Annotated in this window: 32 protein-coding genes (1 of these 32 cut by a window edge); 16 read left to right on the top strand and 16 right to left on the bottom strand. The window is 67.3% G+C overall.

Going from position 1 to position 43,820, the window contains the following annotated elements; translation table 11 throughout:
- The first annotated feature begins 94 nt into the window (after positions 1-94).
- On the top strand, positions 95-2,968 hold the full coding sequence (gene gcvP / locus JL37_RS20165; protein ID WP_043546312.1) for an aminomethyl-transferring glycine dehydrogenase: 2,874 nt from the start codon (positions 95-97) through the stop codon (positions 2,966-2,968).
- Positions 2,969-3,064: 96 nt separating this feature from the next.
- Here gcvP and JL37_RS20160 read toward each other — a convergent pair whose 3' ends face one another.
- From JL37_RS20160 to JL37_RS20115, 10 genes are all read right to left on the bottom strand, one after another.
- On the bottom strand, positions 3,065-5,011 hold the full coding sequence (locus JL37_RS20160) for a DUF945 family protein (RefSeq protein ID WP_043546311.1): 1,947 nt from the start codon (positions 5,009-5,011) through the stop codon (positions 3,065-3,067).
- Positions 5,012-5,245: 234 nt separating this feature from the next.
- Positions 5,246-6,721, bottom strand: a complete 1,476-nt coding sequence (locus JL37_RS20155) for a M81 family metallopeptidase (protein ID WP_043546310.1) — start codon at positions 6,719-6,721, stop codon at positions 5,246-5,248.
- A 30-nt stretch (positions 6,722-6,751) separates the two neighbouring features.
- On the bottom strand, positions 6,752-8,161 hold the full coding sequence (locus JL37_RS20150; RefSeq protein ID WP_043546308.1) for an amidase: 1,410 nt from the start codon (positions 8,159-8,161) through the stop codon (positions 6,752-6,754).
- A gap of 27 nt (positions 8,162-8,188) precedes the next feature.
- Entirely contained in the window at positions 8,189-9,886 is a 1,698-nt protein-coding gene (locus tag JL37_RS20145; protein WP_052097431.1) for an ABC transporter ATP-binding protein, read from the bottom strand.
- Positions 9,886-10,776, bottom strand: coding sequence for an ABC transporter permease (locus JL37_RS20140; RefSeq protein WP_043546307.1), 891 nt, complete (start codon positions 10,774-10,776; stop codon positions 9,886-9,888). The genes JL37_RS20145 and JL37_RS20140 overlap by 1 nt, the downstream gene beginning before the upstream one ends.
- A gap of 10 nt (positions 10,777-10,786) precedes the next feature.
- Positions 10,787-11,728: an ABC transporter permease gene (locus JL37_RS20135; protein WP_043546306.1), complete on the bottom strand. Its 942-nt coding sequence runs from the start codon at positions 11,726-11,728 to the stop codon at positions 10,787-10,789.
- A 24-nt stretch (positions 11,729-11,752) separates the two neighbouring features.
- A complete protein-coding gene (locus tag JL37_RS20130) occupies positions 11,753-13,318 on the bottom strand; it encodes an ABC transporter substrate-binding protein (protein WP_043546305.1) in 1,566 nt (521 codons plus the stop codon).
- 80 nt (positions 13,319-13,398) lie between these two features.
- The gene (locus tag JL37_RS20125) at positions 13,399-14,907 is read right to left on the bottom strand and encodes a M81 family metallopeptidase (RefSeq protein WP_043546304.1); all 1,509 of its coding nucleotides are present in this window, start codon (positions 14,905-14,907) and stop codon (positions 13,399-13,401) included.
- Positions 14,908-15,099: 192 nt separating this feature from the next.
- The gene (locus JL37_RS20120; RefSeq protein WP_043546303.1) at positions 15,100-16,593 is read right to left on the bottom strand and encodes a CoA-acylating methylmalonate-semialdehyde dehydrogenase; all 1,494 of its coding nucleotides are present in this window, start codon (positions 16,591-16,593) and stop codon (positions 15,100-15,102) included.
- Positions 16,590-17,915 (bottom strand): aspartate aminotransferase family protein, encoded by a 1,326-nt coding sequence (locus JL37_RS20115; RefSeq protein WP_043546302.1) that lies wholly within the window; start codon positions 17,913-17,915, stop codon positions 16,590-16,592. The genes JL37_RS20120 and JL37_RS20115 overlap by 4 nt, the downstream gene beginning before the upstream one ends.
- 160 nt (positions 17,916-18,075) lie before the next feature.
- Here JL37_RS20115 and JL37_RS20110 point away from each other — a divergent pair, with 160 nt between their 5' ends.
- A complete protein-coding gene (locus tag JL37_RS20110) occupies positions 18,076-19,491 on the top strand; it encodes a PLP-dependent aminotransferase family protein (protein WP_043546301.1) in 1,416 nt (471 codons plus the stop codon).
- A 175-nt stretch (positions 19,492-19,666) separates the two neighbouring features.
- On the opposite strand, the gene JL37_RS20105 is transcribed toward JL37_RS20110, so the two are convergent.
- The 4 genes from JL37_RS20105 to JL37_RS20090 all read right to left on the bottom strand — a co-directional run bounded on the left by JL37_RS20105 (position 19,667) and on the right by JL37_RS20090 (position 24,151).
- Entirely contained in the window at positions 19,667-20,152 is a 486-nt protein-coding gene (locus tag JL37_RS20105; RefSeq protein WP_043546300.1) for a dihydrofolate reductase, read from the bottom strand.
- A 77-nt stretch (positions 20,153-20,229) separates the two neighbouring features.
- Positions 20,230-22,293 (bottom strand): bifunctional diguanylate cyclase/phosphodiesterase, encoded by a 2,064-nt coding sequence (locus JL37_RS20100; RefSeq protein ID WP_043546299.1) that lies wholly within the window; start codon positions 22,291-22,293, stop codon positions 20,230-20,232.
- Positions 22,294-22,729: 436 nt separating this feature from the next.
- The gene (locus tag JL37_RS20095; protein ID WP_043546298.1) at positions 22,730-23,701 is read right to left on the bottom strand and encodes a thymidylate synthase; all 972 of its coding nucleotides are present in this window, start codon (positions 23,699-23,701) and stop codon (positions 22,730-22,732) included.
- Positions 23,702-23,707: 6 nt separating this feature from the next.
- Positions 23,708-24,151 carry an OsmC family protein gene (locus tag JL37_RS20090; protein ID WP_043546297.1) on the bottom strand — a complete coding sequence of 148 codons (444 nt, stop codon included), beginning with the start codon at positions 24,149-24,151 and terminating at the stop codon, positions 23,708-23,710.
- 123 nt (positions 24,152-24,274) lie between these two features.
- On the opposite strand from JL37_RS20090, the gene coq7 reads away from it, so the two are divergent.
- From coq7 to JL37_RS20040, 10 genes are all read left to right on the top strand, one after another.
- Positions 24,275-24,952 (top strand): 2-polyprenyl-3-methyl-6-methoxy-1,4-benzoquinone monooxygenase, encoded by a 678-nt coding sequence (gene coq7, locus JL37_RS20085; RefSeq protein ID WP_043546296.1) that lies wholly within the window; start codon positions 24,275-24,277, stop codon positions 24,950-24,952.
- A gap of 778 nt (positions 24,953-25,730) precedes the next feature.
- Positions 25,731-26,837 (top strand): glycosyltransferase, encoded by a 1,107-nt coding sequence (locus JL37_RS20080; protein WP_043546295.1) that lies wholly within the window; start codon positions 25,731-25,733, stop codon positions 26,835-26,837.
- Between the two features lie 95 nt (positions 26,838-26,932).
- On the top strand, positions 26,933-28,210 hold the full coding sequence (gene tviB / locus JL37_RS20075) for a Vi polysaccharide biosynthesis UDP-N-acetylglucosamine C-6 dehydrogenase TviB (RefSeq protein WP_156124348.1): 1,278 nt from the start codon (positions 26,933-26,935) through the stop codon (positions 28,208-28,210).
- A gap of 8 nt (positions 28,211-28,218) precedes the next feature.
- Positions 28,219-29,244, top strand: a complete 1,026-nt coding sequence (locus tag JL37_RS20070) for an SDR family oxidoreductase (RefSeq protein ID WP_043546294.1) — start codon at positions 28,219-28,221, stop codon at positions 29,242-29,244.
- Position 29,245: 1 nt separating this feature from the next.
- Positions 29,246-30,595, top strand: coding sequence for a murein biosynthesis integral membrane protein MurJ (gene murJ / locus JL37_RS20065; protein WP_043546293.1), 1,350 nt, complete (start codon positions 29,246-29,248; stop codon positions 30,593-30,595).
- Complete coding sequence (locus JL37_RS20060; protein ID WP_043546292.1) at positions 30,596-31,738, top strand: glycosyltransferase family 4 protein; 1,143 nt, start codon at positions 30,596-30,598, stop codon at positions 31,736-31,738. It begins immediately after the preceding gene.
- A gap of 48 nt (positions 31,739-31,786) precedes the next feature.
- Complete coding sequence (gene asnB, locus JL37_RS20055; RefSeq protein WP_043546291.1) at positions 31,787-33,718, top strand: asparagine synthase (glutamine-hydrolyzing); 1,932 nt, start codon at positions 31,787-31,789, stop codon at positions 33,716-33,718.
- Between the two features lie 3 nt (positions 33,719-33,721).
- Entirely contained in the window at positions 33,722-34,834 is a 1,113-nt protein-coding gene (locus JL37_RS20050; RefSeq protein ID WP_043546290.1) for a glycosyltransferase family 4 protein, read from the top strand.
- On the top strand, positions 34,831-35,988 hold the full coding sequence (locus JL37_RS20045; RefSeq protein ID WP_043546289.1) for a glycosyltransferase: 1,158 nt from the start codon (positions 34,831-34,833) through the stop codon (positions 35,986-35,988). Before JL37_RS20050 ends, JL37_RS20045 begins: the two co-directional genes overlap by 4 nt.
- Positions 35,985-37,127, top strand: coding sequence for a glycosyltransferase family 4 protein (locus tag JL37_RS20040; protein WP_043546288.1), 1,143 nt, complete (start codon positions 35,985-35,987; stop codon positions 37,125-37,127). The genes JL37_RS20045 and JL37_RS20040 overlap by 4 nt, the downstream gene beginning before the upstream one ends.
- Positions 37,128-37,402: 275 nt before the next feature.
- Here JL37_RS20040 and pgi read toward each other — a convergent pair whose 3' ends face one another.
- Both pgi and JL37_RS20030 read right to left on the bottom strand, forming a co-directional pair.
- On the bottom strand, positions 37,403-38,956 hold the full coding sequence (pgi, locus tag JL37_RS20035; RefSeq protein ID WP_043546287.1) for a glucose-6-phosphate isomerase: 1,554 nt from the start codon (positions 38,954-38,956) through the stop codon (positions 37,403-37,405).
- A gap of 7 nt (positions 38,957-38,963) precedes the next feature.
- A complete protein-coding gene (locus tag JL37_RS20030; protein WP_043546286.1) occupies positions 38,964-40,355 on the bottom strand; it encodes a phosphomannomutase/phosphoglucomutase in 1,392 nt (463 codons plus the stop codon).
- A 342-nt stretch (positions 40,356-40,697) separates the two neighbouring features.
- Here JL37_RS20030 and JL37_RS20025 point away from each other — a divergent pair, with 342 nt between their 5' ends.
- From JL37_RS20025 to JL37_RS20010, 4 genes are all read left to right on the top strand, one after another.
- Entirely contained in the window at positions 40,698-41,327 is a 630-nt protein-coding gene (locus tag JL37_RS20025) for a BPTD_3102 family carboxylase-like protein (protein ID WP_043546285.1), read from the top strand.
- Between the two features lie 93 nt (positions 41,328-41,420).
- Positions 41,421-42,836: an FAD-binding oxidoreductase gene (locus JL37_RS20020; RefSeq protein ID WP_043546284.1), complete on the top strand. Its 1,416-nt coding sequence runs from the start codon at positions 41,421-41,423 to the stop codon at positions 42,834-42,836.
- 11 nt (positions 42,837-42,847) lie between these two features.
- Entirely contained in the window at positions 42,848-43,564 is a 717-nt protein-coding gene (locus JL37_RS20015) for a response regulator transcription factor (protein WP_043546283.1), read from the top strand.
- Positions 43,561-43,820, top strand: the 5' portion of a protein-coding gene (locus JL37_RS20010) for a HAMP domain-containing sensor histidine kinase (protein ID WP_043546282.1). It continues 1,087 nt past the right edge of the window; the window shows 260 of its 1,347 coding nt (coding positions 1-260); its start codon is at positions 43,561-43,563; the stop codon falls past the right edge of the window. Before JL37_RS20015 ends, JL37_RS20010 begins: the two co-directional genes overlap by 4 nt.

Here is a 43,820-nt window from a genome sequence, read left to right as displayed (position 1 = left end):
GGGGCGGGCGCGCGGCCCGTGCGGCCGCGCGCCCGCCCCGCAAGATGCAATACCGTCCGTCCTCCGACGGCACCCGCTACCCCGAGATCTCCCCATGTCGCGCGCCCTAGACACCCATACCGACTTCATCCCCCGCCACATCGGCCCCTCCGACGCCGACCAGGCCGCCATGCTCGCCGTCATCGGCAGCGCCAGCCTGGACGCCCTGATCGAAGAAGTCGTGCCGCCCAAGATCCGCAGCCAGGCTCCGCTGGCGCTGCCGCAATCGCGCAGCGAAACCGACGTGCTGGGCGAACTCAAGCAGATCGCGGGCCGCAACCAGGTCTACCGCAGCTACATCGGCCAGGGGTACTACGGCACGCACACGCCCAATGTGGTGTTGCGCAACATCCTCGAGAATCCCGCCTGGTACACGGCCTACACGCCGTACCAGCCCGAAATCTCGCAGGGCCGCCTCGAGGCCCTGCTGAATTACCAGACCATGGTCGCCGACCTGACCGGGCTGGACATCTCCAACGCCTCGCTGCTGGACGAAGGCACCGCCGCGGCCGAAGCCATGACGCTGGCGCGCCGCAGCGCCAAATCGAAGAGCCCGGTGTTCTTCGTTTCGCGCCACGTGCATCCCCAGACCCTCGAAGTCGTGCGCACGCGCGCCGAAGGCCTGGACATCGAGATCGCGGTGGGCGACGAGGCCGAAGGCCTGCCCGAGTGCTTCGGCGTGCTGCTCCAGTACCCGCACAGCACCGGCTCCATTTCCGACTACCGCCAACTGGCCGAAGCCGCGCATGCGCAAGGCGCGGTCGTGGCCGTGGCCACCGACTTGCTGGCGCTGGCCCTGCTGGCAGCCCCGGGCGAGTGGGGCGCCGACATCGCCATCGGCTCGGCGCAGCGCTTCGGCGTGCCGTTCGGCTTCGGCGGCCCGCATGCCGGCTTTATGGCCTGCAAGGACGCCTTCAAGCGCAACATGGCGGGCCGCCTGGTCGGCGTGTCCAAGGACGCGCAGGGCAATCCGGCGATGCGCCTGGCGCTGCAGACGCGCGAACAGCACATCCGCCGCGAAAAGGCCACTTCCAACATCTGCACCGCGCAAGTGCTGCTGGCCGTGATGGCCGGCATGTACGCCGTGTGGCACGGCCCGGCGGGCATCCGCCGCATCGCCGAGCGCGTGCAGCGCAGCACCGCGATCCTGCGCGCCGAGCTGGTCAAGCTGGGCGTGAAGGTCGCCAACGACACCTTCTTCGACACGCTGCTGCTGGAAACCGGCGCGGCCACCCCCGCCATTCTGACGGCTGCCGACTGCGCCCGGATCAACCTGCGCCGCGTCGATGGCGCCCGCCTTGCTGTTTCGCTCGACGAAACGGTGAGCGCGGACGACCTCCTGGCGCTGGTCAACGTTTTTGCGGCGGGCCTGGAACGCGATGACGTCGAACTCGACCTCGACGCCCTGGACGCGGCGGCGGCCGGCGGCATCCCCGCGGGCGTGGCGCGCGAAAGCGCCATCCTGAAGCATCCGGTGTTCTCCAGCGTGCAGTCCGAGACCGACATGCTGCGCTACCTGCGCAAGCTGGCCGACAAGGATCTGGCGCTGGACCGCACGATGATCCCGCTGGGTTCGTGCACCATGAAGCTCAACGCCACGGCCGAAATGATCCCCATCACCTGGCCCGAATTCGCGCTGATTCACCCGTTCGCGCCCGCCGCGCAAAGCCAGGGCTACAACGAGCTGATCGACCGGCTGTCGGCCGCGCTGTGCGAGATCACCGGCTACGACAACATCAGCCTGCAGCCCAACTCGGGCGCGCAGGGCGAATACGCCGGCCTGCTGGCTATCCGCGGCTATCACCAGGCCAATGGCCAGCACCAGCGCAACATCTGCCTGATCCCGTCGTCGGCGCATGGCACCAACCCCGCCTCGGCCCAGCTGGCCGGCATGGACGTGGTGGTGGTGGCGTCCGACGCCAACGGCAACGTGGACCTGGCCGACTTGCGCGCCAAGATCGAACAGGTGGGCGACAAGCTGGCCGCCCTGATGATCACGTACCCGTCCACGCACGGCGTGTTCGAGGAAGCCGTGACCGAGATCTGCGATCTGGTGCACCAGGCCGGCGGCCAGGTCTACCTGGACGGCGCCAACATGAACGCCATGGTCGGCGTGGCCCAGCCGGGCAAATTCGGTTCGGACGTGTCCCACCTGAACCTGCACAAGACCTTCTGCATTCCGCACGGCGGTGGCGGCCCCGGCGTGGGCCCAGTGGCGGTGCGCGCGCACCTGGCCCCGTACCTGCCCGGCGTGGTGAATGAACAGGGCAAGCTGCCGGGCGACGCCAAGGTCGGCCCGGTGTCGGCCGCGCCGTTCGGCTCCGCCGGCATCCTGCCGATCCCGTACGTGTACATCGCGCTGATGGGCGCCGACGGCCTGCGCCGCGCCACCGAAGTGGCCATCCTGAACGCCAACTACATCGCCACGCGCCTGCGCGGCCACTATCCGGTGCTGTACGCGGGCCGCCATGGCCGCGTGGCGCACGAGTGCATCCTGGACGTGCGTCCGCTGAAGGAAACCAGCGGTATCAGCGCCGAGGACATCGCCAAGCGCCTGATGGACTACGGTTTCCACGCTCCCACCATGAGCTTCCCCGTCGCGGGCACGCTGATGGTCGAGCCGACGGAATCGGAAAGCATCGCCGAACTGGACCGCTTCATCGACGCCATGATTTCCATCCGCGAGGAGATCGCCCAGGTCGAGCGCGGCGAGCGCGACCGCGAGGACAACGTCCTGAAGAACGCCCCGCACACCGCGCAGATGCTGCTGGCCGAAGAATGGCTGCACGACTATCCGCGCCAGCAGGCCGCCTATCCGGTGGCGTCGCTGCGCGACGCGAAGTACTGGCCGCCGGTCGCCCGCGTGGACAATGCCTACGGTGACCGCAACCTGGTGTGCGCCTGCCTGCCGATCGAAGCCTACGCTTAAGCGCGGGCCGCAAGGCCCGGCGCGAGCCGGGCCTGGGCAAAAAAAATCCCCCGTCAGGAAAACGGGGGATTTTTTTATCCTGCGTCGGCTTGGCGCTTACTTCGCCGGCGCGGCTTTGCTGGCGACGGAGAAGTCTTCCGCGATGCTGAAGAACGTGTTCAGCATGATCTGCAGGTTTTCCTTGCCGATGCCGCCTTCCGAGTTCATGTCCATCTGCAGCACGGCCTGGTTCTTGTCGTCCAGGTAGGCGCGCGTCCAGCGGTATTCCTGGTTCCAGGCGTTGATCGCCTTGAGCGAGACCGGCTTCTTGCTGCTGTACGTCGCAGTCACCACGAGGTCGTGGCACTGTTCCGTGAAGTCGTTGCACAAGAATTCCACGCGCAGGTCGGTTGCGCCCGTATTGGCGGGTGCCAGGATCAGCACGGGGCCTTCTTCGCCGTCTTCCTTGCGGGGCGAGTACGACATATCGGACAGCATGGCGTTGACGGTGTCGAAGTCGAAGTCCTGCATCAGGTCGGCGGGAGCCGCCGCGGCGGCAGGCTCTTCCGGATCCATGTCCATGTTTTCGGGCTCGCCCTCGTCGTCCATGCCCGTCGCGCCCAGCAGGCCGGCGAACAGTTCCTCGGCCGGAATCTTCTGGCCGTTCAGGTCGCCCATGCCGTCGGCGAAGTGGAACTTGCCGACGATGTTGTCGCCGTCGTTCTTGCCGACGTTGAACATTTCGGCCATGCCCGACACCGAGCGCATCTGCTCGTCGGCCTCGGCGCCGGCCGCCGTGGCGTCCAGGCCTTCCTTCTTGATGGCGTACTGCACCATCAAGTCGCGGACCATGGGCTTGGAGATGACCAGCGTGGCGTCGATCTGCTTGATGGCCTTGACCAGGATTTCCTGCGGGGTCAGTTCCTTCACGTTGGGCGGATTGGCCAGGTCCAGCGTGAACGTCAGCTTGCTTTCGCCCTTGGCGGTCTTCCAGCTGAGCGGGTCGATGCTGAACGACGGATTGCCGTTGAGCAGCTTGCCGGCGTTGTCCAGCAGCACGTCGAACTGTTCGTCCTTCAGGCCTTCGTCGCTCGCGCCCATCATGTATTGGCGCACGATCTGGTTGTAGGTGTCGGACAGTTGCTTGACGGCCTCGCCGTCCAGCTTGGCGAGCTTGACGACGGCCTGGCCGTTGCCCAGCGCGACATCGTTCAGGACGATGTCGCCGGTCTGGTAGGTCGCCTCGGCGTTGATGGTCTTGTCGTCTTCGGACAGCTTGACGCCATAGCCCAGGTTGTCCAGCGAGACCTTGACTTCTTCATCGGGCTTGACGACATCGATGCGCTTGACCTTGATGTTCGAATCGCCGACGGACAGGCCGAACTTGCCCATGCGGCTGTTCACGTCCATGGTCAGGCCGGACATCGTCATCTTGACCGGGTCGTCCGACTTCTCGCCGTTCACGGACAGCGTTTCCACCAGGGCGTTTGCGGTGATCGCCTGCAGCTTGCGGTCGAAGGTGCCGTTGACCGTCATGCCGCTGAAGTCGACCGCGTTGCCTTCATGTTCGACCTTGACCGGCGCGATCGTGGCGCTGGCGGTGGCGAAGCCGCCGAAGCTGATCACGGCGTCGCCGGCCAGCGGCGAGACGCCGTTGGTGAGCTCGAACAGTTCCTTGATGTTGTCCGTCTTGGCGATCTCGCTGTGGACGAAGGCCAGCTTGGGCGCGATCGCGCCGCGCGCCAGGGCGCTCTTGGGGAAGGGGCCGTGTTCGATGGTGGCGTCGAACTCGACCATGCCGGCGGGCATGTCATCGGGGGTGCTGTCGCTCTTGACGAAGGACAGGCCATAGCGCGCCTGCGTCGAGAACAGGCCGCGTTCGTATTTCAGCTGGTCGATGCGCAGGCCGAACAACGGCGTGATCTTGGCCAGCTTCTCGTTGGCTTCCGCCAGGTGGCGCTGCGAGCTTTCCTCGATGCGTTTGCCGGTGTACCACGTGGCGCCGACCCAGCTTCCTGCTCCCACTATGACCACGCCGAGGGTGATCGCTACGCTCTTTTTCATCGTTCTGCTTGTGTCGTTGATTATCGAGTCATATCCGGTGGCCGCGGCGGTTTCTGCCGCGAGGCGGCCCCCTGCGGGCCGCTTCCATTGGAATACGCGTATTCATCGGCCTGTAAGGCCCGCGGCGAGTATACCGAGCGACAGCTCGCCTGAGCGTGCTCGCAGTTACAGAAGATGTCAAAATGAAAGCCGGCGCTGTTGGGCCGGCTTTTCGGGCGGAAAATGCGCAAAAGGCTACAGCGCGTCCAGCGGATAGATCGGACGGCGCACTTTCTTGAACTCCAGCTGGCCATAATCGGAGGTGGTGACGCCCACGCCCGTGCATTCGATGACTTCCGTGGCCATGTCGGAGAAGCCCGCGCGCCAATGCACCCGGCTTTTCAGCACCACATAGCGCTTTTGCAGCGGGTCGACGCCGGCCGACAGCAGGCAGTTGACGTCGAACGGCTCCTGGTGCCGCGACACCACCACGATTTCCACGCGGCCCGTATCGATAACGACGGTCAGCCCGGTATCGTTGCGCACGCCGCGGTACATGGGGCCCCGGTTCAGGTATACGCCGTCGAACACCAGCTTGACGCGGCCGGTGACTTCCAGCGGTTCGCTGGGTTCCTTGATGGCGGGCATGGGCATCTTGCCGCCCAGCTTGAGCGTGATGGCCTGGCCCACTCCGGCCGCGGCCGCTTCCTGCGCGGCTTGCGGGTCGCAGATGGCGTAGAAGACCACGTTTTCCAATTCCTGGCGCAGCACCTCGGCCAGCACGGCGGTGGTGTCCATCGTGCCGCCCGAGCCCGTGTTGTCGTAATGGTCCAGCAGCACGACGGGGCCTTGTTCGATCGCCTTGGCGCGCGCGATGGTGGGCGCGAGCGGTTCCGGATGGAACACCCAGTCGGCGCGTCCCTTCCAGGCCCGGTCGAGCAGCTCGTCGCGGTATTCTTCCGCTTCGGCCAGCTTGCCGTCCGTACAGACAACGGCGCTCAGGCCCGCCTCGCGGATGTCGGCGTGGGGAAAACCCACGAATACCGAGGCGGCCAGCACGCCGCCGGCTTCCAGCTCCCGGCAGCGTTCCTGCAGGGGCTTGTTGGGCGCGGCATGGGTGCCCTGGCACATGATATGGGGCAGCATGGGCTTGTTGGCCCAGGACATGACGGGCTTGATCTCGCCCTTCAGGGTGCGCACGATCACGTTCGCGGCGCGCACGCCCGATTCGCGGATGTCCACGTGGGGATAGGTGTGGAAGCCGCTGATGACCGTGGCGTTCCTGACGATGTCGTCGTAGATGTTGGCGTGCATGTCCAGCGTGACGGCCACGGGCGTCGTGGGATCGATTTCGCGCAGGCGGCGCAGCAGGTCGCCTTCGGCGTCGTCCACGCCCTGCGCCACCATGGCGCCGTGCAGGTCCAGCAGGATGGCGTCGAAGCCGCCGCGCTGGACTTCGTCCAGGACCAGCTTGCACAACCGTTCATGCGTTTGCGCGCTGGCCGGCCCGCTGGGCCAGGACTCGGCCGCTACCGGGATGACCATCTCGGCACCCTCGCGGCGGGCCACTTCGATATAGCCGCCCAGGCCGCTGTCGGTGTTCTCGTAGGCCTTGATGGCGCGTTCGCCGGCCAGGATTTCGGGGTTGCCGCGGAAGAAACGTTCAAGCGGGGTCGGCACGGGCGAAAAGGTATTCGTCTCGTGCTTGATCATTGCCAAAAGCCAACGCATGGGAATTCCTCTGGGTCTGCTGGGGAAGGGTCAGGCTGCCTTGGGGGGCTGCGGCCAAGGATGTTGCGCGGGGCGCATCCGCTCCCAGGCTCGCGCCAGGCGCAGCACGCCCAGGTCGTCGAAGCGCGGGCCGGCGATCTGCAGGCCGATGGGCAGGCCGGCATTGGTGTAGCCGCAATTGACGGAGGCTGCGGGCTGCTCGCTCATGTTGAAGGGCAGGGTGAAGCCGATGTGGTGCATCGTGGTCGCGACTTCGTTGGTGGGCGACGGCCATTCGGCGTTGTAGGCGACCACGGGCGCCACGGGCGACAGCACGTAGTCGTACGGCGCGCAGGCCGCGACCGTCTTGGCGCGCACGTTCAAGGTTTCGTAGTAGCTGCGGAACACGGCTTCGCCGGACTGGCCGCCGCCGCTTTCCGCCCAGGCGCGAATGAAGGGCAGGATCCTGGCGCGGCGGGCTTTGGGCAGGGCGGCCAGGTCCAGCGCCGAGCGGGTGCGCCAGAAACGGTCCACGCCGTCCAGCATGTCCGGGGTCATCCAGGGCTGCATGGGCGTCACGATGGCGCCCGCGGCCTCGAAGGCGCGCGCCGCGGCCTGCACCGCGTCGAGGATCTCGGGATCCACCGGCAGGCCGCAGCCCGCGTCCATCAGCAGACCGATGCGCAGGCCGCGCACATCGCGCTCCAGGTCGTGCCAGTCGATTTCCTGGTAGGGCAGGCTCATGTGGTCGCGCGCGTCGGGCTGCGACAGCACGCCCATCATGAGCGCCGCGTCGGCCACGGTGCGGGTCATCGGGCCGGCGCAGCGGCCCATGAAGGGCGGGTCGATCGGGATGCGGCCCAGGCTGGGCTTGAGCGTGGCGATGCCGCACCATGCGGCCGGCAGCCGCACGGAGCCGCCGATGTCGGTGCCGATATGCAAGGGACCGTAGCCCGCCGCGGCGGCGGCGCCGGCGCCCGCGCTGGAGCCGCCCGGGTTCTTGGACAGGTCCCAGGGGTTGCGGGTCAATTCGTGGAAGCTGGACAGCCCGGATGACAGCATGCCGTAGTCGGGCATGGTGGTCTTGCCCAGCAGCACGGCGCCGGCCTCGCGCATGCGGGCGGCGGGGGGCGCGTCGGCGGGGGCCGGGGTGAGGTCGGTCGCGGCGGTGCCCAGCGGCACGGGCACGCCGCGCGTGGCGATGTTCTCTTTGATGGTGGCGGGCACGCCGTCCAGCGTATGGCCGCCGGCCGATTGGGGCTCGCCCTTCATCCAGCGGGCCTCGGAGGCGCGGGCCATCTCCAGCGCGCCTTCAGGATCCAGCGCATAGGTGGCCTTCAGCTGCGGTTCCCAGCGCGCGATGTGCTCCAGCACGGAGCGGGTGGCTTCGACGGGCGACAAGGTCTTGTCGCGGTATGCCTGAAGAAGCTCCACTGCGGACATTTCATGCGGTTGCGGCATTTCGGTTCCTGTAGGCGGATCGTTGCGTCACGGCGCGGAGGCCGGCGCCAGGCCGGCCGAGATGGGCCGGAAGTTGCGGAAGTCCCAGTCTCGCCCGGGCGCCGCGTCGATCAGGGCACGGGTGTATTCGTGGCGCGGCTCGGTCAGGACGGTTTCGGCCGAGCCGGTCTCGACGACCTTGCCGCGCTGCATGACCATGATGGTGTCGCAGATCTGGGCGGCCACGCGCAGGTCGTGCGTGATGAACAGCACGCCCACGCCGGTGCGCTGGCGCACCTGTTCCAGCAATTCCAGCACCTGCGCCTGCACCGATACGTCCAGCGCGGACACGGCCTCGTCGGCCACCAGGATCTCCGGATCCATGACCAGGGCGCGCGCGATGCAGATGCGCTGGCGCTGGCCTCCCGAGAACTGGTGCGGGTAGCGCTGCATGGCGTCGGGGCTCAGGCCCACCACGGCCAGGGTCTCGCCGGCGCGTTTCAATGCCTGCTCGCGCGGCACGCCGAAGTTGAGCAGGCCTTCGATGATGGACTCACCGACGGTGCGGCGCGGGTTCAGCGAACGGTAGGGGTCCTGGAACACGATCTGGATCCGGCGGCGCACGGGGCGCAGGGCCGAGCCCGACAAGGTGCTGAGGTCTTCGCCTCCCATCATCATGTGGCCGGCGGTGGGTTCGATCAGGCGCACGATGCAGCGCGCCACGGTGGACTTGCCCGAGCCCGATTCGCCCACAATGCCCAGGATCTCGCCCTTGCGCAGCGTGAGGTTCACGTCGGAGGCCGCGATGATGTTGTGCGCTGCCTTGCGCGACAGCACCGACTGCTTGCCGCCATAGGTGCGGCCCAGCCCCTTGACGTGCAGCACCGGCATGCCGGAGGGCGCTTCCCGGCGTGACGGGACCAGGCTGGGCACCGAGGACACCAGGCGCCGGGTATAGGACTGCTTGGGCTCGGCCAGGATCTCGTCGCGGGTGCCGCTTTCGACCAGGTCGCCGCGGTTCATGACGATGATGCGGTCGGATATCTCGGCCACGACGCCGAAGTCGTGGGTGATGAACAGCACCGCGGTCCGGTGCTTGACCTGGAGCTCCTTGATGAGCGCCAGGATCTGCTTCTGGGTGGTGACGTCCAGCGCGGTGGTGGGCTCGTCCGCGATGAGCAGCTTGGGCTCCAGGATCAGCGCCATCGCGATGACGATGCGCTGGCGCTGGCCACCCGACAACTGGTGGGGGTAGGAGTCGAAGATGCGCTCGACGTCCGGCAGGTGCACGGACCGGAACATCTCCAGCACCTTGGCGCGGCGTTCGGCGGCCGACATCTTCTTGCGGTGCAGGCGCAAGACTTCGTCCACCTGCTTGCCCACCGTATGCACGGGATTCAGCGCCGTCATGGGTTCCTGGAACACCATGGCCATGCGGGTGGCGCGCATTTCGCGCAGGCGGCGCTGCGTGGCCGTGACCACGTCTTCGCCCTCCACGCGGATCGATCCGGCGTTGACGGACAGCACGCCCGGAGGCAGCAGGCCCATGACGGCCAATGACGTAACGGACTTGCCAGAGCCGGACTCGCCGACGACACATACCGTTTCGCCCGCGTGCACGTCCAGGCTGAGGTTGCGCACGACACGGTTGCCCGCGCCCGCGACTTCCACCGAGAGATTGCGGATGGCCAGGATGGCGGACGAGGTGTCGCCTGCCGGGGGAGTGGGGGTATAGGTTGTCGGCATCAGATTCTGCGCACCATTTTCGGGTCCAGCGCGTCGCGCAAGGCGTCTCCCAGGATGTTCACGCTGAGCACGGTCAGCGACAGGAACAGGCCGGGAAAGAGAATCAGCCCGGGCAGCATGCGGAAATACATGCGGCCCTCGGACATGATGTTGCCCCAGGAGGCGATCTCGGGGGGGATCCCCGCGCCCAGGAAGCTGAGGATGGCCTCGGTCAGCATCGCCGACGCGAAGACGTAGGTCCCCTGCACGGTCAGCGGAGCGATCGTGCTGGGCACCATGTGGCGCCACAGCAGCAGCGGCAATGGCGTGCCCAGCGCCAGCGCGGCTTCCACGTAGGGCTCGCCGCGCACCGTCAGGATCTGGCCGCGTACCAGCCGCACCACCCGGGGGATTTCCGGGATGGTGATGGCCACCAGCACGGTCATGAGGCTGGCGCCCGTGACGGACACCAGGGCGATCGCCAGCAGGATGCCGGGAATGGCCATGATGGCGTCCATCGTGCGCATGATCAGCCCGTCCAGCGAGCGGAACCAGCCGGCGATCACGCCGATGACCAGGCCGATGGCGACGCTGACGACCGCCGCGCCGAGGCCCGCGATGAGCGAGACGCGGGCGCCGTAGGCCACGCGCGACCAGACGTCGCGGCCGAAGGCGTCCGTGCCCAGCAGATAGTCGGTGAAGGGTTGTTTCAGGCGCGAGCCCGGGTTGATGAGGGTGGGGTCGACGGTGCCCAGCAGGGGCGCGAACAGCGCGATGACGACGATCGCCGCCAGCACCACCAGCGCCAGCATGACAGGCCAGCTCTTGAGCCCCTGGCGCACCTGCCGCCAGGCCGTGACTTGAGGATTTCCGCCGCCGGGAAGATCGGCGACGTCGGTTGGCGTTTGCATGGGCCGGCCCCTAGTATCTGATCCGCGGGTCGAACACCATGTAGGCGCAATCGACAACCAGGTTGATGAACACGTAGACGAACGCGAAGAAGAGCGTCAGGCCCTGGATGACCGGATAGTCGCGGGCGAGCACGGCTTCCACGACCAGCCGGCCCAGGCCGGGGATGTTGAACACCGATTCGGTCACGACGACGCCGCTGATCAGCAGCGCGATGCCCAGGCCCACGACGGTGGCGATCGGCACGGCGGCATTGCGCAGGGCGTGCCCCAGCAGGACGCCGGTTTCGCCCAGGCCCTTGGAACGGGCGGTGCGGATGAAGTCCTCTCCCATGACCTCGATCACGCTGGTGCGCGTGATGCGCGCGATCAGCGCGACGTAGACCGTGGACAGCGCCAGCGACGGCAGGATGAGCCGGTGCAGGAACGGCCAGAAGCCATTGGCCAGCGGCGAGTATCCCTGCACATTGAACCAGCCCAGCTTGATGGCGAAGAGCCAGATGAGCAGATAGCCCGTGACGAACACCGGCACGGAGAATCCCAGCACCGAAAAGCCCATCACCGCGCGGTCCAGCAGCTTGCCCTGGCGCCACGCCGCGAGTATGCCCAGGGGAATGGCGACGAGCAGGGTGAAGGTGAGGGTCAGGACGGCCAGGCCCAGCGAGGGCTCCAGCCGCTGGCCGATCAGCTTCGTGACGGGCACGCCGGACATCAGCGAAGTGCCCAGGTCCCCTTGCAGCAGCCTGCCGCCCCAGATGAAGAACTGCTTGATGACCGGCTGGTCCAGGCCCATCGTCTGCCGTATCTGCTCGATACGTTCGGGCGTGGCGCCATCGCCCGCCATGATGATGGCCGGATCCCCCGGGCTGAAACGCAATATCGCGAAGACCACCACCGCGACCATCACCAGAACGGGGATGGTCGCGAGGAGCCGGCGTGAGACAAATGCCAGCATGTAATTCCCCCTTACTGCTGCCCGTCAAGGGGCTTTCTTGACGTTCCAGAACGCGAAGACGGGCGCATGGACCAGGCCCGAGAGCTTGGCCGAGTACACCGTGGGCACGGACATCTGGCCCAGCGGCACGTACAGGCCTTCGTCGATGCCGATGCGCTGCACTTCCTCGGCGATCTTCTTCTGTTCCGCGGGGTCGGAGGTCAGCGCCATCTTCGTGCGCAGCTCCTCGATCTGCGGGAAGTCGGGCCAGCCGAACCAGGCGTTGTCGCCGTTGGCGGCGGCCGGGGCGGAACGGACCGGATCCATCACGTCGGTGGCATACCAGTTGGTGTTGTGGACGTTCCAGCCGCCTTCCGCGGGCGCGGCCTTGGAGGCGCGGCGGGTGGCCACGCTCTGCCAGTCCATCGCGGCCAGGTTGACGTTGAAGCCGGCCTTGCGCAGCGCCTGGGCCATCACGACCGGCTGAGCCGACAGCGTGCCCACGTCGGTTGCGTGCATGACCAGGATGGGCGTGTTGTCGTAGCCCGCTTCCTTCAGGAGGGCCTTGGCCTTCTCGATGTTGGAGGGCACCACCATGTCCTTGCCGATGTCGCTTTCCAGCGGCGTGCCGCAGCCCCACAGCGAGGCGCAGGTCTTCCAGTACTTGGGATTGCCGACCAGCGCCTTCATCACGTCTTCCTGGCCGATCGCGTACATCGCGGCCTGGCGGATCTTCTTGTTGTTGAAGGGCGGGTACTTGAAGTTGAAGCGGTACATCGTGAAGTAGCCGACCGGGCTGAGCGACTCTTCCTTCAGGTCCTTGTTGCCTTCGATCATCGGGAGCAGGTCGTACGGAAATTGCTCGACGAAGTCGATCTCGCCGCCCAGCAGCGCATTGGCCGTGGTGAGGGCGTCGGGCATGACGTCCCACTCGACCTTGTCCACGTTCACGACCTTGCCGCCGGCCAGGCCGCTCGCGGGTTCCTTGCGGGGCACGTAGTCGGTGTTCTTGGCATAGACCGTCTTCACGCCCGGCTTGAATTCGACGACCTTGAACGGACCCGAGCCGGTCATGTCGGTGATGGGCTGGCCGATGGCCAGGTCCGCGATGCGCTTGGGCATCATGAAGGGCGCGGTGCCGGTGGGCTTGGACAGGGCGCGCAGCGCCAGGTCGGTGGGCTCTTTCATGACGATGCGGAAGTTCTTGTCGTCGATGACTTCGATCTTGTCGGTGAACTTCATCAGCGTGCGGCCCATGCCGTCGCCGGCGGCCCAGCGTTTGATCGAGGCCACGCAGTCTTCCGAGGTGACGGGCTTGCCGTCATGCCATTTCTGGCCGTCCCGCAGCGTCATGGTGTAGGTCTTGCCGTCGGGCGAGACTTCCCATTTTTCCAGCATCTGCGGCTGGATCTTGTTATCGGCGTCGGTGGCCAGCAAGGTGTCGTAGATCATGTAGCCATGCCATGTCGTGATGTACGCAGTGGTGGCATGGGGATCGGTCAGGCGCAGAGGCGAGTGCATCACCGTCTTTATGACGGTTTCGGCGTAGGCGCCGTGAGCCATCATGAGGGTTGCGCCCGCCAACGCGGCGGCTCGGACGAACTTCAGCATGAATCTTCCCCTTGATGCGTAATGAGCGGCGCGATGCGCCGCTGCGTCGTTAACCCGCCGCGCGAGGCGGCGTGCGAGGTTCAGGCGGTAGCCGACTGGCCGGAAAAGACCGGTCCGCAAGGCGCCATTCTGATGCCCGGGCGCAACCGTGTCCATGGTTGTTTTGCCGCATCCATCAGCATCGAGCCGGGGGCCGCGCACACCAGGATCGTTTGCGCGATCGGAGAGAAATCGGCGCGGAAGTGCGCGGAACTCTTGACGACGAGGATGGCCGCGCGCCGCGGCTCCACGCCCGCGAAGCGGAACATCTCCTGGTCGGCCATCTGCACCTTGTTGGAGGCGACGACGATGCGCACGCCGCCGATGCGCAGGCAGGCGCTGGGGCCCAGGTCCATGTGGAATCCGCGGTAGAACGCGCCGTGCGTGTCGAAACGCCCATCCGAAGTTTTCTCGACAATGAATTCGGTGTCCAGCGGTTCATCGTCGGGAATACCCGAATGTCCACCCAGTGCAATTCGGACCTTTTTCCCTACGCCCGCGCGGTGGGCGGCCAGCGCGGCCTCGGGGTCCACGATCAGGCCGATGGCGGCATCGCGCGCGTCATGGCGGATCAGGGCGCGCAGCACGCCGGTGGTGTCCGAGCTGCCGCCCGCGCCCGGGTTGTCCTGCGCGTCGGCGATGACCACCGGCCTGGCAGCATCGCGCGCCAGCCGCATGGCCTCTTGCACGGCTTCGTCGGGCGTGTACAGCCTGCCGCCGAAGTCGCGTTCGGCGTTGAGCACGGCGCGCGTCATTTCGTCGGCCGCGGCGTCGGCTTCGGCCTGGGTGGCGCCATAGGCCCACACCGTGGGCGCGCATTCGGGGAAGTCCGCCGCGGGAAAGCCCGTGGCGAATGACAGGCTGGCCGCGCCGCGCGCTTCGATGTCGCCCACGAGCTGGTACAGGCTGCGGGATGGCTCGATGTCGGTGGACTGCCAGCACAGCGAGATCAGATAGGGCAGGGAGCGCAGCGCGACGCAGGGCCGCGGCATGCCAGCCAGCCGCATCGACAGCAGCCCGGCCGCGCGCTGCCCGGTTTCGGCCATGTCGATATGGGGATAGGTGCGGTAGCAGACCAGCGCGTCCGCGTGGCGCGCCATGGCGCGGGTGACGTTGGCATGCAGGTCCAGGCTTGCCACGACAGGCACGTCCGGCCCCACCAGCTCGCGCACGCGGCGCAGCAGCTCGCCTTCGCCGTCGTCCAGGTGTTCCGTGACCATGGCGCCGTGCAGGTCCAGGTAGACGCCGTCCAGCGGCGCTGCCTGCGACAGTCCCTGCAGGATCATGGCGCTGATGCGTTCGAACGCGTCCTTGGTGACAGGGCCGGAGGGGCTGGCCGCGGCCCAGGTGGTGGGCAGCAGCGTGTGCTGGCCCATGGCCTCGATGAAGCCCGCCACAGGGATGTTGGCGCCCGCGACCGCCTGGAACATCGCGGGCCCGCTGACCAGCCTGGGCCAGCCCCCGCCTTTCTCGGCGAAATCCTCCCAAGCGGCGCGCGACGGCGCGAACGTATTGGTCTCATGCTGAAACCCGCCTATCCCGATGCGCATCGGATTCCCCAATCGTCTCAATGTAAAAAAGCGCGGGAATCACCCCGCGCCCATCGCGCTACCCATCATCCACAAGCCGGCACCTCGCCCCAAACCGGCAAACCCTCCCCCAAGCGGGGTCGCGCGGATCCGGCTCCGCCGGTCCGCAGCGACGCCCCCTGGGGGGAAGCGCGCAGCGCTTCGGGGGGGGGCTCACTTAGCCACTGGCATGGTGAATTCCGCGCCCTTGGCGATGCTGTCCGGCCAGCGCTGCATCACGCTCTTGTAGCGCGAATAGAAGCGGATGCCTTCCTCGCCGTAGGCATGGTGGTCGCCGAACAGCGAACGCTTCCAGCCGCCGAAGGAATGCCAGGCCATGGGCACGGGGATCGGCACGTTGATGCCGACCATGCCTACCTTGATCTGGCGGGCGAAGGCGCGCGCCACGCCGCCGTCGGAAGTGAAGCAGGCCACGCCGTTGCCAAATTCGTGGGCATTGATCAGTTCCACCGCCGAGGCGAAATCTGGCACGCGCACGATGCACAGCACGGGTCCGAAGATTTCTTCGCGGTAAATGTTCATCGAAGGCTTCACGTTGTCGAACAGCGTGCCGCCCAGGAAGAAGCCGCGCTCGTTGCCGGGCACGCTCAGGCCGCGCCCGTCCACCACCAGGTCGGCGCCGGCGGCGATGCCGTCCTCGATGTAGCCCATGACCTTGCCGCGATGCTGAGCGGTCACCAGCGGACCCATTTCGGCGTCGGACTGCATGCCGTCCTTGACGATCAGCGACTTCACGCGCGGGGTCAGGCGCTCGATCACCTTGTCGGCCACATCGCCCACCGCGACTGCGACCGAGATGGCCATGCAGCGTTCGCCGGCGGAACCATAGGCCGCGCCCATCAGAGCGTCGGTGACCTGGTCCAGGTCCGCGTCGGGCATGACGACGAGATGGTTCTTGGCGCCGCCCAGCGCCTGTACGCGCTTGCCGCGGCGGGTGCCTTCCGCGTAGATGTATTCGGCGATGGGAGTGGAGCCGACGAAGGACAGGGCTTCCACGTCCTGGTGCGCGATCAGCGCGTCCACGGCCTGCTTATCGCCTTGCACGACGTTGAAGACGCCGGGGGGCAGGCCGGCCTCGGTCAGCAGCTCGGCCAGGCGCAGCGATGCCGACGGGTCGCGTTCGGAGGGCTTGAGCACGAAAGTGTTGCCGCACGCGATGGCCACCGGGAACATCCAGCACGGCACCATCATGGGAAAGTTGAACGGCGTGATGCCGGCCACCACGCCCAGGGCCTGGCGCATGCTCCAGTTGTCGATGCCGCCGCCGATCTGGTCGGAGTACTGGCCTTTGAGAAGCTGGGGAATGCCGCAGGCGAATTCGACGATCTCGATGCCGCGGGTGACTTCGCCCTTGGCGTCGGAAAAGACCTTGCCGTGCTCGCGGGTGATCAGCTCGGCCAGTTCGTCCTGGTGCTTGTCCAGCAGCGCCTTGAAGTTGAACAACACGCGGGCGCGCTTGAGCGCGGGAGTTTCGGACCAGGCCGGAAAGGCGGCCTTGGCGGCGGCCACGGCCAGCGCCACGTCTTCATTGGAAGCCAGAGGGATCGACGAGGTGACTTCGCCGGTGGCCGGGTTGAAGCCGTCGGCGTAGCGGCTGCTGCTGCCGTCGTAACGCTGGCCGTTGATGAAATGGGGGATCGTCTTCATGCTACTTCCTTCAGGACCTTGCCGATCTGTTCGAAGATCTGCCCGATCTGTGCTTCTTCGATGATCAGCGGGGGAGAGACGGCGATGATGTCGCCGGTGTAGCGCACCATCAGGCCGCTGTCGAAGCACTTCTGGAAGACTTCGGCGGCGCGGGCGCCCGGCGCGCCGTCGCGCGGAGCCAGCTCGATGCCGCAGACCAGGCCCAGGTTGCGCACGTCGATCACGTGGGGCGCGCCCTTCAGGGAATGGGCGGCCGCTTCGAAGGCGCCGGACAGCTTGCGCGCGCGGCCGAACAGGTCTTCGCGGCGGTAGATGTCCAAAGTCGCCAGGATGGCGGCGGCGGCCAGCGGGTGCGCCGAATAGGTGTAGCCGTGGAAGAACTCGATGCCGCCGGCGGGGCCGTTGACGATGGCGTCATGCACCTCGCGCTTGACGGCGACCGCTCCGGCGGGCACGGCGGCGTTGCTGACGCCCTTGGCCATGGCGATGATGTCCGGCGTCACGCCGAAGAATTCCGAGGCGGTGGCGGCGCCCAGGCGGCCGTAGGCGGTGATGACTTCGTCGAAAATCAGCAGGATGCCGTGCCTGGACGTGATTTCGCGCAGCTTTTCCAGATAGCCCTTGGGCGGGATCAGCACGCCGGTGGAGCCGGCCATGGGTTCGACGATCACGGCTGCAATGGTGGACGCGTCGTGCAGGGCGATGATGCGCTCGAGCTCGTCGGCCAGTTGGGCGCCCCAGGCGGGCTGGCCCTTGGAGTAGGCGTTCTGCTCCAGGTTGTGCGTGTGCGGCAGGTGGTCGACGGCGGGCAGCAGCGCGCCGGAGAAAGTCTTGCGGTTGGCGGAAATGCCGCCAACCGAGATGCCGCCGAAGCCCACGCCGTGGTAGCCGCGCTCGCGGCCGATCAGGCGGGTGCGCTGGCCTTCGCCGCGGGCGCGGTGATAGGCCAGGGCGATTTTCAGGGACGTGTCGACGGATTCGGAGCCCGAATTCGTGAAGAAGACGCGGTCCAGCCCCTGGGGCATCAGGCCGGCGACGGCCGTGGCCGCTTCGAAGGCCAGCGGATGGCCCAGCTGGAAGCCCGGCGCGTAATCCATGGTGCCCGCCTGGTTGGCGATCGCGGCGACGATTTCCTCGCGGCCGTGGCCGGCGTTGACGCACCACAGGCCGGCGGTGCCGTCCAGGACCTGGCGCCCGTCGGCCGAGGTGTAGTACATGCCTTTGGCCGTGGCCAGCATGCGCGGATGGGCCTTGAACTGCTTGTTGGCGGTGAAAGGCATCCAGAGATGGGACAGATCGGGCAAGGCGGCGGGGGCGTTCATGGCGGCTCCAGGGTAGGACAGGCGCCGGGCTCGCGCGACGATCGCGCAGCCAGCGGCATGCAGACGATTCTGGTGCGTCCGGAGGGGAATGCAAATATACGATCCGCGCAAATGCCGCTAACTGTATAGTTATAGGCGGCACAACTGTACAGTTATCTCCGTGATCGATTTCCAGCCCAACCGCGCTCGCGGCCATGCTCCGACCCTGGTCGAACAACTGGTCGCCGCCATCCTGCAGGCCATCGAGGCGCAGACGCTGCGTCCGGGCATGCCGCTGCCCTCGGTGCGCGAGTTTGCGCGCCAATACGGCGTCAGCACGTTTACCGTGGCCAGCGCCTACAGCCGGCTGGTGTCGCTGGGCTGGCTGGCGGCGCGGCCGGGCGCGGGGTACCGGGTCGCCACGCCGGACGCGCCCGCGCGCCCGCGCCAGCCGCTGTCCTGGGAACCGCCTCGCCTGAACGCCGGGTGGCTGCTGTCGGACATCTTCGCGGACCACTCCATTCCCATCAAATCGGGATGCGGATGGCTGCCGGGCGAATGGCTGAACGAAGAGGGGTTGCACATGGCCCTGCGCCACCTGGGGCGGGTGCCGGCGATGCGGATCGCGAACTATGGGCATCCCTACGGCTATGCGCCGCTGCGCGAAACCATCGCGGCCAGCCTCAGCGCGCAAGGCATGGAGGTCGAGGCGTCGCAGGTCCTGCTGACGCAAGGCGTGACGCACGGACTGGACATGGTGATCCGCACCCTGCTGCGGCCGGGCGACACGGTGGTCGTGGAGCAGCCGGCCTACGCCAATCTCCTGCAGATGCTGAGGCTGGCGGGCCTGCGGGCCGTGGCCGTGCCGCGCACCCTGGAGGGGCTGGATTGCGATGCGCTGGACGCCGCCGTGGCCCGGCACCGGCCGCGCGCCCTGTTCGTCAATACCGCCCTGCAGAATCCTTCGGGCGCCAGCATCGGCATGGCCAACGCGTTCCGCATCCTGCAGGCGGCGGAACGCCACGGCCTGTGGGTGATAGAGGACGACATTTCCCGCGAACTGGCGCCCGGCGTGACGCCGATGCTGGCCGCGCTGGACGGCACCCGGCGGGTGGTCTACCTGGGCGGCTATTCCAAGGTCATCAGCCCGTCGGTGCGGGTGGGCTACGTGGTCGCGCACCGGGACCTCACCCGCGACATCGCGCGCACCAAGATGGCGGTGGGCCTGACGTCGCCGGAGATCATGGAGCGCATCGTGCACCAGGTCATCCGGGAAGGGCGCTACCGCGCCCACATCGCCCGCACCCGAGAGCGCTTGGCCCAGGCCCATGCCGGCGTGGGCCTGCTGATGGAGCAGCACGGCTTCGAGATATACGGACGGCCCCAGGGCGGCCTGTTCCTGTGGGCCAGGGCCGGCGGCCAATGGCGCGAGCGCGGCGCCAACGGCCTGGCTGAGCTGGCTCTCAAGGACGGCATCTGGCTGGCGCCCGGCTCATACTTCGAAGTGGACGAGGCCGACACCCCGTGGATACGCTTCAACGTGGCCTACTCCGAAGCCCCCGAGCTCTGGCGCTTCATGCACAACGCAGGCGCGTAGGATGGGTGTAGCGCGAGATCATCGACGCAAGAACGCAATTGCCCAGCGCGCGAAACCCATGCGGCCGTGGGCAGACTGTTCCTGGCATCGGCCGAAAAACAATCGATTGCGGCCGCATGGGTTGCGCGCGCCGGAGAGCCGTGTTCTAGCTCAAGAACTCTCGCGCTCCACCATCCTACGGGCGTTCGTACGTAACGAAGTCGTAGTCGTAGCCGTTTTCGGCGGGCTGCGGCGCGCGCGCCGTTTCCTTCCATAGGAAGGACGGCAGCAGCGGGAAAAAGGCGTCGCCCTCGACGTCGGCGTGGACTTCGGTGGCCAGCACGCGCCGCGCCAGCGGCAGGGCCTGCGCATAGATCTGGGCGCCGCCGATCACGAAGGCTTCATCGACGCCGCCGCAGGCGTCGATGGCCGCCTGCAAGGTCGGGACCACGGTCGCGCCCTCGGCGGTGAAGTCCGGGTTGCGGCTGATCACGATGTTGCTGCGGCCGGGCAGGGGGCGGCCCAGCGAGTCCCAGGTCTTGCGGCCCATGATGATGGGGCGGCCCAGCGTGCTGCGCTTGAAGTGCGCCAGATCGCCCGGCAGCTTCCAGGGCAGGGCGTTGTCGCGGCCGATGGCGCGGTTGGTGGAATAGGCGACGATCAGGGTGAGGCTGGCGGACATGCGGATGGCTACGTTGGAGATTCGGTTGGACGCGCCTAGCGTAGCAAATTTGCGCGGGCTGGCGCCGCGCGGGCGGCTCAGTCCGCGGCGTGTTCCAGGAATTCGGTGGCCGGCATGGGCTTGCCCAGGAGGAAGCCCTGCAGGGAGTCGCAGCCCAGGCCGGTAAGGAATTTCTGCTGCGCCGCCGTTTCCACGCCCTCGGCCACGATGCGCAGGTTGAGCTGCTGCGCCAGCGCGACGATGGCCGACACGATGGCGGCGTCCTCATTGTCGTTCTCCAGTTGGTTCACGAAGCCCCGGTCTATCTTGAGTTCGGTCGCGGGCAGGCGTTTCAGATAAAGCAGGCTGGAGTAGCCGGTGCCGAAGTCGTCGATCGAAATCGTCACGCCCAGGGCCGACAGGCGCTTGAGCACGGCCAGGCTGGCCTCGGCGTCGCGCATCGCGGTGGACTCGGTCACTTCCAGGGTCAGGCAGGCCGGCGGAACGTTGTGCCGCAACAGGGCGGAGCGCACCGTTTCCACCAGGCTGGCGTGGGCGAACTGCAGCGCCGAGATGTTGACGGCGATGGTCCAGTTGCCCTGGCCGGCGTCTATCCATTCCCGCATCTGGCGGCAGGCTTCGTTGATGACCCATTCCCCGATGGACAGGATCAGGCCGGTCTTCTCGGCCGTGGGAATGAACTGGTCCGGGCCGACCAGGCCGCGCGTGGGATGGTTCCAGCGCAGCAGCGCCTCGGCGCCGACGATGGGGCCGGAGGGCGCCTCGTACTTGGGCTGGTAGTGCAGGACGAATTGGTTGCGTTCCTGCGCCAGCCGCAGGTCGTGCAGCAGTTCGATCTGTTCGTGCGCGTCCGCGTTCATGGACGGTTCGAAGAAGCTGTAGCCTGTGCCGCCCAGGCGCTTGGCGTGATACATCGCGGCGTCGGCGTTGGTCAGCAGGGCGTGGGTGTTCTCGCCGTCGTTCGGGTAGATGGCGATGCCGACGCTGGAGGTGACCAGCACCTCGTGCCCGTAGACGGCGACCGGGCGGGCGATCGCGTCGATCAGGCGGTCGGCCACGTTGGCGGCGTCGGTGGGTTCGATGACTTCGCTGAGCACGATGAATTCGTCGCCGCCCAGGCGCGCCACCGTGTCCTGGGTGCGCAGGGTCTGGCGGATGCGCTGCGCCAGGTCGACCAGCAGGGCGTCGCCGGTGTGGTGCCCATAGGCGTCGTTGACCGCCTTGAAACCGTCCAGGTCGAAGAACAGGACGGCGAAATAGCCCTTGCGCCGGCTGGCGCTCTCGATGGCCTGCTCCATCCGGTCCTCCAGCAGGATACGGTTGGGCAGTTTGGTGAGGGTGTCGTGCAGCGCCAGCTGCACCAATTCCTCGTTGGCCTCGGCCAGCGAAGAGGCGAGGGCCGAGGTGCGCGCTTCCAGCCGGTTGTCCAGCACCGCGACCAGCAAGGCGATTGCGAGCACGCTCAAGGTCACCGCGGTGACCGCGATGGCCAGCCAGCCGGCCGAGATGCCGCCGTCCGCCGCCATGCAGATACTGCCCTCCGGGAAGCCGGCGGCTTCCATACCCGTGTAGTGCATGCCCACGATGGCGAGGCCCATGACGACGGCGGCGAGCGGGCGCGACAAGGCCATACGAGGGCCGTCGTGGCGCAGGCGGTAGGTAATCCACAGCGCCGCGCCGGAGGCGGCCACGGCGATGAGGATGGACAGCGCGAACCATTTCGCGTCGTAGGCGATGCCGGGCGCCATGCGCATCGCGGCCATGCCGAGGTAGTGCATCGCCGCAATGCCGACGCCCATCAGCAGGGCGCCGACCGCCAGCCGCCGGCCGGGCAATTCATCCTTGCTCACGGTCCAGAGCGCGAATGCGGAGCAGCCGATGGCGATGCCCAGCGACAGGACGGTCAACGACAGGTCGTAGCCCATCGGGATGGGCAGGGTGAAGGCCAGCATGCCGACGAAATGCATGGACCAGATGCCGACTCCCATGGCGAAGGCGCCGCCTGCCAGCCAATAGCGCGCGGCCGGCAACCCGTTCGCCGCCCTGACGCGGTTGGCCATGCCCAACGCTGTGTATGACGCCAGGATGGCGACCCCTAGGGATACGAGGACGAGCGAAGGGTTATAAGTTCCAACGAGCATTTGTGGGGTCCTGTCCTTAGCGCATACAGCCGCCGCGCGGGCTTCAACTCAAATCAATTGGTAGTCAACAGTTGCAATTCGATCGCAGGGCAAGTCCTGCTGCCGAGTTTGGCGATATCGGTACTCTCTGGTCGGGAAGGGGAAGGCGGTTGGGTAACGCCGGCGGTCGGCGTTGCCAGGCGGAGTGCCCGGTTTCGCGGCGAGCGACGGGCAGGGCGCGGCATGGGCCGGTCGGAGCCAACGGCGCGCGAGACATGCCGGACGCGCGTCCGTGGCTAAGGGATGGGTTATACCGAAATCGCGCTTCCAGAAGCTCACCAATCTTCACTTGCGCCCAGGGGCGCGCGGCCGGGCGGCCCCAGGCTCGCGCCCAGGGCAACAATGCCGCGGCAGATCCGTTCCGTGAGCCGCGGGCCCGTGGCCCGACGAATGGACCTTAGACGGCCATGGCCGCCGTGAGCGGGGCGTGGTGCCGGTAGCCGGAAAGCGAGAAGTCCCCGGATTCCACCTTTTCCAGCCATTCGGGTTCGTAGCGGCCGGTGGCCGCGAAGTCCGGGATGCGGTCCGACAGGACCAGGCGGGGTGCCTCGTAGGGCTCGCGCGTCAGCTGCTCGCGCAGCATCGGCAGGTGGTTTTCATAGATGTGGGCGTCGCCGATGAAGTAGGAGAACCAGCGCGGCGTGTAGCCCGTCAGCCGGCCGACCAGGTGCAGCAGGGCGGCGCCTTCGGTCAGGTTGAACGGCGTGCCCAGGCCGACGTCATTGGACCGGATGTACAGGCACAGGGAGATTTCGCGGGTGGTCGCGTTCGGCAGGAACTGATACAGCAGGTGGCAGGGCGGCAGCGCCATTTCCTCGATCTGCGCCCAATTCCAGCCGTGGAACAGGATACGGCGGTCGCCCGGACGCTCGTGGATGGTGTCCAGGCATTGCCGCAACTGGTCCACCGCCTTGTACAGCAGCACTTTCGGGTGGCCGCCTTCTTCCAGGTCGGCCACCTTGGCGTACCCGCGCGAGAGGGCGTCGGCGATCTGGTCGCCGCGGCTGGCGTCCAGCATCTTGTACGCGGGCCATTGGCGCCATTGCACGCCGTAGACCGGACCGAGGTCGTCGGCCCCTTCGCGATACGGGTTGGCCAGCCACTGGCTGTTCTCGTTGGCGTTCTGGTCCCAGACCTTGCAGCCGAGCTCGCGGAATTCAGCCGCGCTGCGGGTCGCGCGCAGGAATCCCACCATTTCGCCGATGGCCGATTTGAACGCCAGCTTCTTGGTGGTCACCGCGGGAAAGCCTTGCTGCAGGTCGAAGCGCAGCGATGCGCCCGGCATGCTCAGGGTGCGTATGCCGGTGCGGTTTTCCTGCCACGCGCCGGTGTCCAGGATGGTTTGAACGAGGTCCAGATATTGTTTCATGGTGGTTCAGGCTGCTGCGGGGGTTTCCTGCGTGTCGACGATATCGACCGAGAACGTCAACGTCGCCGTCTTTTCCAGCATTGCCGAGGCGGAACAGTATTTTTCATGGGAGAGCTGCACCGCGCGCTCGACCGCGGCGCGCGGCAGGTTGCGGCCGGTGACGGTGAAGGCGAAATGGATGCGCGTGAAGACCTTGGGATCGCTGTCGGCGCGTTCGGCCTGCAGCTTGACGCTGCAGCCGCTGACCGCGTGGCGGCCGCGCTTGAGGATCAGCACCACGTCATATGCGGTGCAGCCGCCGGTGCCGGCAAGCAGCATTTCCATCGGGCGGGGAGCCAGGTTGTGGCCGCCGCCGTCCACGGCGCCGTCCATGACGGCCACGTGGCCGCTGCCGGTGCTGGCGGTAAAGAGCATGCCGTTCGGGCCGCCCCAGTCGATCGTGCATTCCATTTTGTCGTGTCCTTGAGCTTGAGCGCAGTCAATGGTCGATGATACCTGTTGCGTACAATTCCAGGCATGAGAGTCCCGCCCCGCATCAGGGGCGTGGACGCCTGCCTTGCCGAGGAGTCGCTTATGTCCACCGCCCTGTCTAGATCCGGCCCTGTTTCTTTCCTGCGTCGCACCAATCCGCTGGACGCCTTGCTGGCCGAAGCGGACCGGGCGTTGCGGGTATTGAGCGGCAGCGCCACCGCCGGGCGGCCCTATCCGGCCACTGCCGACGAGGCCCCGCAAGCCCTCTCGGCCCAGGAAAAGCGCCACGCGGCCGGACTGATGCGCGTGAACCACGTCGGCGAAGTCTGCGCCCAGGCGCTGTACCGCGGCCAGGCCTCCGTGTGCCGCGACCCGGCGCCCCGCGCGCTGCTGCTGAATGCCGCTTCCGAAGAGGTGGACCATCTGGTCTGGTGCAATCAGCGGCTGACGGAACTCGGCAGCCGCGCCAGCCTGTTGAATCCAGTCTGGTACGCAGGATCTTTTGCGCTTGGCGTGCTGGCCAGCTACGCCGGCGTGCCCCGCAACCTGGGGTTCATGGCCGAGACCGAAAAGCAGGTGGAGGCCCACCTCGAAAGCCATCTGCGCACCTTGCCGGTGCAGGACGAGCGTTCCCGCCAGATCGTCCAGAAGATGAAGGAAGACGAAGCGCAGCACCGGGCCAGCGCGGAGAAGGCCGGGGGCGTCCCCCTGCCGCTGCCCGTGAGAACGGCAATGAAGGCCATGTCCAAGGTCATGACGACCACGGCCTACTGGATCTGAGGCGCTCCGCATCGAAATGTTGCGATGCGCAAAAAAGCTGCAAGACGGTGCTGAACGCACCGTTTTGGTGCAAAAGATAGAGCGGGATTACCCGATGCGATCTAGGGTTAATCCGAAACGGGTTTACCCATTCGGCAAAAACCCTTTTTTTGAACAGAGCGAAGATTGGCGCGGGTTTCCAGGGAGAAGAAAAAGCTCCTGAGGCAAAAACGCAACGAAAAAAACCGCCACGCTTGCGGATCAAAAAAAATCTTGCATCGCACAAAAAACCTCTGTACTATTCACTCATCGGATGTTGAAACGCAGTCGGCGCGGTGCAAAACCCCGAAAGCGCAGCGAGCGGAAGTCCAGCTCCCAACATGCCAAGGTTGTCTCCTCCACCCTCCTCCTTTGGTGGATTTAGCCCGAGATCTCACGATCTCGGGCTTTTTTTTGCCTGGATATGATGCGTCCCTTATTAATGAGGAGCGCGGTCCGTCGCCCTGGGGCAGGCATGTTTTCCGCCCTTGGGCGATCTTCGCGTTTTCCCTTGGATATTTCGGGTGCGCCAGGGCGGAAAGTTCTACAATTGCGCCATGAAACCTGTATTTCCGCGCGTCCGCGGTTCAGCCGCGGCGGTACGGCCTGGACGGCGGCCAGGATGTAGGCGAATGCCCCGGCCCAGGGAGTTACGTTCTGTGCCTGGGAATTGCACTTCCTTATTCCTCCCATATATGGGCGTTACACCTGCCTCCGATAATGGCGGGCCTGTCTCGATAGACCAACCAGAGGTGATTCTGTGACCTGGCTGTACATTTGCGTGGTCGCATTCATGGTGGGGGGACTCATCGTGGCGTCGGAGCGCTGGCATGGCGCTTTCACTGGCGACAGCGATCTCAACAAGCCTCAGGCCAACCACTCCCGGGCCACGCCCCGCGTTGGCGGCCTGGCTGTGCTTGCGGGCACGCTCGCGGGCTTGCTGGTGCTGGGTCCCAGCAACATGACGCTGACCTGGCTGTGGCCCGCGCTGTTCGTCGCGGCGCTGCCCGTTTTCGTGGCCGGCCTGCTCGAGGACATCACCAAGGACATCGGCGCCAGCAAGCGCCTGCTGGCCGCGTTCCTGTCGGCCGCGATCGCCTGGTGGCTGCTGGGCGGCGTCAGCCGCGTCGGTATGGCCCCGGTGGATTACGTGCTGTCTTTCTGGCCGGTGTCGCTGCTGTTCACCATGTTCGCGGTGGGCGGCTGTACCCATGCGCTGAATATCGTGGACGGCATGAACGGCCTGGCGGGCATGGTGGCCACCCTGATGGCGGTGTCGATCAGCCTGGTGGCGCTGCAAGTGGGCGACGTGCCGATCTTCCTGGTTGCCGCGGCGCTGGCGTCGGCCACGCTGGGCTTCCTGGTCTGGAACTTCCCGTTCGGCCGCGTGTTCCTGGGCGACGGCGGCGCGTATTTCCTGGGCTTCATGCTGGCCGAGCTGGCCGTGCTGCTGGTGGTGCGCAATCCGTCGGTGTCGCCGTTCTACGCTTTGGCTGTGTTGTTCTACCCCGTTTTCGAAACCGGCTTCTCGATCTGGCGCCGCCGTTTCAAGCGCGGCGTGCCGGTGGACCAGCCGGACGCGCTGCACCTGCACCAACTGGTGTTCCGCCGTCTGGTCCGCGTCACGTTCAGCCGCGGCCGCCGTCACGCCGTGCCCGCGCTGTGCAATGCGCTGGCATCGCCTTATATGTGGGTGCTGGCCCTGATCGGCCTGGTGCCGGCCACCATCTGGTGGGACAACGCCTGGGCGCTCGGCGCCAGCCTGGTGGTGTTCGCCAGCGTGTATATCTGGCTCTACGCGCGCCTCGTATCCTGGCGCCGCCCCGGCTGGCTGCTGCTGCCCTCCGTCTTGCGGACCACCGATTAGTGTTGAGCGCCCCGGCGATCTCCGCCGGGGGCTCGGTTATCCATCACCCGACCATATTTAAAATGCCGTAATCGCTCTACGGTGAAGGGAGAGTTATGTTGCGAATCCAGGATGTGAAACTCGCTGTCGTCGGCCTGGGCTATGTGGGCCTGCCGCTTGCGGTGGAATTCGGCAAGAAGCGTCCGGTCATCGGTTTCGATATCAATGCGCGCCGCATCGAGGCCCTGAAGGCGGGCCACGACCATACGCTGGAAGTCAGCGACGCCGAGCTCGCCGAGGCCGCGCAGCTGAGCTACACCGCCGACCGCGCCGAACTGGGCAAGGCCAACGTGTTCATCGTGACCGTGCCGACCCCCATCGACGAATACAAGCAGCCGGACCTGACGCCGCTGGTCAAGGCCAGCGAAACGATCGGCTCCGTGCTCAAGCGCGGCGACATCGTCATCTACGAATCCACCGTCTATCCGGGCGCCACGGAAGAGGACTGCGTGCCGGTGCTCGAGCGCGTGTCGGGCCTGAAGTTCAACGTGGACTTCTTTGCCGGCTACAGCCCCGAGCGCATCAACCCGGGCGACAAGGAACACCGCGTCAGCACGATCAAGAAGGTCACTTCCGGCTCCACGCCCGAGGTGGCCGAGCTGGTCGACCAGCTGTACAAGGAGATCATTACCGCCGGCACGCACAAGGCGTCCAGCATCCGCGTGGCCGAGGCCGCCAAAGTGATCGAGAACACGCAGCGCGACGTGAACATCGCGCTGATCAACGAACTGGCCCTGATCTTCAACAAGATGGGCATCGACACCGAGGCCGTGCTGCAAGCGGCCGGCACCAAGTGGAACTTCCTGCCGTTCCGCCCGGGCCTGGTGGGCGGACACTGCATCGGCGTGGATCCGTACTACCTGACCCACAAGGCGCAATCCATCGGCTACCACCCCGAGATCATCCTGGCGGGCCGCCGCCTGAACGATTCGATGGGCGGCTACGTGGTGTCGCAACTGGTGAAGGCGATGACCAAGCGCCGCATCCATGTGCAGGGCGCGCGCGTGCTGGTGATGGGCCTGACGTTCAAGGAGAACTGCCCGGACCTGCGCAACACCCGCGTCGTCGATATCGTGAAGGAACTGGGCGATTACAACGTGGACGTGGACGTCTACGACCCGTGGGTCGATCCCGCCGAAGCCGTGCACGAGTACGGCCTGACGCCGGTGGACAAACCCGAGGAAGGCAAGTACGACGCCGTGATCCTGGCGGTGGCGCACAACCAGTTCAAATCGATGGGCGCCGCAGGTATCCGCAAACTGGGCAAGCAGGAGCACATACTTTATGACCTGAAGTACGTGTTGTCGCCTGCCGAGTCCGATCTGCGCCTGTAAGGAAGACCATGACTACACGCTTTGAAATCGTCAAGAAAGAACTGTCGGCGGCTCCTCGCAAGTGGCTGGTGACCGGCTGCGCGGGCTTCATCGGCTCGAACCTGCTGGAAACGCTGCTGAAGCTGGACCAGACCGTTACCGGCCTGGACAATTTCGCCACCGGCCACCAGCGCAACCTGGATGAAGTCCAGGGCTCGGTGACGCCCGAGCAATGGGCCCGCTTTTCCTTCATCGAAGGCGATATCCGCGATCTGGAAGCCTGCCGCCGCGCCACGCAGGGCGTCGATTTCGTGCTGCACCAGGCGGCCCTGGGCTCGGTGCCGCGCTCGCTGAAGGATCCGATCACCACCAACGAGGTGAATATCGGCGGCTTCCTGAACATGCTGGTGGCGGCGCGCGACGCCGAAGCCAAGTCCTTCGTGTATGCGGCCTCCAGCTCCACCTACGGCGACCATCCCGCGCTGCCCAAGGTCGAAGAGAACATCGGCAACCCCTTGTCGCCTTACGCGGTGACCAAGTACGTCAATGAGCTGTACGCGGACGTATTCGCGCGCGCCTACGGCTTCGAGACCGTGGGCCTGCGCTATTTCAACGTGTTCGGCAAGCGGCAGGATCCCAACGGCGCCTACGCGGCCGTGATCCCCAAGTGGACCGCCGCGATGATCCAGGGCGAAGACGTCACCATCAATGGCGACGGCGAGACCAGCCGCGATTTCTGCTTCGTGGAAAACGCGGTGCAGGCCAACATCCTGGCGGCCATGGCGCCGGCGGAAGGGCGCAACCAGGTCTACAACGTGGCCGTCAGCGGCCGCAGCACGCTGAACCAGCTGTTCGACTTCCTGGCTCAGGCCCTGGGCAAGCAGGGCGTGCCCTATGGCAAGAAGCCGGTCTATGCCGATTTCCGCCCGGGCGACGTGCGCCATTCGCAGGCGGACGTCAGCAAGGCGGGCCGGTTGCTGGGCTACGCCCCGACGCACACGGTGCTGGAGGGCCTGGAAGTCGCCATGCCCTGGTACACGCAATTCCTGCGTTGATTTGAAAGCACTCGTCAGAAAACTCGGCAGCATCCACCCGGACCATCAGCGCATTTTCAAGGGCGCGTTCCGGGTGGCGGTGTTCCTGCTGCTGGGCAAGGCCGCCGGCGCCATCAAGGAGATGGCGGTGGCGTACCGCTACGGCGTCAGCGACGCCGTGGACGCCTATCAATTCACAATGACGATGGCCACCTGGCTGCCCGTGACGATCGTGGGCGTGCTGTCGGTGGTCCTGATCCCGGTGCTGGTGCGATTGCGCCGCGCGGAAGAATCCGAAAGAAACCTGTTCATCGGCGAGCTGCAGGGCTGGGTCGCGGCGGCGGGAGTCGCCCTGGCGCTGCTGACGTGGCTTGCCTGGCCGCAAGTGCTCGGCATGCTGGGGGAAGGCCTGTCGGCCCGCGTGGGCGACATGACCGGCCAGTTGCTCGCCGCGTTCGCGCCCGTATCCGCGCTGCTGCTCGTCGCCGGCATCAGCGCCGCCCGCCTGCGCGCGCAGGAGCGGCACGTCAATACCCTGCTGGACAGCGTGCCCGCCGTGGCGACGCTGGCCTGGGTCATGCTGGCGGCCAGCGCCGACGGGGTGGGGCCGCTGTTGTGGGGCACCCTGGTGGGCTATGTCATCCAGACGGTCTGGCTCGCCTGGCTGGCGGCGCGCGCCGACGGCGGATTCTGGGGGGCGCCGCGCCTGTCGCTGCGCTCGCCGCACTGGCCGGAATTGATGAGCGCCGCCGGCGTGATGCTGATCGGCCAGGTAGCCATGAGCTTCGTCGGGCCGCTGGACCAGTACGCCGCCGCCAACCTGGGCGCGAACGCCAACGCCACGCTGGGCTACGCCAGCCGGCTGCTGTCCCTGCTGCTGGGCATCGGGGCGGTGTCGGTGGGCCGCGCGGCGCTGCCCGTGCTGGCCGACGTGCAGGCGCGCGGCGACACCGCGCGCGCGCGCGCCATGGCCTTGAAGTGGTCCCTGCTGATGCTGGCCGCGGGCGGCGCGGTGGTGCTGGTCGGCTGGGTGCTGGCGCCGTGGGGCGTGGCGCTGCTGTTCCAGCGCGGCGCCTTCACGGCGGAGAATACCCAGGCCGTCGCGCACGTGCTGCGCTGGGGGCTGCTGCAACTGCCGTTCTATTTCGGCGTGCTGATCCTGGTGCAATTGCTGGCGAGCCAGAACCGCTATCGCATCATGGCCGCCATTGCCGTGGCCAACTTCGCCCTGAAGGCGGTGCTGAACACCGTGCTGGCGCCCCGCATGGGGGCGGCCGGCATCATGCTGGCGACCAGTTGCATGTATGTGCTGTCCTTCGCCTGCTACCTGGCGGTGGCGATGCGCAGGGCCGAACCCAAGGAGGCAGATTGAATGGCCCCGACCGATTCTGGCCGGCCCCTGCGAGTATTGCTGTTCATCCATTCGCTGCATGGCGGCGGCGCCGAACGGGTGGCCGCCGACCTGAGCGCGCACTGGGCCGGGATGGGCCGCGACGTCATGGTGGTCACCCAGGCGAGCGCCGAGGGCGATGTTTACGCCCTGCACCCCAAGGTCCGGCGCGAAGTGCTGCACACCGCAGGCGAGGGCGGCGGCCTGCGGGGCATCTGGGGCAACGTGCAGCGCGTGCGCGCGCTGCGCCGCGTGGTCCGCTCGTTCCGTCCCGATATCGTGCTGGGCATGATGACGACGGCCTCCGTGCTGTCCGTGCTGGCCTGCGCGGGGCTGTCCTGCCGGGTGATCGCGACCGAGCACACGCATCCTCCTTCGCAGACCCTGTCGGGCTTCTGGCAGCGCCTGCGGCGCCTGACCTATCCGCGCGCGGCGAGCGTCGTGGCGCTGACGCGCGGCACCGCGGACTGGCTGGACCGGCATGTACAGGGCTGCCGCCTGGCCGTCATTCCCAATCCGGTGCATTTCCCGCTGCCGCGCGCCGAACCCATCCTGCCCCCCATTGCGGGCGACGGCCGCAAGCGTTTGCTGGCGGTGGGCCGGCTGCACGCGGACAAGGGCTTCGATCTTCTGATCCAGGCCTATGCGCAACTTGCGGCATCGCATCCTGACTGGGACTTGGTTATCCTGGGCGAGGGCGACGAGCGGGGCGCGCTCGAGGCGCAGGTGCGCGAAGCCGGCCTGGAGCGGCGCGTCTTCATGCCGGGCCGCGCGGGCAATGTCGGCGACTGGTATGAAAGCGCCGATCTCTACGTATTGACCTCGCGCTTCGAAGGGCTGTCGAATACCCTGCTCGAATCCATGGCCAGCGGCCTTGCCGCGGTCTCATTCGATTGCGATACCGGTCCGCGCGAAATCGTGCGGGAAGGGGTGGACGGCGTGCTGGTCCGGCCCAATGGCGATGTGCCAGCGCTTTGCAAGGCGCTGGACGCCGTCATGAGCGACGCCGAGGAACGCCGCCGCATGGCGCAGGCGGCAATCGAAGTGCGCGACCGTTTTTCGGCCGCGCGCGTGTTGCAGAAATGGCAAGAACTTTTTGACGGCGTGCGCGGACAGGGCCGCTAGGGCCCATGCGCGCCGCGCCGTCGCTACGGTGACAACGAGAACATCATCATGTGCGGAATAGTCGGTATCTGGGGCCCCATCGGGAACAAGGAGCAAGTGCTGGCGGAGAGCTGCCGCCGCATCCGCCATCGCGGGCCCGACAGCAATGGATTCTGGGAAGACCCCGAAGCCGAGCTGGCGCTGGCGCACGTGCGCCTGGCGATCCTGGACCTGACCGAAGCGGGCCACCAACCCATGACTTCCGCCTGCGGCCGCTACGTCATGGTGTTCAACGGCGAAATCTACAACCACCTGGACATCCGCAAGCAGCTCGAGCAATCGGCGCTGGCGCCGTCCTGGCGCGGCCATTCCGACACCGAGACCCTGCTGGCGGGCTTTACCTCGCTGGGCATCGAGGCCACGCTGCAGGCAGCGGTGGGGATGTTCGCCATCGCGCTGTGGGACCGCGCCTCGCGCAAGCTGGTGCTGGCGCGCGACCGCATGGGCGAGAAGCCGCTGTATTACGGCTATTCGGGCGCCGAGCTCGTGTTCGCTTCCGAGCTCAAGGGCCTGATGCCCATACCCGGCTTCGGCCGCGAGCTGAACCGCAACGCGCTGGCGTCGTTCATGCGGCACAACTATATCCCGGCGCCGCAATCCATCTACGAAGGCATCGCCAAGCTGCCGCCGGGCACCTGGGTCGAGTTCACCGCAGACGATACGCGCAGCCGCCGCATGCCCGAGCCGCGCGTGTATTGGTCGGCCCGCGAGGCCGCCGACACCGCCGCGAAATCGCCGCTGTCGTTCGAGACGGACGCGCAGGCTTCGGACGCGCTGGAAGGCGTGCTGTCCAAGGCGGTGGGCGGCCAGATGCTGGCCGACGTCAGCCTGGGCGCATTCCTTTCCGGAGGCATCGATTCGTCGACCATCGTCGCCCTGATGCAGGCCCAGAGCTCGCAGCCCGTGCGCACCTTCGCCATCGGTTTCCACGAGAAGGGCTATGACGAGGCGCAGCATGCCAAGGCGGTGGCCGCGCACCTGGGCACCGATCACACCGAGCTGTACGTGACGGCGGAAGACGCGCTGGCCGTGGTGCCCAAGCTCGCCGACATGTACGACGAGCCGTTCGCGGATTCGTCGCAGATCCCGACCTCCCTGGTCACGCACATGGCTCGCCAGCACGTCACGGTCGCGTTGTCCGGGGATGGCGGCGACGAGCTCTTCGGCGGCTATTCGCGCTATTTCCGCGTGAACAAATGGTGGGACCAGTGCGAGCGGATCCCCGCCGTGATGCGCAAGCCTGCCGGCGCCCTGCTCAGCGCGTCGGCCCTCCTGCCTGGGCGCGGCGCCTGGCGCGGCAAGGTCGGCAAGCTGGGAGAGCTCCTGCGCGCCGATACGCGCGGCGAGTTCTACCGCCATTTCGTGTCGTATTGGGCCGATCCGTCGAGCGTGGTGAAAGGGGGCGTGGAGCCCGTGTCCGAGTTCGCGCGGGTCATGCGCGGAAGCACGTTCGAATCCATGATGAAGCTCGACACGGTGACCTACCTGCCGGACGACATCCTGGTCAAGGTGGACCGCGCCGCCATGGCGGTCAGCCTGGAGACGCGGGTGCCGCTGATCGACCATCGCGTGTACGAGTTCGCCTGGAGCCTGCCGCACCGCTACAAGGTGCGCGGCAACACGGGCAAATGGTTGCTGCGCCAGGTGCTGTACCGCCACGTGCCGCAGTCTCTGGTGGACCGGCCCAAGCGCGGTTTCGCCGTGCCGTTGGCCGCCTGGCTGCGCGGCCCGCTGCGCGAATGGGCCGAGGCGCTGCTGGACCCCGCGCGCCTGCGCCAGGAGGGCTGGTTCGAACCCGAACCCATCCTGCGCAAATGGCGCGAGCATTCTTCGGGGCATCGCAACTGGGACAGCCATCTTTGGGGCGTGCTGATGATGCAGGCCTGGCTGGACCGCTATCGCAACGGCGCGGATCAAGGAGGAACGGTTGGGAGTCTTTGACGTATGAAAATACTGATGCTGGTCAGTTCCATGCATGCGGGCGGCGCCGAGCGTGTCGCGGCGACGCTGGTCAACGCCTGGGCCGAGCGCGGAAACTCCGTCACCCTGACGCCTACCTACTCATCCAAGGGAACCTGCTTCTATCCGCTTTCGGACAAGGTGGAGCTGGCGTGGCTGGCGGACCTGGCGGGCACGCGCGCCTCGGGCGCCATGGCCGCCTTCAGGCGCCTGCTGGTGCTGCGCAGGCACATCCGCGACACTCGGCCGGACGTCGTGGTGTCGTTCCTGACCAACGTCAACGTGGCCGCCATCCTGGCCACGCGGGGCCTGGGCGTCCCGCTCATCGTCTGCGAGCGCACGAACCCGGTGGCCGAGACCACTACGGGCTCCGTGTGGCGCAAGCTGCGCCGCCTGCTCTATCCGCGCGCCGACATGGTCACTGTGCAGGCGGAGGACACGGCGGGCCCGTTCTCGCGCCAGGTGCCCGGCATCAAGCGCCTGGCTGTCATTCCCAATCCCTTGCCCGCGCCCTTACTGGACGCGCCGCGCGTGCGCCAGCGCGAGGATGGTCCCCGCGAACTGCTCGCGATGGGACGGCTGGTTACCGACAAGCAGTTCGACCTGCTCATCGATGTGTTCGCCCAGCTGGCGCCCGAATTCCCGGACTGGGACCTGCGCATCTGGGGGGAAGGCCCCGAACGCGGCGCGCTGGAGCAGCAGATCGCGCGCCTGGGCCTGCAATCCCGCGTCAGCCTGCCTGGCCGCACCGAGGCGCCCTGGGATGAGCTGGCGCGCGGCCAGGCCTTCGTGCTGAGCTCGCTGGTGGAAGGGTTCCCCAACGTGCTGCTGGAAGCCATGTCGCTGGGCCTGCCGTGCGTGGCGTTCGACTGCCCCAGCGGTCCCCGTGAAATGACGCGGGACGGCGAGGATGCGCTGCTGGTGCCCGCCGGCAACCGCCAGGCGCTGCGCGACGCCCTGCATCGCCTCATGAGCGACATCGCCCTACGCGAACAGCTGGGCATGCGCGGCTCGGCGGCCGTCCGGCAACGCTACGCGCTGGCCAGCGTGCTGGCGGAATGGGATGAGCTGTTCGAAGCGGTGAGGGAAGGGCGATGAGCGCCGGAGCGCTGCGGGTCCTGCATGTCATTACCGGCCTGGGGCAGGGCGGCGCGGAATCCGTGCTGTTCCGTCTGGCCACGTATCCGGAGGCGGGCGTGGAGCACGTCGTCGTGTCGCTGACCGACGAAGGCATCTACGGCGAGCGCCTGCGCGCCGCCGGCGTGGCCGTGCACGCGCTGGGCATGAAGCGCGGACGGGTCAGCCCGGGGGGCTTCATGGCCTTGCGCGGGCTCATCGCCCGCACGCGCCCCGACGCAGTGCAGACCTGGATGTACCACGCCGACCTGATCGGCGGCCTGGCCGCCCGCTTGGCGGGCGTGCGCGCCATCGCCTGGGGCATCCGCAATTCCGGCGAACATCTCGAACGCAGCAGCCGGTCGGCGCGCCTGGTGCTGCGCGCGTGCGCGCTGCTGTCCGGCAGCGTGCCCAGGGCCATCGTGTGCGCCGCGCAGAAGGCCGCGGAACGCCATGCCGACAAAGGCTACCGGCGCGACCGGCTGGTGGTGATATCCAATGGCTACGACCTGTCGCGCTACTCGCCCGACAGCGCATCCGGCATGCGCATGCGCGCGCAATGGGGCCTGACGGGCGATGCGCCGGTGATCGGTTGCGTGGCGCGCTGGGACCCGCTCAAAGACCACGCCAACCTGTTGCGGGCGGTAGCCGCGCTGGTTCGCGACGGCCGTGACGCCGGGCTGCGCTGCGTGCTGATCGGCCGGGGCATGACGGCGGAAAACCCCGAGCTGGGGGCCCTGATCGACCGGCTCGGCCTGCGCGACCGGCTGGTGCTGGCCGGTCCCAGCGACGACGTGCCCGCCGCAATGAACGGCCTGGACCTGCACGTCCTGTCCAGCTGCGCCGAGGGATTTCCCAACGTGGTCGCCGAGGCCATGGCCTGCGGCGTCTACTGCGTCGTGACGGACGTCGGGGATGCGGCCTATATCGTGGGCGATGCCGGCGTGGTGGTTCCGCCCGAGCAGGCAGAGGCGCTGGCGCGCGGCATCGAAACCGGCCTGCGCGAGGTGGCCGCCCGCGGCCGCGAGCGCGCCGGCGGGCCTGGGCGGGCCAGGGTGCTGGAGCATTTCGACCTTGCGCGCATGGTGCAGGGCTATATCGCCGTATGGCGCCGGATTTCAGGAGCGCAGGCATGAGCGCCGGACGCCGCTTGCTGTTTGTCGTCAACAACCCGGCATTTTTCATGTCGCATCGCGTGCCCGTGGCGCTGGCGGCGCAGCGGGACGGCTACGAGGTGCATGTCGCCACCATGGAGGGGCCGGCCGTTGCCGACATCCAGGCGCTGGGCATGACGCATCACGCCATCCCCATGACGCGCAGCGGCAAGCATCCCCTGCAGGAGTTGGGCACGCTGCTGGCCCTGGTACGCCTGTTCCGCCGACTGCGCCCGCGGATCGTGCATCTGGTCACGATCAAGCCCGTGCTGTACGGCGGCATTGCCGCGCGCCTGACACGAGTGCCGGGCATGGTCGCGGCCATCTCCGGCCTGGGCTTCGTGTTCCTGTCCAATTCGCTCAAGATGAAGCTGGTGCGCGCGGTGGTCGCGCGCCTGTACCGCCTGGCTCTGGGGCATCCCAATAGCCGCGTGATCTTCCAGAACGCCAGCGACCGCGACCTTCTCAAATCGCTGGGCGCGGTGCGTGACGACCAAGTCGTGATGATCCGCGGCGCCGGCGTGGACCTGGATGCATACCAGGCCGTACCCGAACCGCCCGCGCCGCCGGTCGTCGCCACCATGGTGGCGCGCCTGTTGCGCGACAAGGGCGTGCAGGAGTTCGTGCAGGCGGCCCGCCTGCTGCGCGAGCGCGGCGTGCCTGTGACAATGCAGCTGGTGGGAGGCGTGGACGCCGGCAATCCCGCGTCTGCGACGCAGGAAGACGTGGATGCGTGGCAGCGCGAAGGCTGCGTTCGCGCGCTGGGCGAACGCTCGGACGTGGCGGGGTTGTACGCGGCCTCGCACATCGCCGTGCTGCCGTCATACCGTGAAGGCCTGCCCAAGTCCCTGATAGAAGCCGCGGCTTGCGCGCGCGCGGTCGTGACCACCGACGTGCCGGGCTGCCGCGACGCCATCGAGCCCGGCGAGACCGGCCTGCTGGTGCCGGTGCGCGACGCGCAGGCGCTGGCGGACGCCATCGCCCGCCTGGCGACGGACGCTTCCTTGCGCCAGGCCATGGGCAAGGCGGGAAGGGCGCTGGCGGAACGCGAGTTCGATATTGAACGCGTCGCGCGGGTTCACGTGGGGGTGTATGAGAGCCTTTCCAATTCGCGTGTGTGACATACTCACCCATACCCACCTTCCGAGTGTCTGACACCCTAACGAGACGACCAGCATGCTTGAGGCGATGTTTCTGGGTGTCTGACACCGGCCGTATCTGAACAGCGCTTGAATCTGGACGGTGCCACAAAGTCAGCCGGTGTCAGACACCCGGTCGCACGGGATCAAATCTGAGGGGCCGTCTCGTAAGGGTGTCAGACACTCGGAAGGTGGGTAAGGATGTCAGACACTCGGAAGGTGGGTAAGGGTGTCAGACACCCGGAGGGGTGGGGCTTTCAATGCCGCCGCGCGATCGCGTCGATCCAGTAGCGCGTGGACGGGTCTTGTTCGATCGCCTGCGGCGTATCCAGTTCGTGCATGATGCTCTTTGCCAGGGCCTTGCCGAACTCGACTCCCCATTGGTCGAAGGGATTGATGCCCCAGATCACGCCCTGCGTGAACACCTTGTGCTCGTAAAGAGCCAGCAGCGCGCCCAGCGTATAGGCTTCGAGGCGCGGCAGCACGATGAGCGAAGACGGGCGTCCGCCCGGGTGGACGCGGTGCCGGGCCAGCAGCCGGGCGCGTTCCGGATCGCTTTCGGCGGCCGATGTCTCGGCCAGCGCCTCTTCGTAGGTTTTGCCCCGCAGCAGCGCCGAGCGCTGCGCCAGGCAGTTTGCGATCAGCAGTTCATGATGCCGCGTGTAGGCATGGGCGGGCTGCTCGCACAGGATGAAATCGACGGGCGCGCCGGCGGTGTCCTGGTGCAGCCACTGGAAGAACGTGTGCTGGCAGTCGGTGCCGGACATGCCCCATACCGCCGGGCCGGTGGGCACGCCAGCGGGGCTGCCGTCCGCGGTGGCGACCTTGCCCAGCGATTCCATTTCCAGCTGCTGCGCCCAGGGAACGATGTAGTAGAGCCGCGCGTCGTAGGGGGCGATCACCAACGAGTCGTAGCCCAGGACGCTGCGGTTGACCACGCCGGCCAGCGCCAGCTGGACGGGGGCGTTTTCCTCGAAGGGCGCCGTGCGGAAGTGCTCGTCCATGGCGGCGGCGCCCGCCAGCAGCTGGTCGAAGGCGTCGTTGCCCAGCGCCAGCGCGATAGGAAGGCCGATCGCCGACCACAAGGAATAGCGGCCGCCCACCCAATCCCATATCTGGAAGATGTGGTCGGGCAGTATCCCCAGATTGAGCGCGGCCTCGACGTTGGCGGTAACGGCCACGACCTGCTTGATCGGATCGGCGACGCCCGCGTCGCGCAGCCAGTTCATCGCCACTTCGGCGTTGGCCCGCGGTTCGGTGGTCGTGAACGACTTGGAGGCGACGATGACCAGAGTATCGTGCGGGTCCAGGCGGCTCATTGCGTCGGCGACGGAGTGCGAGTCCACGTTCGACGCAAAGCGCACTTCGCGGCGGGCGCCGCCGTGGCGCAACGCCCGCGTAACCAGCCTCGGCCCCCAATCGCTGCCGCCGATGCCCAGATGCAGCACACAGCCGTAGCGGTCCGCCGCATCCGCCTCGCGCACGAACTCACGCAGGCGCTCGCGCTCGGCCAGCACGGCCTTCGCCACCATCGCGGGCGGTTCGGGCGCGCGCAGCGCGGTATGCCAGGCGGCGCGCTCTTCAGTCCAGTTCGCGTTGCCGCCATCGAACAGGCGGGCGCGGGCGGCGTCGAATCCCTGTTGCGCCAGCAGCGCTTCCTCGGCCTTCTGCAGCTCCGGCGAATACGCCTGCGCGCTCAGGTCCAGGCGCAGCCCCGGAGCATTGATGACGCGCAATTGCTCGCCCCGCCTGGAAGCGGAACGCGTCGTGGCGATGAACTGTTGCCACGCTGGGCTGTTGGATAAGGACATGGGCAGTCTAGAAAGGCAGATTGGCTTGCGGAGCGAGCTTGCTCAGTTCACGGCGGAAGTCGGCCTGGATGCGTTCCAGCGCCTCGGCCGTCTGCGCTTCGAAGCGCAGCACGACGACGGGCGTGGTGTTCGAGGGGCGCGCCAGGCCGAAACCGTCCGGGTATTCCGCGCGCACGCCGTCGATGGTGATGACGCGCTTCGCACCGGGGAATTGCCCCTGGTCCTGCAGGGCCTGGACCAGGGTGAAAGGCTGGCCTTCCTCCATTTCGAGCTTGAGCTCCGGCGTCGAGACGTCCTGCGGCAGGGCTTCCAGCATGGCGCAGGGGTCCGCCGCGCGCGACACGATCTCCAGCAGGCGGGCGCCCGTGTAGAGCCCGTCGTCGAAGCCGTACCAGCGCTCCTTGAAGAAGATGTGGCCGCTCATCTCGCCGGCAAGTGGAGCGCCGGTCTCTGCCAGCTTGGCCTTCACCAGCGAATGGCCGGTTTTCCACATGAGCGGGACGCCGCCGGCCGCTTCGATCGAGAGGCCGACGTGGCGGCTGCACTTCACGTCGTAGATGATGGTGGCGCCGGGATTGCGCTCGAGTACGTCGCGGGCGAACAGCACCAGCTGGCGGTCGGGCCAGACGATCTGGCCGGACTTCGTGACCACGCCCAGGCGGTCGCCGTCGCCGTCGAACGCCAGGCCCAGTTCGCAGTCGGTCTCGGCCACGCACTTGATCAGGTCCTGCAGGTTCTTGGGTTCGGCGGGATCGGGATGGTGGTTGGGGAAGTTGCCATCCACCTCGCAGAACAGTTCGGTGACCTCGCAGCCCAGGGCGCGGAAGAGCGCGGGCGCGACGGCGCCGGCCACGCCATTGCCGCAATCGATGGCGATCTTCATGGGCCGCGCCAGCTTGACGCCCGAGGCCACGCGGGCGACATAGGCCGCCACCAGGTCCAACTGGCGGCGCGTGCCGGTGCGGACCGCCGCGGCAGGCGCGGGGCCGTTCATGGCGGCGGCCAGGGCCTGCACGTCGTCGCCATAGAGGGCGCGCCCGCCCATCATCATCTTGAAGCCGTTGTATTTGGGCGGGTTGTGGCTGCCGGTGATCGCCACGCCCGAGCCGGTCTGCATGACGTTGGCGGCGAAATAGACCAGGGGGGTGGGCACCATCCCGATGTCCAGGGTATCCACGCCGCCTTCCAGCATGCCCTCCTGCAGAGCCACCGACAGCATTTCGCTGCTCAGGCGGCCGTCGCGGCCGACGACCAGCGTCTGCACGCCCTGTTCGCGCGCGCGGGCAGCCAGCGCCGCGCCCAGCGCGCGGGCGAAGCGGGCGTCGATCAGGTCCGGCACGGTGCCGCGGATGTCATAGGCCTTGAAGACAGCGGCGGGAAATTGCGTGTTGTTGCCCACGGCGGTTCCATTTGGTAAGAGGTTACAGCGCGGGTTCTCGCTGGGTTTAATGAATGGTAAACCCGTGTGTCAATGCGCGCCTGGCGAAGGGCCAAGGCGAAATTATCCCCCATCGGAGGTCGTCCTTCATCCGGCGGATGGCGTAGGGCATTTGCCGCCGGGCCGCCGCGTCCGCGCGGTATCGCCCCCGCCTGGTGCGCGAGGCGGGGCATGCCGCCTCGTTCCGGTGCGCCCGCCGGCCCCGGCGGACGGCCTTCCACCCAGGGCGGCGCATGGCATGGAACTTGCTCGGCACTCGAAGGTGATACGCTTGCTATGCAAGCAGAAAGACCGGGAGGGGCCATGGGAGCCAAAGTTTCTACTGTCATGTCATCGGGAGGCGCCACCAGCCGGCGGGGCCCCCCCACGGACTATGCCGGCCCTGCCGCGGGCCGCGAGCGCCGGCTCGATATCCATGTGTTCATCTCCGAATCGGGCCGCCTGTCCACGGGCCGCGCCTGGGAGCGCTGCGTCTGGCGCGAGGCCCGGGTCCTGGTCGCCGAATGTCCGGCGCCGCATTTGCCGGTTTCCGTCGAGAATGCCCTGCGCACCGTCGCCGCCGATGTGGCGCGCGACCATGGCTGGCAGGGCATGGGCACGGTGGCTTTCGCGCTGGACGACCGCAGCGGCGTGTTCCGCGTGATCAGCGCTGAGGCGCAGCCGCATTCGGGTGCGGCCGTCGCCGACTGCGAACCCGTGGCCGGCCATGCGCTGGAAGTCCGCATCGACGGCTGCGTGGACCGCCGCCTGCCGTGCACGCGGCTGCTGGTGTGCGGCGCGACCCGGGGCGAAGCCCTGCGCCGCGCCTATCGGGCGCTGTCCGAAATGCCCGGCCCGGCCGGCATCGACCGCGCTTTCCTGATGAACCGCATCGCCTCGCGGGCCTTCTGCTCCGGCCTGACGGGCGCGCGGCTGGACCAGGCCGTCGGCTAGGGGCGGCTCGCAGGGGCTTTCAGCCCCTACAATAGGCCGCACACTCCCCGATCCGGCGCCTGGGCGCGACCAGGCCTTACTTGTGCGGCGCATATGACTTTGCTGAGCGAACTGCAGGCCCTCCTGGGCCCATCCCACGTGCTGACCGGCTCCGACGCCGAATCCTACGTGCTCGACTGGCGCCGCCGCTACCGGGGCGCGGCGCTGGCGGTGATCCGCCCTGGCTCCACGGAGGAAGTGGCGGCGGCGGTCAGGCTCTGCGCCAGGCATGGCGCGCCGCTGGTGCCGCAGGGCGGCAATACGGGGCTGTGCGGGGGCGCGACGCCCGACGGTTCGGGCACGGCGATCGTCCTGTCCACCGCCCGCCTGACCGCCGTGCGCGCCCTGGATACCGCCAACGACACCATTACCGTGGAGGCGGGCTGCATCCTGCAGGCCGTGCAGGAGGCGGCGGCCCAGGCGGACCGGCTGTTTCCCCTGAGCCTGGCCGCGGAGGGCAGCTGCACCATCGGCGGCAATCTCGCGACCAACGCCGGCGGCACGCAGGTGCTGCGCTACGGCAACACGCGCGACCTGACGCTGGGGCTGGAAGTCGTGACCGCGGACGGTGAGGTCTGGAACGGGCTGCGCGGCCTGCGCAAGGACAATACCGGCTACGACCTGCGCGACCTGTACATCGGCAGCGAAGGAACGCTGGGCATCATTACGGCAGCCACGCTGAAGCTGTTCCCGCGGCCGGTGGCCTCTTGCACCGCCTTGCTGACCCTGGACAGCATAGACAACGCCGTGGAGCTGCTGTCGCGCGCCCGCTCGGGCTTCGGCGCCGCGCTGACCGGCTTCGAACTCATGAGCGGCGCCTGCCTGCAGGCGGTCGTGCGGCTGTTCCCGCAGCAGCGCCTTCCGTTCGAAGGCGAGTCCGCGGCCTCGCCCTGGTTCGCCCTGCTGGAACTATCCGACAGCGAAAGCGAAGCGCATGCGCGCGAACGCTTCGAGGCCGTGCTGGGCGCCGCCATCGAGGATGGGCTGGTGAACGACGCGGCCATCGCCGCCAACGTGGCGCAAAGCAAGGCCTTGTGGCATTTGCGCGAAAGCATCCCGCTGGCCGAGGCCGAGCTGGGCAAGTCCGTGAAGCACGACGTGTCCATTCCCATTTCCTCCATCGCCGGCTTCGTGCACAAGACGAACGCCCTGCTGCAGGCGCGCTTCCCGGGCGTGCGCCACGTGATCTTCGGCCACCTGGGCGACGGCAACCTGCATTACAACGTAGCCAATGCGCCGGGGCAGACCGAGGCCGAATTGCTTGCGCTGCAAGGCGAGATCTACGGGGTGGTGCACGATAGCGTGCACGCCCATGACGGCTCCATCAGCGCCGAACACGGCGTGGGCCAGCTTAAGCGCGACGAGCTGCCGCGCTACAAGAGTTCCGTGGAATTGGCCTTGATGCGCAAGATCAAGCTGGCGCTCGACCCGCAGGGGATCATGAATCCCGGCAAGGTCCTGCAGGGATAGGGAACCAGACCATGGCGGCCAGTACCGGGGTGGGCGCGAATTGCAGGGTCCTGATTGTCGAGGATGATCCCGTCATCTCGGGCAATCTGTACTCCTTTCTGGAGGCCCGAGGCTTCCTGCCCGATGCGGCCTATTCCGGGCCTGCGGCGCTGCAGCGGCTGGCGGAGCAGCGTTTCGACGCGCTGATCCTGGATATCGGCCTGCCGGGCATGGATGGCAACGCCGTGCTGCACACGCTGCGCAATGAGCGGCGGCTGGATGTGCCGGTGCTGATGCTGACCGCGCGCGACAGCCTGGAGGATAAGCTGGCCGGTTTTTCGCACGGCGCCGACGACTACCTGACCAAGCCTTTCGCGCTGCTCGAAGTCGAAGCGCGCCTGCTCGCGCTGATCCAGCGGGCCAAGGGATCGACCGTGGATTCGGTGCGCGCCTTCGGGCCCCTGCGCTACGACACGCGCAGCCGCGCGGTGTCCGTGAACGGCAACCCCGTGCACCTGACGCGCAAGGCCTGTCTCATCATCGAAGCCCTGTTGCGGGATCCGGGCAGGGTGGTATCGCGCGAAGAACTGGAATCGGTGCTCTGGGGCAATGAGCCGCCATCCTCGGACGCGCTGCGCAGCCAGGTGCATCTGTTGCGCCGAGCGCTTGCCGACGCCGGCTTCGACGGCATCGAGACCATACACGGGACCGGCTGGCGCCTGTCCCTGGACGGCGGGGCGGCGCCATGACGGTCGCGTCGGGCGGCACCCTGACCCAGCGCGTGGTGTGGGCGCTGACGGGAACGGTGGCGTTGTTCGTGACGGCGCTCGCCTTGCTGGCCTACCTGACCTTCGACCAGATGGAAGACGATCTGGTCAACGACATCCTGAATACCGAGATGGACCGGCTTGTGCAGCACGCGCGCGTCAGCGATGGCTTCCTGCCTCGCGAGGGCGTGCGCGAACTGGGCGGTTCGATGCGTGCCTGGGTCAGCGTGGACGGCAA

Origin of the sequence: Achromobacter sp. RTa (genome assembly GCF_000757485.1) — a bacterium.
Taxonomy (GTDB): domain Bacteria; phylum Pseudomonadota; class Gammaproteobacteria; order Burkholderiales; family Burkholderiaceae_B; genus Achromobacter.
The sequence above is the reverse complement of the archived record's forward strand: the minus strand, read 5'-3'. Positions and strand labels throughout refer to the sequence as shown.

Excerpts from the sequence above, each read along its gene's own strand:
- gcvP (WP_043546312.1), top strand. The coding sequence starts at position 95 with ATGTCGCGCGCCCTAGACACCCATACCGACTTCATCCCCCGCCACATC.
- JL37_RS20160 (WP_043546311.1), bottom strand. The coding sequence starts at position 5,011 with ATGAAAAAGAGCGTAGCGATCACCCTCGGCGTGGTCATAGTGGGAGCA.
- JL37_RS20155 (WP_043546310.1), bottom strand. The coding sequence starts at position 6,721 with ATGCGTTGGCTTTTGGCAATGATCAAGCACGAGACGAATACCTTTTCG.
- JL37_RS20150 (WP_043546308.1), bottom strand. The coding sequence starts at position 8,161 with ATGCCGCAACCGCATGAAATGTCCGCAGTGGAGCTTCTTCAGGCATAC.
- JL37_RS20145 (WP_052097431.1), bottom strand. The coding sequence starts at position 9,886 with ATGCCGACAACCTATACCCCCACTCCCCCGGCAGGCGACACCTCGTCC.
- JL37_RS20140 (WP_043546307.1), bottom strand. The coding sequence starts at position 10,776 with ATGCAAACGCCAACCGACGTCGCCGATCTTCCCGGCGGCGGAAATCCT.
- JL37_RS20135 (WP_043546306.1), bottom strand. The coding sequence starts at position 11,728 with ATGCTGGCATTTGTCTCACGCCGGCTCCTCGCGACCATCCCCGTTCTG.
- JL37_RS20130 (WP_043546305.1), bottom strand. The coding sequence starts at position 13,318 with ATGCTGAAGTTCGTCCGAGCCGCCGCGTTGGCGGGCGCAACCCTCATG.
- JL37_RS20125 (WP_043546304.1), bottom strand. The coding sequence starts at position 14,907 with ATGCGCATCGGGATAGGCGGGTTTCAGCATGAGACCAATACGTTCGCG.
- JL37_RS20120 (WP_043546303.1), bottom strand. The coding sequence starts at position 16,593 with ATGAAGACGATCCCCCATTTCATCAACGGCCAGCGTTACGACGGCAGC.
- JL37_RS20115 (WP_043546302.1), bottom strand. The coding sequence starts at position 17,915 with ATGAACGCCCCCGCCGCCTTGCCCGATCTGTCCCATCTCTGGATGCCT.
- JL37_RS20105 (WP_043546300.1), bottom strand. The coding sequence starts at position 20,152 with ATGTCCGCCAGCCTCACCCTGATCGTCGCCTATTCCACCAACCGCGCC.
- JL37_RS20100 (WP_043546299.1), bottom strand. The coding sequence starts at position 22,293 with ATGCTCGTTGGAACTTATAACCCTTCGCTCGTCCTCGTATCCCTAGGG.
- JL37_RS20095 (WP_043546298.1), bottom strand. The coding sequence starts at position 23,701 with ATGAAACAATATCTGGACCTCGTTCAAACCATCCTGGACACCGGCGCG.
- JL37_RS20090 (WP_043546297.1), bottom strand. The coding sequence starts at position 24,151 with ATGGAATGCACGATCGACTGGGGCGGCCCGAACGGCATGCTCTTTACC.
- coq7 (WP_043546296.1), top strand. The coding sequence starts at position 24,275 with ATGTCCACCGCCCTGTCTAGATCCGGCCCTGTTTCTTTCCTGCGTCGC.
- tviB (WP_156124348.1), top strand. The coding sequence starts at position 26,933 with ATGTTGCGAATCCAGGATGTGAAACTCGCTGTCGTCGGCCTGGGCTAT.
- JL37_RS20070 (WP_043546294.1), top strand. The coding sequence starts at position 28,219 with ATGACTACACGCTTTGAAATCGTCAAGAAAGAACTGTCGGCGGCTCCT.
- JL37_RS20060 (WP_043546292.1), top strand. The coding sequence starts at position 30,596 with ATGGCCCCGACCGATTCTGGCCGGCCCCTGCGAGTATTGCTGTTCATC.
- asnB (WP_043546291.1), top strand. The coding sequence starts at position 31,787 with ATGTGCGGAATAGTCGGTATCTGGGGCCCCATCGGGAACAAGGAGCAA.
- JL37_RS20050 (WP_043546290.1), top strand. The coding sequence starts at position 33,722 with ATGAAAATACTGATGCTGGTCAGTTCCATGCATGCGGGCGGCGCCGAG.
- JL37_RS20045 (WP_043546289.1), top strand. The coding sequence starts at position 34,831 with ATGAGCGCCGGAGCGCTGCGGGTCCTGCATGTCATTACCGGCCTGGGG.
- JL37_RS20040 (WP_043546288.1), top strand. The coding sequence starts at position 35,985 with ATGAGCGCCGGACGCCGCTTGCTGTTTGTCGTCAACAACCCGGCATTT.
- pgi (WP_043546287.1), bottom strand. The coding sequence starts at position 38,956 with ATGTCCTTATCCAACAGCCCAGCGTGGCAACAGTTCATCGCCACGACG.
- JL37_RS20025 (WP_043546285.1), top strand. The coding sequence starts at position 40,698 with ATGGGAGCCAAAGTTTCTACTGTCATGTCATCGGGAGGCGCCACCAGC.
- JL37_RS20020 (WP_043546284.1), top strand. The coding sequence starts at position 41,421 with ATGACTTTGCTGAGCGAACTGCAGGCCCTCCTGGGCCCATCCCACGTG.
- JL37_RS20015 (WP_043546283.1), top strand. The coding sequence starts at position 42,848 with ATGGCGGCCAGTACCGGGGTGGGCGCGAATTGCAGGGTCCTGATTGTC.